Here is a 57,671-nt window from a genome sequence, read left to right as displayed (position 1 = left end):
TTTCACTTTGGTCTTGGTGGTGTCAGCCAGTCCTTCTTTTAGACCAAACTCGTCCTTCAAAATGTCATCTACGGCACGAACTATAAAGTTTACGACCGGCTCAGGTGTGTACCAGACTCCGCGACTTTTTCGAAGCTTAGGATCATACTCAGCCAAGAACGTTTCATAAAAATGAATGATGGGATCTTGCTGTTGTGTAGCTTTGCCAAAGTTCTTGAGAAGGCCATCAACATCCGTCGCTCTGAAAATATCAGCCAATCCATCTACCACCCATACAATACGATCATCCAAATCATAACCAGCTATGTATTGGAAAAGCTTACGAAGAAAGGGATTGGTTTTCGGAATCAGCGCAGCTGCCTCATGGCGATCAAAGGTATCCAAAGTCGAATCGTGTAAACGAGCTGCAAACATACCATAAGCAATAGTCTGGGCATAGATGTCCGCAAACTCCTTCGCCTTGATATCGTGGATCAATACATTCTGAAATGCAGCCAGTTGTTCCCGTAGGGTATTGTTAGCCGTCTCGTTTACTTTGTTTTTTTGCTTTTCTTCATCGGCATTCAGGGCTTTCTCAATTACATCAGCGAGGATTCGGGCTTTACCGGCCATCATCTTCGACAGCTTATTGGCACTGCGGATGGTTTGCCCCACATGGGTCCCAAAATCTTTGATGATATTTTCGAACTTGCCGTAGTTTTCCGTCTTCCCAACGATTTTTCCATCCTGAATTTCAGCAATAGAAACCGAGGTCAAAAATTCTCCTTCGCGATATACATGGAAATCGATATAGTCGGTGAAGATCAGGTTAGGAAGACCGGTTTTGTAGCGTTCAAACTGTTCCTTATTCCTCTTCTTACCCTCAAGATCTGGATCACCAATGTCTTTGGCTTCAATGTATCCAACTGGAATTTTGCCTTTAGTGAGGATATAATCGGGGGCTCCAACATCTGTTCGTGAGGGTTCATTGGTTATGAGTAGGTCGGGTAATAAATTACTAAGCAATGTTTGTAAATCGCCCCGGTAACTGTGCTCCCGCGAAATGCCTGATTTATATCTTAGGTTTAACTGATCGACGTATTCCTGAATGGTCATAGATAAACAATTGGGTTGGCGCTTATCCTAACAAAATCAGTGCTCAAAGACAAAGGTTATTTAGATGTGAAATACAACGAAATCGTCAATCGGATGCTCTTATTCAATTGAATAATCGCTGGACATGTTAACATTATGCAGCTTAGTTTCTGTATTGACTGAATACGTTATGCTCCCGTCCTTTCCGAAAATCTGCCGCCTCTCATTTAAGTAATACTTGTGAAACCAAGGCTAAAACCGGCAATTTAATAAGAGGCCCAATGATTAAAGCCAGAGCTACCAGCGGACTGTTGGGGAAAGCCGTAAGAGCTATCGCTAATGCAATGGGTGAATTTCTTGCAAGTGTGGTAAGGTTCAAGCTGACTGAATCTTCATAATCAAAATGGAGCAGATAACTTGTAAAGCGACTCACCAGGAAATTTATGGCGAAAAATATCATTAGGGGGATCAGCAGAATAAGAACAGTTTCGATGTTTTGAAGAAGGTAATCACCCTGAGATGCAAACATAGCCATGATCGCTAACCCAAGAAATAGTACCTGAGATAGCTAAAAAAAAGGCAGCAGCTTGGTTTCAAGAAATACGGATTGCTTGAACCTGTGGAGCAGATATTTTGTGACTTGCGCTGCAACAAAGGGTACGATCAACACAAGGCCGATACTTTCAAACAGAAATGCCGGGTTCACCGAACCGGATACACCAAAAAAGAGTAGTAAAAACACGGGTAATAAAATCACCTGTAAAATCAGGTTCAGAGGAAGCACAGAGGCACTAAGCGTCGTATTTCCTTTTGCAATACCGGTAAAAATCAGGTACCAATCCGTACAGGGGGGTTATCATCAACATGACAAAACCTATCCAAAGGCTTAGGTGATCCTGAAGAAACAGGTAGCCCAGTACCCAGGCAAAAAAGGGTGTCCAGAGAAAATTGATGGCCAGGTTTGCTGAAAAGAATTTTAAATTGGAAAAGCTCTTCAGCAGATCGTTGATCGGGATGTTAAGAAATAGCCCAAATAGCATGAGCATTAAAAAAGGGACGATCACATATCCGGCAACCGATGCCACTGTTTCCACCTGCCCAGCCAGCAAACCTGCAATGACTGCCAGCGCTATAATAAGTGACTGATATCTGTTAATCGAATTCATACTAATATACTCCGCTCATTTCCAGAAGTCCTGTCGTGAGAACGCCGAAATTGATCGAAAAGATAAAAGATGGTTTTTCATCGTCTTTTGTCGTTAATTTAGTCTCATAATCTTTTATTTCGAGAGTTTCAAAATTCTTACTGCTCCTCTCATGACAAAACTAAACACAATAGCTCCGATGAGCAGATCCGGCCACCTGCTATCCAGTGCATAAACAAGAATTCCGGCCAAAATTACACCACCATTTACAATAATATCATTGGAGGTAAAAATTGTGCTTGCCTGCATGTGTGCTTCTTTGCTTTTCGCTTTATTGATAAGCCATAAGGTAAAAACATTTGCAACAAGAGCCGTTGAAGCAATAATGATCATCCAATGAAAGTCGGGCATTTCACCCACTCCAAGAAACCTCCGCAGTACTTCAAGAAATCCCAGTGATGCCAGACCCATCTGAAGATATCCGCTAATTTTTGCTACTTTCTTTTTTCTTGCTACCGCTGCTCCAACCGCAAAAAGGCTGAGCGCATATACGGATGAATCTGCCAGCATATCCAGTGAGTCTGCAATCAGCCCCATAGAATTGATAATCCATCCGGCTGTCATTTCAATGATAAAGAAGAGAAAGTTGATCGCTAAAACCCACCATAGAATGTTCTTTTGTTGCTGCTCATCAGAAGCGAAAGGCGACATTTGAGCCTCTTTTGTTGAATTCAATTTAGAACCCAAACTCAGGGAGTCAAGGGCTTTCTCAATCTCATTAAGCCTATTTTCGTGATACACTTCTAATGTACGATTCGGGATATCAAAGTTTAGAGATTTAATATCTTCAAACTCTTCCAACCTCATTCGAATCATTTGCTCTTCGGCTGAGCAGTCCATTTGTGGAATATTAAATGTGGATTTTTTCATGGTTGAATATATGGGATTATTTTCATCTTCAACTTAACTGTGACAAAGAATCACCTGTTCCTTACCCCTCAAAAGGCTCACAGGTTTTAATCCTAAACGCTTTTTGAATATCTGTAACGTAAATGATGCCGTCACCGCGTTCCGGTGTTTTGGCATTGGCGCAGATAAGTTGAACAACGTTATCGGATTCTTTGCATTGACATACCAGCTCTAATTTTACGACTGGACTGTCCGTAAAGTGAAAATCCAGCGATGGGGACGCATCTTTCTGTTTGTATGCTCCGGTACCTTCTCCTTTGGAAAGCGTAACACTTTCATGTCCTGCTTCTTGGAGTGCTGCAACTACATTTTCTACTCTGTTTGGTTTTATAAAGGCTTTTATTTCTTTCATAATATTATGTGTTGTGCATTAACCCCGGCAAAGCCATAAAAACATGAATATGGCTTTGCCGGAAAGTTTTTGTTAATCATCGTCGGAAGTCTGGCTTTTCTTCATTTCAGAGATCAGGTAATAGGCATTGTTCCAAGCTACTCGTGCTCCATCCGGCAATGGTTCTAACAACTTCACTTCAACCCAACCATCTTCCTCAATGCCGGTCATAATTTCTACCGGAGTGAAAGACCATTCGGTATTTCCGTTTTCCTCTTGTTGTTCTGCGGTGAATAGGTAGGTTTTACCCTCGTCCTCAACAATGGCATTCTCAGGCAAAGCAAAGGCTTTAGTCTCTGAAGTGTGAATCGTGCCGTTGATATACATCCCGGGAATCAGGAAGTTTTCTTTCTGATCAATTTCGCCGTGCACATGCACTGCCCTAGGATTTTGTTCGAATTGTTTGCCTACAGAGTAAATGGTAGCTGTAAGTATTTGATCCGGTACTGACTGTACAGTAAAAGAGATGGATTGGCCCCTTTTAACTTTGTGCACATCTTTTTCAAAGACCATCAAATCGGCATGAACATGTTCGTTATCCACAATTTCAAACATGATTGTTTGGGGATCAACGTACTGACCGATTTGAATCTGAACCTTTTCGATGTACCCATCAATAGGGCTTACTACCGGCACCGACGAATAAATATCGCCGTCTTGTATTTGTTCAACGTCCAGGTTAAGCTGATTCAGCTGAGCCTCATAACCTTTGACCTCCGCCTTAACTGATTCGTATTCGGCTTTAGTTTGTTGGTAAGTTTGGCCGGAGCCTACCTTTTCATCATATAACCTTGCTTGTCGCTTAAATTCATGATCTAAATACAACATGCGCTGATACAACCGTACGTATTCAGTTTGGACTTTGGTTAAATTAGGATGGGAAAGGAAGGCAATAGTCTGATTTTTTGACACCTGATCTCCCTCAATAACTTCTATGGAACCAATATTACCTCCCAAAACCGCAGTTACGCTTGCCTCATGCTGCGGGGGAACTTCCAGCTGACCATTTGCTTCTACGCTCTCTGAGAGAAAGCGCAGGGACAAAGTATCCAGTTTCATTCCAAGGCTGTTGAACTTCAGTTCCGACAGATGAACCATGTTTTCTTCTGCCTCAGCCACACCGGCAAGTTCTGTTGCTTCTTGTTCTTTTTCATCGCTATTGATCTCGCCGCAGGCTGTAAAAACAGATGCAAGGACAGCCAATAAAATTATATATAAATTAGATTTATTCATTTTTTTGTTGATTTAAAATCTGTTATTGAGTTTTGTTGAGGTAGTATTCTAATTGGAAATGGCTATTCAGATAATTGCCAAATGCATTCCATGAGTCGATTTCAATGCGAATGGCATCTCTGATGCTTTGAAAGAAAGCCACATAGTCTATGGCTCCTTCTTCATAAGAGGTGATGGCACCTTGCTGTTGTTCTTTGGCAAGAGGGAGTGCTTCCTGTCGATAATATTCCCACGAGCGCAACCATTTCTGATAATTTTCCCGGATACTGTTATAGGTACTGTTGAATTCTCTCTGAGCCTGGTCTAGGTTTTGACGGGCAATATTTCGTTCAATCCGGGCGGATTGAGTTTTCCCGGCCTTAGACCAGAAGAATACCGGAAGTCTGATCCCGATCTCATAGGAATTAAAGCCACCTTGCCCAGCTATTTCCTGCCAGCCATAACTGGCTTGAAAACTTGGTAAAAACTGACTTCTTTGTTCTTTAATCGATGCTTCCGCCACGTCAATTTTTTGTTGATATAAAGCAATCAGCGGATGGTCGAATGTAGAATCTACCTGTAAAGGTTGAACAAGCTGTTCGGCTGAAACACTTTGAACCGTGTATAACGAGTCCCCCTCAAACCATTTGTTAAAAGCTCGAACAGCAGCCCCATAATCGCGGAAGGCTTGTTCTGTTTGTATGGTAATTTGGTTGGCCTGATTCATGATATTAAGATATCCCAGCCGGGAAATTTCCTCCGTTTCAAATTTTATTTCCGCAGCCCTAGCAATATCCCTGAATTGCTGGTTCAGGCGATTATAGATCTCATATTGTTGTTTAGCGATGAAAACCGTTGACCAGTCCTGCTTTACCCGGAGCCTGAGCTCTAACTCAGACAATTCATAGTTCAGCCTGGCAAGTTCTGTTTGTTCATTCCGATGATTTAGCCTTGGTAAAACACCGAACAGATCAAACTGCTGCTGAATGCCAAATTTTGTAGTAACACCGTCCGAACCGTTGCCGAACTCTTCACCTCCGGTAAAGAGGTTCGTATCGCCAAAGTCCCAGGCTGTTTTTTGAAGAGCCTTCCTGTTGTCAATTCCAAGCCTGGCTGCCTCAAGAGAAGGATAATTTGCTATCGCTTTTTGAACGGCCTGATCCAGCGCAATTTGCGGGAGGGTATCATTCAGCACCTGTTCCTGAGCCTGTACAGAATCGGGAGAAAGCAGCAGGCTTCCACCAATAATCAGCAACACAACGGAGGCCATAGAAGTACTACCCGGCTTGTGTTTTCTCATTTTACGCTTTTCTATGTACGCATAAAGGATGGGCAGCACGACCAACGTAAGCAGCGTGGCGCTAATCAACCCGCCGATTACAACAGTGGCCAGCGGCCGCTGTACTTCAGCACCGGCTGTTGTTGAAAACGCCATCGGAAGAAAACCCATAATAGCCGCCGTAGCGGTCAATAAAATGGGGCGAAGTCGCTCTTTGGTACCTGTCAAAATTCGTTCTTGTAAATCCATAACACCTTCGATTTTTAATGAATTAAACCGGCTGACGAGCACAAGGCCGTTTAGCACAGCCACTCCGAACAATACAATGAAACCAACTCCGGCAGAAATACTGAAGTCCATTCCACGTAAAGCCAGGAAGAAGACACCTCCAATAGAAGCCAGGGGAATAGCCAGATAGATCATTACCGACTGTGAGAACGATTTTAGTGCGAAGTACAGTAGCACAAAGATAAGAAACAGGGCTATAGGCACTACAATAGCCAATCGGTTCTTGGCCCGTTGCAGATTCTCAAATTCACCCCCATAAGTAATGTAATAACCCGGCGGCAGATTCAATTCGGCCTCCAGTTTTTCTTGAATATCCAAAACCACCGATTCCACATCCCGCCCGCGTGTATTCACACCAACATAGCTCCTGCGAAAGGTGTTATCTCGCGAGATCTGCATAGGCCCCGGCTGATAACTGATATCCGCCACTTCTTTAACCGGCACCTGTGCACCGTTTTCCAGATCTACATACAGATTGCGAATATCCTCAATGCCAGTACGATGAGCTTCATCAAAGCGGATCACAAGATCAAATCGTCTTTCGCCTTCGAATACAACTCCAGCAACACCTCCGGCAAAAGCTGAACTTACGTATTGATTGAGCTTCGTGATATCCAGTCCATATTGAGCCACTTTTTGCCGGTCATACCTAACGGTCATTTGAGGTAGTCCAGCCGTACGTTCGGGACTCACATCACCCACCCCTGGAATAGTTTGAATAATTTGAGCCATTTCCTGAACTTTCTCAGCCAATACATCTATGTCGTCTCCGTATAGCTTTACGGCGATATCTTCTCGAACACCTTCCAAAAGTTCGTTAAACCTAAGCTCTACCGGCTGGGTAAAAACGAAATTCACACCTATCATGGTCTGATCGAGTTTACTCTTTATTTTTTCTATCAGCTCCTCTTTAGATTCGGCAGAGATCCAGTTTTCTTTATTCTTGTCCAGAATGATGTACATGTCGGCAATGTCCATGGGCATAGGATCAGTGGGAATATCAGCTACCCCAATTCGAGCTGTTACTGTTTCTATCTCTGGAAATTCTTCCAGCAGTGTCGTCTCAATTTTCTTGGATTGATCGATCGCCTCTGATAATCCACTGCCCGGACGGAATAGGGCTTGCATGGCAATATCTCCCTCATCCAGTTGTGGAATAAATTCACCTCCCATTCTCGAAAAGGTGAACATCGCACCGCCAAAAAGCAGTATGGCAGCTACAATCACAACAGGTTTTCGCTTTAACGACCATTGGATAACCGGATCGTAGCCCTTCTGAATAAAGGATATAAGTTTGTTGCTGACCCGATCGAGGCCTCGCTCGAACCGGGCAAACCATCCCTTTCTATTTTGTGAGGGTTTCATAAACAGTGCCGAGACCATTGGTACATAGGTAAGACATAAAATAATAGCACCTAATACAGCAAACCCAAAGGTGAATGCCATAGGACGGAACATCTTACCTTCTACTCCTTCCAGAAACAGGATAGGGGCAAATACAATAAGGATGATCAACTGTCCAAAGAAGGCAGCATTCATCATGGTGCTGCTTGCCTTGTAGGCAATTTCATTCATCTGTGTTTTACTAAAAGCACGTTTTCCGGATTTCACCCTTTTTTCAATTTCATGAACCGTGCCTTCCACTATAATTACGGCTCCATCAACAATAATACCGAAGTCGATGGCTCCAAGGCTCATTAGATTGGCCCACACCCCGGTGGCCTTCATCATTATAAAAGCAAAAAGAAGGGAAAGCGGAATAAGTGAGGCGGTTATTAACCCTCCGCGTAAACTTCCTAAGAGTATTACCAAAACGAAAACTACAATCAATGCACCTTCCACCAGGTTTGTGGTAACTGTACTGGTGGTTCGTTCAATAAGAGCACTTCGATCAAGGAAAGGCTCAATCTTTATACCTTCAGGCAGTGACTTTTGAATTTCAGCAATTCTATCCTGAACGTTTTGAATGGTTGCATTCGGGTTTGAGCCTTTCAGCATCATAATAATGCCACCTACTGCTTCCTCACCATCCTGAGTAAAAGCTCCATAACGAATTTGAGTTCCAAAGGTAACCTCTTCTGCTACATCTCTGATTAGGATGGGTAGTCCGTTTTCGTTCTTGACTACAATGTTTTCTATATCTTCAAGGCTGCGTATCAATCCTTCGCCACGAATAAAATTAGCCATCTTGTTTTTCTCGATATAGGCCCCGCCGGTATTTACATTATTCCTGGACATTGCCTCATATACTTCTGAAATACTAACTCCCATTGCATTTAGTTTATCAGGACTTATGGCTACTTCATATTGTTTGATGCCTCCACCGAAGGAGTTGACCTCTATAACCCCTTCCAGGAGCACCATTTGGCGCTTAATAATCCAATCTTGTATTGTGCGCAATTCATCAGGCGTATATTGATCTTCATATGCAGGGTCCACCTGAATGGAGTACTCGTAAATTTGGCCTAATCCACTTGAAATGGGCCCCATGGATGGACTTCCAAAATTCTCGGGGATCGTTTCGCCCAGTTCACTGAGTTTTTCCTGTACCAGTTGCCGGGGTAAATAGGTACCCATATCATCTTCGAAAACGATGGTAACCACGGATAACCCGAATCGGGATACCGAACGGATTTCAGTTACTCCTGGCAGGTTACCCATGGCAAGCTCCACGGGATAGGTTACAAATTGTTCAATGTCTTCGGTAGATAGATTTTCCGATACCGTAATCACCTGTACCTGATTATTTGTAATATCAGGAACCGAACCTAGATTAATGGTCATCATAGAATATAATCCTACTCCTATTAGAGACAGGATAAACAAGCCGATGATAAACTTGTTCTTAATCGAAAAGGCAATAATTTTGTTGATCATGTTTACAGCTGTGTGAATATAGATTAGTCTTTGATGCCGATCTTTTTCAAATACTTTGGCTGAAACCACAGAATGACCAGAGGTTAAACAGCTCGTTGAAAAAAATGGATGGGGCAGAATTTGTTTCTGCTAAATAGAGAAAGGCAGGTATTAAATCAGAAGTTGCGTGACTTTAATAACTTTAAGAGTTATTGGAGGGGATAAGTTGTCTTTTAGATATACAGGTAACGTAATTTGAAAAACAGGTTCACCATAGTTCCCAAACAAATAAGGAATGATTGGAAACATAAACTTACAGTCCGGGCACTCATTTCTTAACAGTGCATCATCATAGCAGCACTGATTTTGAAATTGATGGTGCTTTTTTTCAACTGTTTTGTACCCTGAATTAGTCTCTTCTGAATGTTGTAATACAATTTCAAAACAGCCTTTATCTAAGTTGTAGGTAGAGGAAACATCATGAGTACTTGCTAATACAGAAACACTTAAGGGTAGAAAAAAGAAAAACCCTGCCCATGAAAAAAGAAAAGATGCGATTGTCGCAACATTCAGATTACGTATGTATGCTCTGAAAAAATACAATTCTTTAAGGGGAAATATTGTGATTAAGTAGAATGCAGATAATAAGGATTATTTGTAATGCAACTCAATTGCAAAGATCAGGAAGAACAGGAAGGACAACTCCCGGTTATCACAAAATTGCCGTTGGATGGAGTAAAATTTTCGGGCAGATCGTAGTTAGGAATGCCAAGATGTGGAAAACAAAATGTTTGTTCACAGGATAAACAATAAAAATGAACGTGCACATCATCCGGGTACGAACAGGTACAGTTTTCAGAACAAAGGGCATATTTAGTTATCCCACTTGCATCGTTTATTTGATGCACCAAACCATGTTCTAAGAATGTTTTTAAGGTACGATAAAGCGTTGTTCGATCTGCATGGGTAAACTTTTCTTCAAGATCTGATAGGCTTATTACCGACTTTGTTTCAGCCATGAAAAGAAGAATCCGCATGCGCATAGCGGTCGGTTGTATATCTCTGCTCTGCAATCTTTTTTCATGAATAGTCATCTTTATTGAAATAATATTCGTTGATTAATGTGTACAAGTAATATTTATACAAAGGGCGAATCGCCGGTATAAATCATATCAATTCTATGATAAACTACCACTAAAATCTTTGAAACTCATATTTATTGATCTTGATAAAAATATAGGCTCTATGTTGATTGGTATGGGTAATTGAATGTTAGCTTGCCACTGGTAAAGCAGATTAACGTCCGCTGGAGATAATAACAAGCCGGGGTGCCCGAATCCGGCAATCGGTCAGACGGCCCGGAGCCGGCAGACCGAGGAGGCAGGTTACACATTCCCGGATTCGATCTGATGGATCACCCATCTGATCGATGGTGCAGGCGCAGAGTGCCGGATCAGGATCCGAACAGGTAACCACTAACCGGCAACGGAACACGGACATGACACCGGAGGCGTTCCTTTGGAGAAAGCTCTTAAAAACTCAGGTTGAGCGGCCGGACAACAGGGGTACTTTTATTCTTTACCCATACCAATCAACATAGAGCCAAAACATATGGGTTCAGAGCAGTTATCTTGACGTTTCCAAAATTCTAAATAAGTGAAAGATTGGCAAGCTATAACACATTGACCCTTTCCTGATTTACTGATTCGGATTGCTTTTTAATACTCCGAAATCCCAACAAAAAAAGAAGAGGCAAAATTGCAGAGGGGATCTGTTGAGGAATAAATGACCAGCTTAGGAGAAAGAGCAGAAGAATAGCTGCATATAGTACCAAACAAACCCTATAACTTCCTGAAAGTCGTTTACTGTCTGTAAAAGAAAATATAAAGGCCGTCAAGGCCGGGGCAGACCATAGTATATTCCAGTTCCATTTGGTGGAGGGATACGAAGAAAACAGCCACAAAAAAATGATCAACACTCCAATCAACCCAATTATCCCGAATAACAGACGGTCGAACCAAAACCAGAATGTGTGACTAGTTCTATAGAAAAACCCGGCAAGCAGGCTTGTAATCAGCAAAAACCAAAAGCTTAAAGTGGGGCTTACACTCGCAGGACTAATGACAGACCGTTTCTGAGGGGCATAAAATCTCTGCTCTGAAACCAAGGCAAGACTTGTATCAGCTTGCTGAATCCGGGCGTGTGAAAATCCCTCTTTTAACAGGTCGGGTAAGAACAGCGTTTCCGACTCGGGTGGGTTGCGGTCGGCGGGAGTACCCAACAGCAAGTTAATCCCAAATTTTACCCAGGAAACGGATTTCAGGTAGGGATTAATAAACTGCCGAAAACTATTCTTTGCTGGATTTAGTGGTTTTTGAAACCGGAGCGAATCACCGATGACTGTGTTGAGGGCATCATAGACCCGCGTGGTGCAGTTGTCATAAAAGAACTCATAAGAATAGTACCGGTTTTCTGGTTTTGCATTGTTTTCTAAATAGCGGAACAGCTGTTGGGTTTGCTGCGGGCTCAGGTTGAGCTTCTGTTCGGTGATGGCGCGACCGGCCTTCAGATAACCCTCTTTTGCATTTTCAAACTGGTTTACCGAAAGGAAATATTGCAGGTTGCCAAGGGCAAACTTCCAGTAGAATCCGTCTGTATCAAAATCGAAGGTGCCGTAGTTGTAGGTGCGGTTAATGTTGTTGACCGGGTCGGAAATCCGAAGCGCTGTATGGCCGAAAATTGTATAGAGTTCATTGCCCGGCGAGGCGGTGATAAGGCTTACCTGTGTCTTATCAGAAAGTTGTGCCTGCTGTGCCCAAAGCGGGACGGTTAAACCCCCAAAAAATACCGCCAGCAGGATGCAGAACTTTTTGTATTTGTATATGAAACATTGATCAACAGTTAAAACGAGCATGGCTTTATATAATCTCAAAATTGGCCATCATTCCGTTGTCTTCATGCTCCAGATTGTGGCAGTGAAAAACGTAGAGCCCTTTTTCAGCATCAAATTTGGTAAGCACCCGCACGGTTTCTCCGGCATCCACGCGGACGGTATCTTTCCAGCCGCGCTCGTGCGGGGCCAGGCTGCCGCCGCTGCGCTCCAGTACCTTAAACTGGGTGGCATGCAGGTGCATGGGATGCGGCATCGCCATCATCGTGCGGTTGTTGAACTCCCAGACCTCCAGTGCGCCTTGCTGAACTTTTTGATCCACCCGCAGCATCTCGAAAAACTTACCATCGATAGCCGCCCCCTGCATCATCTTCATAGTCAGTTCGATGCGGCGGGTACGGCCGGCGTCATCTTCGTTGGGAAATGATAGCTCTGTAAGTATTTGCGGCAAACGAAAGGAATCATCTTCCTCTTTGGTGATACGAAATTCGAGGAAGGCTCCGCCATTTTCAGAATTACGTCTGTCTCTGCCCATCATTCCACGCATCCCCCTCCTGTTTTCGGAGCCTCTCATCATCCCTCTCCCGTCCATCATGCCACCGCCGTCTCCGTTCATCATCCCGCCCATACCGTTTCGGGGTTCGGCGGTCATCTGAACCTTCTCTCCCACGTTATAGCCGCTGAAGTCCACCAGCAGGTCGGCCCGTTCGCCCGGTGCCAAGGTGATAGACGGTATTTCATGCGGCCCGTCGAGCAGCCCGCCGTCGCTTCCAATTACATAAAACGAGCTGTTGTCGCTGAAGGAAAAATCCAGGATGCGTGCGTTGGAGCCGTTTAGCAGGCGCAGCCGGTAAAAGCGATTGCTTACTTCGTGGTAGGGTGCCTGTATGCCGTTCACTAGCAGGGAATTACCAAAGAAGCCCATCATCCGGTCCATCCTGTTCAGGTTATAGGTTATGCGGCCCCGGTCGCTGATGCGTTTATCCTGAACGATTAAAGGTAGTTCGTAATCACCGGACGGTAAATTGAACGACTGCTCTTCTTCGTCTTCAATGATGAAAAAACCGCCCAGTCCCCGGTAAACCTGCGGTCCGGTCAGCTTGTCGGGATGCGGATGGTACCAGTAGGTGCCTGCCCGCTGATCCGCATCGAACCGGTAGTTGTAGGTTTGTCCGGGTTGCACGGCGTCTTTGGGGTGGCCGTCCATCTCGGGCGGGACGATCAGCCCGTGCCAGTGAATGATACTTTCCTGGTCGATGCGGTTCTGATAGTCGATAGCCAGGCTTTCACCCCTCTTCACACGGATGGTAGGGCTGGGCAGCGAGCCGTTCAGGGTATAGACATCCGAGGCGGTATCTCCGGCCAGTGTTCTCCGGGCGGTTTCAGCAGCCAGCTCAAAATCGGTGGCACGAATCTCTTCCGGAAATGCCAGTGGACGGCTAAAGGCATCCTCCGGAAAGATGATGCTGTTTTTCCCCTCCGGGCTACAGGCCAGCAGGGCCGGTGAAAGTGTTGCTATTCCGGTTCCGATACTTGCAAGTCTAAGGAATTCTTTACGTTTCATGACGGCTTTGTATTTAATTTTCTGTGTTTGTTTCTTGTCTAATTTTCAATCCTTTATTCAGGCATTCGCTTCAAAAATTCCTCAGCATCTACGAACCCGGTAATGCGGGCCTCCTCAATTTCATTTCCCTCATCGTCCAGAAAAATAATCGTCGGCACCCCGGCCACATCGAACTGTTTGCGGAGCGCTTCGGCTTCGGGCGATCCGTAATCGGTGAGATCCACTTTTATTGTCCGGTATGGCTGCAATGCCGCAATCACATCCGGATTGGTAAAAGTAATGCGATCCAGTTCCAGGCAGGGCACGCACCAGTCGGCCGTGAAATCCAGCACCACCGGCGTTCCTTTTGAAACGGCTGCCTCCAGTTTGTCGGGATGATAGGACTCCCACTGAACGGTAGATTTTGTCAGGTTTACAATGATAAGCAGTCCGCCTATCATACCGGCAACACCCACCACCCGCTTCACGCGCGAAAAAATCTTCCGGTTGCGGCCCGATGATTCTATAAAGCCGAGGTAGATCCCACCCAGGATCAGCGTTGGCGGCAGGGTGTACAGCACATATTTCGGAAACCAGGCCAGTGCCAGAAAGAACAGAGCAGCGCCGACCAGTACCACGCCAAACACTTTTTTCACCCATACCATCCACTGGCCGGATCGCGGCAGCTTGGAAAGCAGGCTGCTGAAGGTGCCGAGGATGAGATACGGAAGCCCAAGCCCGAGGGCCATCACAAAAAAGGTAAAGAAACCAAACAGCGGATCGCCTTGGGCGCCCACGAAGGTCAGCAGCGCAATGACCGGCGGACCGATACAGGGGGCGGCAAAAATGCCCACCATCACCCCGGACAGAAAATGGCCGGCCGGGCCTACGCTGCCCCCGGCGCTGCCCAGTTTTTGCATCAGCCATTGCGGGGGTTGCAGTTCGTACAGTCCGAACATGCTCAGCGCCATGGCCAATAGGATAATACCGACTCCTGCCAGAACCGCTGAACTCTGAAGCCAATTACCGAACAGGCTGCCGGTGTAGGCGGCCGCCACGCCCAACACGCTGTACATGCTGACGATCCCGAGCACGTAGATCGAGGCCATCATAAACGTCTTCCGGGTACGGGTTTCTTTTTCCGCCTGCCCGCCGAACAAAGAGACTGTCACCGACAGCATGGGATAGACGCAGGGGGTGAGGTTGAGCGCCAGTCCGATCAGGAATATCCCCAGAAAAGCCAGAATCGTGCCCCGTTCGCTGAACATGGAGGCGATGGAATTGTCGGTCAGGGAAGCCGGGGAGTCCCACCCTTCTCTGCCAGAATATTCGGTAAACAGTCCCTGATTGATCGTTTTGAAGGCCGTTTTAGCCGCCACAACTTCCACAGGAATGGATATATCGAGCGTGGAAGGCGCCAGGCAGGATTTGTCATCGCAGGCCTGCACGCGCAGGCTGCCGGTAAGGGTGTAGGAGCCGGGGGCCAGGGCGGGGGCTGTTGCCAGGGTAAAAAATATGGGAGCACCGCCCTGATACACATCCAGCGGTTCCCCGGCGAAAGCAAAGCTAAATTCCTCTGACTCCGGATATTGAATTCCTGAAACCCTGAAACCGGCTTGCTCATCAATGGTTAACTCCGTACCGATCAGGTAATCGAGGGTGGGCTGGTGAGCATTAACGTGCCAGCCCTCATCAATGTTCATCACCACAGCGGCGGCAACGGAATCTCCGGCCGGAACCACATTTTGAGAAAGCCGGATCTCGGTGGCCAATTTTCCGGTGCTGCCCGTCGGTTGGGCTGTAACTATAATCCCTAATCCGGATAAAAGCAGGGCAGACAGTGTAACTATAATGAATTGGTGTATTTTCATAGGGCGTTGAAAGATTTTAATAGTTGACACTTAGCTTTCTTCTGCCAACAATTCTTTAATCCTCGGTTCCAGCTCTTTTTTTGTAACCGCACCTACCGTAAAGTACCGCATGTTGCCTTTCCGGCCGATAATATAGGTGGTGGGGATGCCCATGGTAGGGCCGTACTTGTCCATGACGGTACCGTCGGTGTCGATGTACATCGGATACGTGACATCGAACTCTTCCATAAACGGGCGCACTACCGATTCACCCTGCTCATCGATGGAGACCCCGAGCGTGACATATCCCTCATTTTTATATTTTCGGTATAGCTCCTCTAATTCGGGGGTTTCCTCGCGGCAGGGCGGGCACCAGGTAGCCCAGATGTTCATCAAGACGACTTTCCCTTTTTGGTCGGAAAGCCTAAAGGTTTCCCCGCTTAAAAGTGTCACTTCGAAATCCGTGGCCGGTGCCTCTTTTTGGGCCCGGTGCAACGGTGCGGAAGCCGGATCCAGCCGCTCGACGCGCTGAGTCTCGGTCTGTCCAGACGTACCTTGTTGTTGAGACTCGTCTTGCTTAGCACCACAAGCGGTCAAAAAAACCACTAATCCTGAAAGTATTAAGTACTTCATAATATCATTTTGTTTTATGATTGAACGATTAATTGTCCCCGCATGCCCGCGGCGAAGTGGGCCATAAATGAACACAGGAATTCATACTGGCCGGGTTCATCAGGGACGGTAAAAGAAATTTCTACAGTTTCTCCCTCGGCAGCCATTCCGGTATTAGCGATAATGTCTTTTTCTCTGGTGGAGGGGATGTAGTCGTTTTCCCGGCTGGCCGCATTGACAAACGCCTGGGCATTAACGCCTTGGTCCAGCAGTACCCAGTTATGTGCCATCATCTGGGGTTTGAGCTGACTAAGCGTTCTCAGGCGAATCTTGAGTAGTTCCCCAGGCTTGGCCTGTATCTGATTCAGCATCAAGTAGGATTTACCGTTGAAGGTTTTGATAGAACTTCCCGTAGCAAGCCCTTCTCCTTCCTCTTCAACAACAAACTTCATCTGGTCGGTACCGGTGATATCAATGGTTCGAATATTATCACCGGTTGCCTTCCCCTTTTCAGAGCTTTCGGCGGCCGTCTTTTGCTGCTGTTCCCATTCGGCTGTCTTTACGATTTGCCCCGTCGGGGTAATCATCTCTCCGGGTCCGGGTTCCTCCATGGGAAATCGGTTGATACCAACACCGGAATCCCGGTTGTCCGGCACGTAGTGATTATGCGAGCCGTGGTTTACCGCCGTGTAGGGCTTCGGGTTAAAAAAGCCCAGAGAATCCGCCAGGGCGAAACCGGCGGCAATCAACACTCCCAGAATAAACAAGTATTTAAGTTTATTTTTAGATGTCATCGCATATTAGGGGTAAAAGGAGTTAAAACAGGTAATCATCTTTAATTAGTCAGAACTTGTCAAAATAGGCCACTTGGTCTGGTCCGTTGAAGAAATATACATCAACCGGTCCGGGAACTTCCGCCATCCCGGGGGATTGAGCCGGCATGCCAGGTACGGCAATGCCTTTGGCCTCAGGGCGTTCCTTTAGCACTTTGTTGATCGCCTCTACCGGTACGTGACCTTCTACTACATACCCGTCGATCACCGCCGTATGACAGGCCCCTAATTGATCAGGGACGCCTTTCTGCTTCTTGACGGAAGCAAGAGTATCTGTCGGTATTTCTTCAACTGAGAACCCATTGTTTTCCAAGTATGTTGCCCATTTAGAACAGCATTGACAGTTTGGGTTTTTGTACATGGTTACGCTGACTGTTTTGGCAGCCGATGAATGCTTTGTTTCTGCGTTGGGTTGCTTTTCCTGGGAACAGGCCGATATACCTGCCACCAGGAGAAGAACAAGAGTGAATGGCAAGAACTGTTTTATGTGTTTCATGATATTCCTCTTTTGTTATGGATTAAATAACTATTTAAAACAGAAATTTTATTTTCTACTCAGTCCTTCCCGTTCTGACTGCCACCGCCCATCATCATTGTTATCCATGTCCATAACTTTTCCTCGTTTTGTTATTGGTTAAGATTCTGTTTGCGTTCTTCAAATTCTTCCTTGGTTATTTCTCCGCTGGCATATCGTTTGCGCAATATTTCAAGCGCTGAATCAGGTTTTGAGTCCTCGCCTTTTGTTCCCGATATCCATTTGACCAGGGCTACAATGCCCAGAACAATCAGTGTTAACCACGCAATCATCATCAGCATACCGCCTCCGCAAAAAGTTGACCAGTCCATCATAGTTTTATTGGTTTAGTTGAGACGACCCGATATATCGGGTCACCTGTATATAGTTATAAACGGCAGGCTGGCGTCACCCGTGCCTGCCGCGATGGGTTTCGTGCAAGGGAGGAGTAATCAATTCAGCCCTCGCTCTTCTTCATCTTGCTATCGGTGTCTTTTCCGTTCACGATCCCAGTGCCGGAGGATGGATACGCTGAATCCGGCCATCAGCACAAAGGTGCCCAGCCATACCAGCGATACAAACGGTTTTTCTTCGGCCATCAACAATACCCACTCTTCTTTCGGTTTTTCGCTAATACCCTCAATGGTCAGTTCAATTTTTCCCGTTTCCGGCTCTATGCTGGTAAACTGAACTTCAATATTATGTTCAGCAAGTTTAACAGGCGGGGAATACACCCAGTTTTTACCATCCTTAGCATAAAGCACGAATAAGGGTTGTGTGCGGTACGGGGTTTGGCTGGCATCATACATGATATCCACCAAAGCACGTACAGCGATGGAGGTGCTGTCGGGAAGTTGAGATTGATCTACGGGGCTGTAATCCTGAAAGATAAAGGTATAATTCCCCATCCGAACTGAGTCTCCCCGTGCAAGGGAAATTTTCTGGGTAGGTACAGTGTCCTGCTCAGCTTCTAGGCCCTCTTGGGAGACGGGCTGAATATTATTCCCGCTACGAAGGTTCTTCATCTTTTTGTACTCTTCATTTTTACCTTCCACAAATGAACTGCCGGCCACATATAAATACACATCGCTAAGTAGTCCGGCTTTTACGTCCACATCTACCGACCACTGAATTTTGTCGGCCGATGACATAGGATACACTTGCGGATATAGATAGAAGGCGTTTCCGCTTCCATTTTGATTGATGTTTTCGAACTTGATCTTATATTCCTGCTGGCCGGGCCGATCCTGGTTTCGAAGGGTATAGCCCTGGTAGGTAACCAGGTATTTATCGTTCACTACTTTCGGCTCATTGAGTTTAAGCTCCAAAAGGGTGATCGGCTCTGAAACCGTAAAACCCTCCTTGTCTCTGATTTCGCCCTCTTTGACAGCGACGTTGTAGTTTCGCGTTTGCATATCAAGCAGATTGCTCTGATAGGCTGAAGAGCCCAGGAATCCCAACAGCAGGATCCCAAAACCGATATGGCTCAGAGATCCACCGATCAGGCGGGGCTTCCTGCGGGCTAGCCGGAACATGACAAAACCGTTACCAAACAGGGCAAACCAGGCCGATAGCAGATAAATCATGTAGTATAAATCACGGACATTACCAATCACAATAGTGGCAATGGTGCCAATAGAGGCACCGACTAAGGGCCATAGAAGTTCCTCAGCCAATGATTCTGCACTGTGGCGTTCCCAGAACAGGTATTGACCGATGACAGTCAATATGGCTGCAATAATAGCCAGCGGAGTGGTCCACTCGTTATAGAAACTGATTTCCGGCGGCGTAGGATTTTCCACAAACAGCCACCCTATAATGGGAGAACTGGTACCGAGAGCCATCACCATCCCGATCAGGAATAGTACCATGGCCCCGGCAAAAGTCATAAATTCCCTGCTGAGGAATCTGGACTCATTTTGCTGGGAGGGCAGGTCTTTATATCGATAAATCAGCATACCGATGCCCACACCCACAATGACTACCATAAATAGCAACAACTGATTGTACAATCCCAGATCCACAAAACTGTGGACGGAAGAATCGGCCAATATCCCTGATCGAGTCAGAAAAGTTTCATAGACTACCGCCACGTATGCCAGCATGGCTAGAATGATAGAGGCTTTCTGCGAAGTGGAGCTTTTTCGTTGTATAAGCATGGTATGTATGCCGGCCGTACCGATCAACCAGGGAATAAAAGAGGCATTTTCAACCGGGTCCCATGCCCAGTAACCGCCAAACGAGAGCGTAACGTACGCCCAGTAACCGCCCAGAAAGATGGCGGCGAACAGTGACAGGTTGGCCGCAAGCGTCCACGGAAGAGCCGCATTAACCCACTCGTGATATTTGCGTTTCCACAGGGCCGCCATGGCAAAGCAGTAAGGTACGGCCATCAGAGAGAAACCCAGAAACAGTGCTGGCGGGTGGATAATCATCCACGGACTTTTCAGTAAATCATTCAGCCCCTTACCATTGGCTGGCACAAAATCAGGGTTAGATTGGATAAACGGGGCATTGGGCATGGCCTCAGCCAGGGTTCGAAAAGGAGACGCTCCAATTTTGAACGAGCCGAAATCAAGGCCAAGAATCATCGACAGTAAAAACAGTTGATTGAGCGTTAGAAAGAACAGTACCGGCCCGCGGTAGGGCTCGCGCACCCATTTCATCAGGCCAAATCCCGTAAGTGCAGAGAAGAGAATCCATAGCATGAAGCTCCCTTCTTGTCCGCCCCAATAAGCAGAGATCAGGTATTTGAGCTGAAGATCACTGCTGGTATAATTATAAACGTAGTAATAGTTAAACTGGTGGCCAAGAATCAGGTAGATAAGAATCCCTGAAGCGGCAAGAATCAATAGCCCTTTGAGGCCAAACAACCAGTTTGACAGGGTAAGAAATCGTTTATTTTCCTCTTTTGAATACAGGAAATAGCCGATCAGGGATAGAATTGCCGATAAAAAAGCAACGTTAATAAGAATTTTACCGATGGTGCCAAGCATGTGTATTTAAATTAGGAATGAAAAATAATTTAGTGAAAGCGGTATTGTGTAGAATATTGTGATTACTGATTATTTAAAATCACTTACAAGCCCTGGAAAAGGCTCATGATTTGTTCAAAACGCCGGCTATTTCAGAAAGGTGCTATTCAGCAAAAAGACGGGCGGGCCGGGATAGAGTAATAAAGTATCTAAAGAAGTGTGGCTGAACGTTTCCCGGTTCTTATCGACAGAATAAAGTGTATGAACAAAGCCGGATATCGCCGGTAAAGGATTACTTTGTTTTTTTGACGGCAGCAAGCTTTTGTGTTCTCCAAATGAATGGGCCGGCAGAGAATTACAGAACCGCTCGAAGGTGCAGTTACCCACAATATCCTGATCTCGGTCTGCTGCACTGTTGCGTTTTAGATCGCAACAGTCTTCAATCAAAATTTCGGTGTCAGCCGGTGCATTTGATTCAGCGTTGCAGTAGCCTGCTGCCAGAACAGCCACAGGCATAACCACATGGATGCCCAGCACCATAAGCAGTGCGGTTGCCGTGATACGATATTTTTTAAAATCTTTCGTCAACCGGAAGAAGTTCATTATGAGGTTGGCTTAAACAATCACAAAGTTAAGAATACCTGAACCATAATAAAAGTTCCTATAGCTTTATAAAGCCTTGTTTAGCTTTTTTCAGGAACGCAGCATGCGCAGCCCGTTTCCGATCACCATAAACTCGCTGACCTCATGCCCTATTACTGCTATTGGGAGCGTAAAGTACCCGGTAACAGCACCGATAATTAATCCGGCTATAACGACAACAGAAAGGGCCAGGTTTTGGTTGATCACTTTTTGATTCCGTTTTGCAAGCTTCAACGCATAGACCAGTTTTTCCAGGTCGTCGGCCATCAGCACCACATCAGCCGTTTCCAGCGCCACATCGGTTCCGGCGGCGCCCATGGCTACACCTACGGTGGCCTCGGCCAGCGCCGGGGCGTCATTTACGCCATCACCCACCATGATGATATGTTCATAGCGCTCAGAGAGTTCTCGTATAATATTCGATTTGTCTTCCGGCTTGAGCCCGGCAAACACCTCTTCGATGCCCAGTTCTCCGGCAATGGCCCGGGCCGTACGTTCATTATCGCCGGTAAGCATGACCACTTTTTCGATGCCTGCTTCATGCAATTCGTGAATTACGGTTTTGGCCTTGGGGCGAATGGTATCCCGGATGGCGATTAATCCCAGTACCGACTGTTCACGGCCGACCAGTACGACGGTTTTTCCATCTTCCTGCAGGCGGCTTATTCTCGCTTTGTATTCATCCAGGGATACCCCCAATTGGTGTTCGAACAGGCCGGGACTGCCGATATACCAGGTTAGTCCGTCAATGGTTGCTTTCGCTCCCGCTCCGGTTAATGATTGGAAGCCGGTTATCGGGGCGGGGGTAATCTCATTTTCTTTCCCGTAGGCAACAACGGCCTGAGCTAATGGGTGCTCGCTGCCACTTTCGATCCCGGCAGCCAACTTCAGAATTCGGTCTTTATCAGCCCCATTAAATGCCACCACATCGGTTACTTTAGGCTGCCCCGAGGTGAGCGTTCCGGTTTTGTCGAGGGCCACGACTTTAACCTTGCTTAGCTCTTCGGCATACATTCCACCTTTTATAAGCACTCCGTTCCGGGCGGCCGTTCCAAGCGTGGCCACCAGCGTAATGGGGATGGAAATAACCAGCGCACAGGGAGCGGCGGCCACGATAAAAACGGTGGCCCGTGTGATCCAGGTCTCCCAGCCTGCATTAAACAAAAGCGGAGGTATAATGGCGATCAGCACTCCTGCGGCAAGCACCGCCGGACTGTACCGGCTGCCGAAGCGTTCAATAAACCGCTGACTTTTGCCCTTCCGCTCCTGGGCCTCTTCCACCATTTGAATAATCCGTGCAAGGGTGTTGTCGGCGGTGGTCTTGGTAGCTTCTACTTTTAACAATCCCTCGCCGTTGATGGTACCGGCAAACACCTGGCTTTCTTCGGATTTATCCACCGGCGTACTTTCTCCGGTTACCGGGGCTTCGTTCAGGCTGGAGGCTCCTTCCCGGATGACCCCGTCGGTGGGCACCGACTGTCCCGGCTTGACCAGAAAAAGGTCTCCAACCCGGACTTCTTCCACAGGTATTTCTTCTTCGTGGCCGTCGCGCAAAATGAGGGCGGTTTTCGGGGCAAGGTCCATAAGCGCTTTGACCGCAGAACGCGTTTTCTCCTCGGTATAGCCCTCGGCGGCCTCCGAGATGGAATATAGAAACACCAGCATGGCACCCTCTGCGGGCTGGCCCATCACCGCGGCAACCACCGCCGCGATGCTCATCAGCAGCTCAATGCCGATGGATTTCTCAAACCAGAGATCCTCCAGGGCCTCCCTTCCGAAATAGTATCCGCCGGTGAGTATGGCTACCCAGTAGATGCCGGTTGACACCGCCTCCGGGATACCCGCAAAGCCCAGCAGCCAGCCCGCCAGAAGCAGCAGTCCGGACAAAACCGAGGTGACTACCTTGGGGTTTTTCCACGGTTTGGGCTGCTCAGGCATGCCGTCTTCCTGTACCGGAAACCCGGCCTCATCCAACAGTTTTTCGAGCTCTTTCGGGCTGAGAAGATCGGGATCGTAATCAATAGTGACCCGGGCAGACTTGGGAAGGATATCCAGCCCCGCCAGGCCCTCGGTTTCTTCCAGCTGGCGCCGCAGCTGTGCTGCATCGTGCTCACAGTCAATATTGGAAACACGGAATCGGGCTTTTTCTTTCTGTTGGGAAGTTGTTCGGGGAGTCAGTTTGTTTTCTTTCTTCATGGGATCTTTGTGCAAGTTTTAATAGGTAACATAGGGCGGCTCTGCTATTCGTACCGGGTGCATTCGTATACGCCTTTGGCGCTGTCGGCCAGCAGTTCTTCAGCAAGCTGTATGATTTTGTGCACGCGGGAATCGCTGGCCCGGTAATAGATATGGCGGCCGTCCCTGCGGCTTAGGGCCAGTCCGCACTCGCTGAGGCAGCGCAGATGGCTGGACACGTTCGGCTGGCTCAGCCCGGTCCGTTCCACGATTTCACCCACGGTGGTATTTCCTTCCAGCAAAATCTCAAGTATGGAAAGGCGAGAGCCGTCGGAGAAGCCGCGGAAAAGTTTCGATTTTAATTCGGTACCGAGTTCAGCTGTTATGGCAGGCATAAAAAAGGTTGATTAGTTATATTTATATAAATATATAGTTATATATTATTTAAAACAACATAACGATACAATCGTTGTACCGGAAATTCTTCTAACTCCAATGTATTTGTAATATCAGCCCTTATGAACAGAAAGAAATTGTGGTTCTTGCTTGCGCCGGCCCTGCTGGCAGCGCTCATCGATCAGCTCACCAAACAGCTGGTTCGTACGTCCCCGTCCCTGCAGAACCTGGAAGTCATTCCCGGATGGCTGGTCTTTGCCTATACCCAAAACCCCGGCATGGCCCTGGGTATAGACTGGTTTCCCACCTGGGCTATCAGCCTGATTTCCATTGTGGCGGTCGCCGGTATTTTTATTTACATAGCAAGGAATTTGAGCCAGGCAACCAAAGGATACCTTTTCTGTATGGGACTTATACTGGGCGGAGCACTGGGGAATATCATCGACCGGCTGATTATGGCAAAAATAGAAGGCTACGGACATATCCTGCAGGGCCGCGTAAATGACTTTCTGTACTTTACCTATTCTTTTAACGGTGATCCGGTATTCCCATATATTTTCAATATGGCAGACGTGTTTATAAGCACTTCTATCATTCTGCTATTATTGTTTAATCGGCGCCTGTTACCGGAACCGGCGAATCTCAAAACGGCCCAATCTGATTAAAAAAGATCCAGTACTACAAACAGCATGGTTAAAATGTACAAGATATAAGCAGTGTCAAACACAAGAATCTGCCAACTGCTAAAACCGTGCTGCGATTTGCTTTGATGGACGAAGACCGAATAAAGCAGGGGCATAAGACCGACAAATGCCAGATTTACCCAGTATAGCTGAAAGTCCTCCACCGGGGTATTTACAAGAGCCAGCGGGAAAAAGGCCACGCTCATGGTAATAGCATTATCGGCAATCACGCTGGTAGTGCCTGCGGTTACTTCCCCGCCTTTTACAACGCTCCAGGTCTTAAAAATTTCGGGAAGCGTAACCATCGTTCCCGTAATAAATAATCCTCCGATGATCTGAGAAATACCCAGTGCTGAAACAATGTTTTCCGTTGCCTTAACGATAAAAAAAGCGCCGACGGTAATGGTTGCTGCCCCGGCCACAGAAAGTACAATGTCCTTTTTATCCCAACTTACCTTTTTTCCTTCTTTACGGCCCCTTATGATTGCATGAGCCAAAAAGGCGGCGTATGCTCCTAACATAATCCAGCCGTCTACCGGTTGGAGTCCGCGCCAGCCTTCAGGTAGGGTCAGCACGGCCACCAGCGCAATAATACCCAAGTATGGCAACGAGAGCACAATCACCGAGCGTTTGTTCAGCGCCAACGTATTCTCTTCCAAATGTTTCTGATGCTGTTGGTTGTTTTTAAACTGCCTGCGGGATGCCAGATAAGCAATCGTAGTGATTAAAGGAATAGAAATAATGTTGGATCCCAGCAAATTACCCAGGCCAATATCCGAAACACCCCGCGCTGCACTGGTAATGTTTATGGCCACTTCGGGACTTGCGGTAACGATGGCTAAAAAAGCAGCTCCGGCAGAAGCGGTTAGTCCCCACTGTTTACGTAACAACTTTAGAGGCAGCAGCAGTTTATCAGCACCCCAGTGAGCAGCCCAGGCTGCTATAATCAATACTCCAGCCCATAGCCATGCGTTCATTTTGCACCTATATCAGTTAATTACTCGTAGTCTGTTATTTCTTGAGCTCAGGCGGTTTAAACATAAAGATAGAAATGGAATTTTATATTTATCCTTGTATATCCAAAAACCATTCCCGGGCTTCTTTTATCGCCTGTTTGATAGCCTCTCCTTTGGTATAATCGCCCTCCTCCATCAAACGGTTGGCAATTTCCAGGGCTTTCTTTCTTACCTGTGGATTTAAATTTTTTAAATCCATTTCATGATTTTCGAATGTCCATTTCATAAATGTCACGGGTTTGGAGTGGCGTATAATTAAAATAAACTTTCTTAGGATTTATACGCCAGCAGCCGCAATGCATTGAAAACAACAATTACTGTTGACCCTTCGTGGCCGATGACTGCCCAACCCATGCTCAGGCCAAAAATCGTAGCTGGCACAAGCAGAGCCACCATACCCAGGCTGATCCACAGGTTCTGCTTGATGATCGATTTGGTTTTGCGGCTCAGTCCGATAGCAAACGGAAGAACGGAAATCTTGTCGGCCATTAAAGCTACATCGGCTGTTTCAAGGGCCACATCTGATCCGGCTGCTCCCATAGCAATGCCCACTGTGCTGTTGGCCATGGCCGGAGCATCGTTGACGCCATCGCCTACCATCGCTACGTCGCCTTCCTCTTCACGAAGCTTTTTGACAGCTTCCACCTTGTCTTCAGGCAGTAAATTACCTTTTGGGTCGTCGATACCGATCTCTTTAGCAACAGCATCGGCCACCCGCTGATTGTCGCCCGTAAGCATGATCAGGTGTGTCAAGCCCATGTCCCGCAGTTTTTGAATAACCTCCTTGGCATCCTCTCGTGGGGTATCCATCAGCCCAAGCATACCAAGATATCGATCACCATGACGAACAATCATAGTCGTTTTCCCTTCTCCTTCCAATTCTTCTACACTTCGTTTAAGGTCTTCAGAGAGTTTAATGCCATCGGCCTCTTCAAATAGCTCCGCATTCCCGATATACACTGTTATATCTTTAATCGTTGCTTTTACTCCCCGCCCTGTAATGGATTCAAGATCTTCGGCTTCGGGAAAATCAGTTTCCCCTAACTTCTCTTTTCCATCACGCACCACGGCATCAGCGAGGGGGTGATCACTTAAACTTTCTACAGCTACAGCTACTTTTAACAACTCGTTTTCCTCCGTATCACCAAAGGTGATCACATCAGTAAGTCTGGGCTCGCCTTCTGTGAGGGTTCCGGTTTTATCAAAAGCTAACGCCTTTAATATTCCAAGGTTTTCAAGGGGGCGACCGCCTTTTATCAGAACTCCACCTCTTGCGGCTCGTCCTACACCGCTAAGCACTGCGCTGGGCGTAGAAATAGCCAGTGCACAGGGACTTGCTGCCACAAGAACCGCCATGGCCCGATAAAAACTTGCTGAAAAAGATTCATCTATAACCAGAAAAGCAAAATTCAATATCACCACTAATACTAACACGGACGGTACAAAATACTTTTCAAATTTGTCGGTGAACTGTTGGGTCGGCGACTTCTGAGCTTCGGCTTCGTTAACCAGCTTGATCAGGCGAGAAAGTGTGGAATCTTTGGAAAGTTTTGTCACCTTTACCTCCAGACTTCCATTTCCATTGATGGTGCCGGCAAACACGCGGTGCTTATCGTCAATAGAATCTGCATCTTCATCGATGGATTCAGGATCGTCATATTCCATCTTGTCTACGGGCACGCTTTCGCCGGTGATGGGTGCCTGGTTGACGCTGCTCTCGCCATTGATAACTACCCCGTCGGCGGAAATTTTACTGTTCGGTTTGATCACAATAACATCTCCAACCTGCAACTCCTCAACAGGTACCTCTTCGGTGGTTCCATCTTTTTTTCGCAGAGCGGTTTTTGGCGCAAGGTCAGAAAGCCCTTTGATGGCATCTCGTGCCCGACCCATAGCATAGTGTTCCAGGGAATGTCCAAGGCTGAACAAGAAAAGCAGAAGCGCCCCCTCAGCCCACTCCCCAAGGATTGCAGCTCCAATCGCGGCAACCAGCATCAGGAAATCGATCTGAAAGTTGCCTGCCCTTATCTCGGTCCAGGCTTCCTGAACGATGTAGTATCCGCCAAAGAAGTAAGCTCCCACATACAGTACCAGCGATACCCAGCCGGGAATAGCGCTCACATAAGAGAGGCCGAAACCTGTGGCAAGCAGCCCACCGCATGTCAGCGAAAAGATCAGCTCGGTTTTTTCGCCGAAGATGCCGCCGTGGGCGTGGGTATGATCGTGCGACTCTTCGTCTTCATGAGCATGGTCTTGATCATGCTCATGGCTATCATCTTCATGTTTAGCCTCACTTTCCTCATGATTCTCTTCATTTTTGGCAGGTGGTTTTTCTATATCATTGTTCATTTTTTGGCTTCTATCCAATGACTTAGATTCCTTCTTAAGAAGAGTTTCACCCTCTTCATTTCGGTGTTTGAGTGATGCGGGCTTAATGCTGAGCCCCATATCTTGAAGAGAAATTATCAAATCTTTAATTGTAGTCTTGCTTTTGTCGAATTCCATTCGAATCCATCCGCTGGACCCGGCAAAGGCATCAACTACACCCTCCAATTCATTTAGCATACGGGTAATGCTTCGGGCATGACGGGCATGTCTGTTTCCAACTACTTCAACCAACAAGTGACCGAATTTATCGTGCAGTTGAGCCCCGGTCTGTTCGGCAATACTTTTTATTCGATGCAGTGTAATGACATCAGGATCAAAATGAATGCAAAGCTGGGGCGGATTTTCTTCGCTTTTGACATGCACCCGAAAAATACCTTCCCGCCCCTCTAAGGTTCCGGTTAACCTGGACACACATTGATCTTTTAAATCAGGTATTTCAGGCAATAAAACAGGTAAATCAAGTTTAAGTTTTTCCATAATGTCCTAATTTGAGTTAAAAAAGCTGAACCAGGATTCAACCTAATCCAGCTTGTGAATAGCTGTAACGGTGCATTCTTATGTACTATTCACATAATTTTGCATAGGTACTTTATTCGTGTGTATTGTTAATCCACTACCATCCCTTGTCGGCTTCTTCTGTATAAAAGTATTTAAGTTCTTCTTTGCTTATTGCATCGACCAATTGTGTTCCCCATTCCTGCCATTTCTTTTCACCAACAATAGCAATTCGGTCGAAATATCCAATGTAGTCCGCATCAAGATTTAAATCTTTCCAGGCTGCGGCTACACTTTCCCACCCTTTAAAGCCCTGCATACTAATATAAAGGTGAGGATCGTCAGATTGAGAAATATGATTTTTTAACATGGGAATAAGTTCATCAAGATCCTGCTTTGTCAATTTTCCTGAAATATTCAAAACCAAAACTGACGAATCACTAAGTTCACTAACTTCGATCATAATAGTTTTCGATCATTCCTGTACTGTTGCTAATTATTTACCATAATGTACAATACTACCTCTGTTGAGTCTTGCAGATTTATGTGGTACTTGTGCAGGATTTTGCTGTTAAGCTGACTTCACGAAACTTAAAGAGACTACCACAGGTTTAAGATTTACAAGAAAAAGTTAACAGTAAAGACTTCAACTTTGAATTATCAAAACGATCAATATCAACCAAACTCACAATTTTCTGTATTCCCAACCGCGGTTAAAAACTTACTTATCATAAACGCGTTGGTTTTCATAGGGTTGAATATTCCGGGTTTAGGTAACTTTCTATACCAATTGGGGGCACTTTGGCCTCTCGATTCCGGAAAGTTTGAAATATGGCAGCCGGTGAGCTATCTCTTCCTGCACGCTGGGTTTGCACACATCTTTTTCAATCTCTTTGCACTATGGATGTTTGGTCAAGCTATTGAAAACTATTGGGGTTCTAAGCGATTTACTATCTATTATTTTATAACAGGAATTGGGGCTGCAATTATTCAATTGATATTTGTAAATGCCAACGTTCCTACTGTTGGCGCATCGGGGGCGGTTTATGGAATTTTGCTTGCCTTTGGCATGATGTTTCCAAATCGTTATATCGTTCTTCTTATTCCTCCTATACCCATTAAAGCTAAATATTTTGTAGCCATATTTGGAGGCATTGAGCTAATGAACGGAGTATTAGGCACACAGGCCGGAGTGGCCAATTTTGCACATCTGGGTGGAATGCTATTTGGGTACGCCTTAATTAAATTTTGGGGACTAAAGAGGCGAGGGTAATAGATAAAGCTTTTATATTCAAGCTGTTCCGGAACAAACATAAACAGCTCCGAAGTAATACTCCTTCATTTCTGATTGCTGAAAATGCTGTTCCATAGATTTCCATGGAGTTCTTTTCGTGTGAGCCTTTCGTACTCCATAGGTTTTCAGGAATGAAAGAGTGACATCTACTAACCATTCAGGCCACTTTTCCGGTTTTTTGAATTCAAAAATAGACATCCGTTTGCCCGGTTTTAATTCATCAGCAACGTACTGTATGATTTGATCATATTTTGGCGACATAGTCAATGCAGCAGTAGAAAGCACAGCATCCGTATGTTCTGGAATAGCAAAATCAGCCATATCTGACTCGACCAGTTGCACATTTTTCCAACTGTGTCGTCTTACCCGTTTCTGTGCTTTATCTAACATCGATTCCGATAAGTCAACTCCAATGATCGTGCCTTTGTATCCAACCATTCGCTGGAGTATGGAAAAATTTAGTCCTGTACCACATCCCAAGTCAATAACAGTATCTCCCAGTTTTAGCGATAATCCTTTAATAGCTTCTCTTCTGTAAAACTGATACTGAAAACCAATCAGGTTGAACAACCAAAGTGAAAGATCGTATCGGTCCGCCCAATCACTGTAGATTTCTTTTATTTGTTTTTTTGAAAGTATTTCATAGTCCATGATAATTGTGCCTTTTGTTCACAAAAGTACCCACTCATTAAATTTAGCTTAGTACATTTAAGTTCTTAATTATCTCATTTAGAATAGACTCTTGGGTAATATATTTATTGAATTCAACAATCAGGCTGCCGGTTGGTACGATCAAAACATTCATAACTCCTTTCATATTTTTCAGAACAGAAGTAGCAGCCTTAAGTTTTTCGGAATCTGTGAATTCTTTTAATCTAATTTGAAAGTGGCCAAAGGTTTGATCGAGCGAATTGGCAGTTTCCCGGGCCATCCTTTTTACCTGATGTTCACTAATAATTTCTGGATCAAAAGAAATGGTGAGTTGAGGCTTATCTGTAACTGATTCACTTTTTTTTATGTTTAAAATTCCTTCCCGTTTTTTTAGGCTGCCTAACAGCCGGTCAATGCAAAAATCTCTTGAGTCAGAAACACTTTTCAATAATTTTCCAAGTTCGATTTTAATTATTTCCATAGAATTTATTGCTCCCTTTTTAATCAGTAATGATATTTTCTTATACCAATATTTGACCCATACTATCTATTTCCGCCAAAGAAATCTTGCAGATGTATGATATCTATATGCAATTTTATGTTACAAGCGATCAATGGAAGTTCTTTTTTGTTCTTTAATTTCTTTGAAGTGCGATGGCGCTAGTCCCGTCTCTTTTTTAAACTGTCGCGAAAAGTGCTGTTGGCTGCTATAACCAAGCTCGAAAGCAATCTCACTTAAATTTTGCTCTCCATAAACAATCAATTCTTTAGATCGCTCAATCTTCTGTAAAATAAAGTATCGTTCTATAGATTTTCCCTCTACACTGGAAAACAGTCTGCTAAGATGTTGATAGTCTTTGTGAATGTTCTCCACTATATACTCCGACAGATTACCCTCCAGTTTATTCCGGCCATGAATAACATCTATAATCAGATGTTTGATTTGTTCCACCAACTGACTGCTTTTATCACTTATGATTTCAAATCCATTTTGATGAACAATATTTGTTAGTTTGATAAACTGTTGCCGGTTCACCGGTTCTTGGAGCTTTATAGCACCCAACCTCATTGATTCTACTACAAAACCAGCTTCATTTAATTTACTCTCCAGTACTTCTCCGCAATGTTCACACACCATATTTTTTATACGAAAAATTTGTTCTTCCATGGTCATAGTTATGTTTAAAAAGTTGCTGTTGTAACAACAATTAAGCGGTGTATTTCAAATCGCAATTCATTGTTATCACGAATATAATTTCAGATGACTACTGCCACGGTCAAATGACAGCAATCCCGGGGTATAAAGTGATGTACTCTTAGCCTATCTAATCACTTCTTCGTCGATTTCCCCGGTGCGTATTCTGACCGCTTTATCTACTTCGGATATAAAGATTTTACCATCACCCGAATTACCTGTTTTTCCTTTTTGGATGATCGTATCAATAATTTCAGCAACCCGTTCATCGGGAACAACGGTTTCCAGTTTTATACGGTTGGTGAGCCGTGCTTCATCTTCGGCTTTAACGTGCCCCCAACCCCTGACATCCGATAAGGTTATACCGGGTGGTTCGGATAAGGCTTCAAGTCCATCAATAACGTAATCAATCATGTTGGTTCGAATAAATGCTTTTATCTCTTTCATAATATTTTTCTTTTTGTATGAAACCTCCAGGGTTTTAAAAACCCTGGAGGTTTAAGTTGGTTTAAAATTACAGTTCAACGTGTTCTACCGGTTCAGCAAACCACTTGTAGATAGTGGGTAATACCACCAGTGTAAGCAGAGTCGATGTTACCAGACCACCAACTACCACGGCTGCCAGAGGACGTTGCACATTCGAGCCGATATCGTTTGCCAGTAGCAACGGAATCAGTCCGAGACCGGTGGTTAAGGCCGTCATGAGTACAGGGCGTAGCCGTAACAAGGCGGCTTTAACAACTGCCTTGTGGGTTTCAAGTCCTTCCTCCCGAAGTTGGTTGATGTAGGAAACCAGCACCACGCCATTGAGTACCGCGATACCAAAGATGGCGATAAAACCCACGGCTGCCGGCACGGACAAGTAGAGACCGGACACCCAAAGCGCTACAATACCACCGATAGTGGCAAAGGGTATATTCAGGAAGATGAGCACAGCGTATTTCCAGCTACTGAAGGTGGAAAACAGCATGAAAAAAATGAGTCCCAGCGTAATGGGAACCACTACATACAACCGCGCCATCGCCCGCTGTTGATTTTCAAACTGTCCGCCGTATTCGGTGAAATATCCTGCCGGTAGTTCGACCTGCTCAGCCACCTTTTGCTGAATTTCACTGACTACGCTTCCCATGTCTCGTCCTCTCACGTTAAGCTGTACATAGGTTCGGCGACTGGCTTTATTTCGGGAGATCTGCTTTGGTCCGGTAAAGACTTCCACATCGGCTATTTGTGACAGCGGAACCAATGCTCCTTTAGCCGTACGGATGGGTAGATCGCGAACCTGGTCAATGTGGGTTCGCTGAGATTCCTGTAGGCGAACAAAGATATCGAAGCGTCGGATGCCTTCGAAGACTTGCCCGGATACCGATCCACCGATCCCGGTTTCTACGGTGTTAAGGAAGTCATCCATGCTAATTCCCAGCCGGGCCAACTGCTCACGATCCGGACGAACCAGGATTTGCGGTTTGCCGCCTTGTTGCTGGGCGCGGACATCAACGGCTCCTTCCACACCTTCAGCAATGGCCTGGATTTCACCTGCTTTTTCAGCCAGCACATCCAGGTCATCGCCATATAAACTCACAACCACTTGGGCCCGAACGCCGCTTAGCAGCTCATCAGTACGAAGCTGAATAGGTTGGGAGAAATTGGAAGAAACGCCGGGTAGATCCTCGGATAGTTTTTCTGCCATCGCGGTCTGAAGTTCTTCGTAATCACGTCCCCATTCCCATGCGTCCAACGGTTTCAAATTCACCACGTTGAAGACCACGTTCACCGGCTCAGGATCTCCACCAACTTCAGCACGACCAACACGCGAATAGACGCTTTCTACTTCAGGAAAGGTTAGCATCGATTCCTGAAGCCGCTTGGAGTATTCGGTAGTGGTTGGAAGATTGGCCCCCGGTGGTAATACCGAACGAACGGCGTAGGTACCTTCTCGTAAAGTGGGCTGAAACTCGGTTCCTAAAAACGGAAAGATGGCCATGCTTCCGGCAAAGAGAACAAGAGCGGCACCAAATACCATTTTAGGATATTTGGAGGTCTTCTCGATCAACGGTTCACTCCATTTTTTGAGCGTACGTACCAACCAGGGTTCCTTGTCCATGCCTTTTTCGGGAAGGATGAAGCTGGAGATAATAGGAATGTACGTCAGCGCTAAAAAGATGGCTCCGAACAGCGCAAAGGTAATGGTATAAGCCAGCGGTTTGAACATCTTTCCTTCCACACCTTCAAGCGAGAAGAGTGGCAGAAATACAATGATGATAATGCTGGTAGCGAAAAAGACCGGTCGAATGACTTCACGCGCGGCTTCACTCACAATCCGTGTTAGGGACACATTTCCTTCTTTTCGCTCCTCAAGCAGCCTGTACGTGTTTTCCACAATTACCGTGGCACTATCACCGATCATCCCGATGCTGATCGCCAGCCCACCGAGACTCATCAGGTTAGCCGATATTCCCAGCCATTTCATGCCAATGAATGCAATCAGAAAAGCAATGGGGACTGTGGAAATAATAATCAGTGTGGATCGGATATCACCCATAAAAAAGTACAGCACGATGAGCACCAGAATGGCCCCGATGTAGAGGGCATTGGTAACTGTACCCACGGCTTTTTCTACGAGTTCACCTTGAGAATAAAAGGTTTCCATGACCATCCCTTCGGGGAGGGCGCTATTAATGGCATCCACTTTGTTATCCATTTCGGCCAGCAAGTCCTGCGTGTTGGTTCCGATGAGTTTCAACACAAAACCGCCCACCGATTCTTCCCCGTTAGCAACCAGTGTTCCCCGCTTGATTTCCGAGCCAAATGCCACTTCAGCTACATCTTTCACATACACCGGAGTGCCGTTTTCATTGGATACGATTATATTCTCAAGGTCATTGAGACCTTCTTCGTCGGGTTGAATCCAGCCATAACCGCGCACCAGATATTCTTCTCCTCCGCGTTCCAGAAAAGAAGCGCCTACCGTGCGGTTGTTTTTATTGAGGGCACCTTCGAGATCTTCAAGGGTAAGTCCTCGGGAAACCAGGGCATTCATATCGGTTTTGACCTGGAATTGACGAACATCCCCGCCAATCGACAGCACGCCGGTTACGCCGGGCACTGTTCGCAGTTGCGGTTTTACGATCCAGTCCTGAGCGGTACGGATATCCATCAGGGAGTGATCGTAGCCTTCTTTATTCTTGACCTCATACATCAACACCGTTCCAAGGCCGGTGGTGATAGGGCCAAGTTGGGGTTCACCAAGTCCGTCCGGTATCTCGTTTTTGGCCTGCGACAGTCGTTCGTTGACCAGTCGCCGGGCAAAGTAAATATCAGTTCCTTCCTCAAAGTAAATATTCACTCTGGAAAGCCCGAAAATGGAGGTGCTTTGCACCCGGTCCAGTTTCGGCAAACCATACATGGAGATCTCAATGGGATAACTTATTTGAGTTTCCACATCTACCGGAGAAAGACCCGGACTGGAAGTAAACACCTGCACGAGTGTGGGTGATACGTCGGGAAAGGAATCTATGGGTACATCCCGAAATGAAAAGTAGCCATAGAGCGCTACCGCGGCTACCAAAATAAAGATGGTTAGCCGGTTCTTTAATACTTTATCAATTATTTGTTCAAGCATAGGTCAAATATTCAGGGTGATAATTTTGTTGAGCCGATCTGCATTAGTGGCCATGATCTGCACTCCGGGTTGCGGCGGTAAGAGCTGATTTCAGGTCAAAAGCCCCGGAAACAACAGCTGTTTGTCCCGGATCTAAGCCAGAGATCACCTCAACAAAACCGTCTCGTTCATTTCCAAGTGTAACGACAACCGGACGGAAACTTCCGGGCTCTTCACCAGGCACAAATACACGGTCAGTGCCTTCGATTTGCTGAACGGCGTCCACAGGAATGAGGGCAGCGGTTTCCTTTGAATTGGTGTAAATGCGAGCGGTGCCAAACATACCGGCACGGAGCTGGCCTTCAGGATTATCAAAAAGCGCACGTACGGGCATGGTTCGAGTTTCTTTTTCGAGCTCGTACGAGATCCAGTCGGTCGTTCCCTCAAAGGTGGTTCCAGGAGTGCTTCGTATGGAAAGCTCAACACCCTGTCCGGTTTCCAGATAGCGAATATCTTGCTCATATCCGTCTATCATCACCCAAACCTTAGACAAGTCGGCTACATGAACCGGCGTTTCACTGGGGCTTATAGTCTGTCCGGGAGAAAGGTCTCGCTCCTGAATGGTACCACTCAAGGGACTGCTCAGGTAGAAATAAGAAAGCGGAATCTCACTTCCGGCCTTAATATTTTGGATATCATTATGGGATAATCCGTATAAACGCAACGCTTCAGAGGCGGCATCAAGCTCTGCTTTCGCTTGTTCATATTCCAATTCGGCCTGCAACAGCTCAGCCTGACTGGAGATATCCTGTTCATACAAATTTTGCTCACGCTTAAAGTGGGCTTCCTCCTTCTTCATGGCCGCTCTGAGACGAATGTAATCGGCTTTGATCTTGCCAAGTCCAACGCTGCTCATTTGTGCAATGGGCTCGCCTTCTTCCACGTAATCCCCCAAATCTTTAAGCACTTTAACCACTTTGGCCTCAATACGCGGACCCACTTTTGCAATGCGATCCATATCGTACATCACACTGGCAGGCCGTTGAATTACGGAGCTTGCACTTCCGGCTTTCAGGGTATCTACGTTGATGTTTAGAGAAGCTAATTGCTCCTGTGATAAATGGACTTCACCTGAATGTTCACCTTCTTCTGCCGATCGCTCGCCTTCTGCCTCCGTATGTTGGGCTTCGTCTGAGCCGTGTTCAGAAGCGGTAGCATGGTTTTCGGTTTGTGGAGTGGATTCATTTTGAGAACTACAGCCGCTTATGACGACTCCACTCAAAAGCAACATCCACACCGGGAGTAATACGTTAATGATCTTCATTGTTTTTAATCTCTGTTTCATGGGGTTCAAATAATTAGTTGGTAGAAATTTCATTCAAGGGCGTGCCTATCAGTCGCTCTACATGTGCAATGGCACGGTTCAGTTCAGCCAGCGCTTGTACGTAGCGGGTCCGGCTGGTAAATAAAGTTCGCTGGGCATCCAGAACTTCCAGGAAATCAAACTTTCCCTGCCGGTAGCCGATTTGGGCAGCTTCATAGGCTGTTTGGGCTCCGGGTAAGACTTCAGCTTGAAGTTGCTCGGCCTCATATAAAGCAGCCTGTAACTTGTTATAGCTATTTTGAAGGGCTTTTTGCACCTCAATTCTGGCAGACTCCCGCACCGTTTCCGCACGGTTGAGCTCATAACGAGCCGCCTTTACATTCCCTTGGTTGCGGTCAAAAAATGGAAGAGGTATGGAGACACCTACTAAAGCAGCTTCGGCTCCAAGATCTTCCATCCAGCGATACCCGCCGCTGATTTTTATATCAGGAATGGCTTTGGATCGCTCATACGAAAGGGAAGCTTCCCGTTGCTGAATCTCGGTAGTCCAGCGAGCAACATCTGGGTTTCGCTCTATAAATTCGGCCACGTATTGGTAGTCTGGAATAGAATCCGGCATCTCTAATTCGCCTGACAGTGCCATAAACGAAACCTGATCACTTCCCCAAAATGAGGCCAGTGTGGTAAAAGCGGATTGCATCGCATTGCGCCTGTTTTCCAGATCTATGCGTGCACGAGAGAGTTCAACCTGGGCTTTGGTCTGCTCCAGTTTTGAAACTTTCCCGGCTTCGACTTGTGCCGACACGCTTTCATAAAATTGTCGGGCAACATCTAATAACTCTTTTTGTTGCTCCCATTGCAGTTGGGCTTCCAAAGCGGACGTATAAGCTTGTGTGAGTCCGGTGAGCGTATTTAAACGCTGGGTTTCGTAATCCCACTCGGCGAGCTCAGTAGTTAAACCGGCCAGTCGTTTCCGTTTCATCCGATCAGCCCCTAAGAGAACTTTTTGGCTGAGCCTTATCGTGGTTTCCCTGGAATCATAGCCTTCAAAAGGGCCGGTTCCTCCAAAGTTTTCCATTTCGGCTTCCAATTCCGGATTGGGCAACAAAGCAGCTTGAATGCGCTCGGCTTCCTTAACCCGAACTTGCCAGGCATAACTTTGCAGACCGGGGTTTTCGAGGAGCGTTTTAGCCAGTGCCGTTCGATAGCTCAGCGTGTCGCCAATGGCAATCGAATTGGCCGAAGAGTTTAAATTTCTGTTTAGAATCTGAGAAGAATAGTCCTCGGATTCATGTTCTATAAGCGTGCTTTCAGATGGTGCTTGAAGTACCGTTCGTTCGCTGGCGCAACCGGCAGCAAGCACGAGCGTGCCGATGAGCAGCATCGTTTTGATATATTTTGACATGTAGTATTCAGCTTTTTAGCTGTTGTAGATTTATGAGAAATGCGCACTGGATACTATGATCCTGTGAATATGAAGGGCATTTTCAATGTGAATTAGGTATAGGAGGGGCTGTATGGCCTAATTCAGAAGTACTACGGTCTGTAGATTGGTGGTGATAGAATTTTCTATAACCGGCGGTAAGAAAATGGTTTGTTGAACCGAACGGGAGACAGGAGTGATTTCGCTTTTTTGCAAAACAGCTCGTTTAAGATCAGCGACTGTTTTTTGCTGGTCAAAGCGATTTAGCTTGTCTTCCTTGGCACAGAGTAAAGAAATAGGAACATCCCGATGGTGGTCATTATCTTGGTGAAAAACCGTTTCCTGTTCGTGATTATGACCATCATTTTCGTGGACTTCGGCTTCACTATTAAAGAAAATTCCAAGCTCTGCCTTTGATTCAACATTTACATCGCCATTATCTTCAAAACAATACACCAATGACTCTGCCAGACTGTGCACACTTAACACGTGCATAGCAAATATGATCAGCAGAAGTCGTGCTGAGATTTTATAAATCTTTGTTTTGTGGATTTTTTTAAGCAAAGCTAAAATTTTGTGAATACTAATAATAGACTATCAGCTACAAAACATCTTACATAATTATGTTTTAAAGATATCAAATTTTGCAGTTAAACTTAAAAACTGAACCTTAGGTAGTTATTGCCCATAAGTTTTAGAAGCTTGTTTATGTTTTATACACGTGAAATTTTAGTTCGCTTTGAAGCAAGGTAAATGCTCAGAGCGGGAAGAACAGTAATTTGAACAATCGGCGATAAGCCAACCTCATAAGAAAAAATAGTTAGCTCTGGCATCGCAGATGTATATTCCCAAAGGCTAAGAAAAATAGCAACCCATTCAAGAAAAATACTTGCTGCAAAGCTTAAGCCGAAAAGCACAATATATCCTTTGCGACCAAGACGAGGTTCCAGATGCACGGACGAAGTCAGCATTGAGGTGGCTCTCCATAGCCCTAATACAATGATGATATCCCCTAAAACAGCTCCCCACATCCAAACTGTAGCCTTGAGAAAAGGCCAGTCCCACATGCCATATAGAAAGCCACATTGAACAAATTCCCAAATAGTATTAAGGATAAAAGCCCAAAAAATAACTTTTTTGGTAGGTTCACTAATCACGTTCAATTCTCAGAATCGTTTAGACTAACATTATATATGGCAGCGATTATTGCCCCAGATATCCAGCCTATAATGAAGGTCAGAATAATTCCAAGAAGTGATTCCCACAAAGGAATATCCATTCGAATGATTGATGACGTATCAAAACCGTGTAAGAGGGCGTTAAAAAAGGAAATAGTTCCTTGCTGGCCAAGCACGATCATCAACAAGGCACAGCCCAGATAAAGAATCACGCCTGTTGCGCCAACCGCTATTCCTAATTTCTTGATGTTTAGTTTTCCCATAGTATCTCCTCTATTCTATTGGTTTTATGTACTATTCAGTGATCTGAAAATATTAAAGTTAGATTCGCAGTTTTGAACCCATCTTTTGAAAAACTTAGTTTCCATTTTATATCCTTCAATTTTCGAGCTTCAATAACCGTGCATTGATAGCTACAATGACGGTACTTAGCGACATCAGAATGGCTCCCACTGCAGGACTTAATATAATGCCCCAAGCAAACAGGACGCCGGCAGCAAGAGGAATGGCACCGATATTATATCCAGAAGCCCACCACAGATTTTGGACCATTTTTGTGTAGGTAGATTTTGAGAGCTTAATAAGTGCCGTCACATCTTCAGGGTTATCTTTTACCAGTACGATATCGCCGGTCTCAACAGCCACATCTGACCCGGCTCCGATAGCAATTCCAACATCAGCCTGAGCTAAAGCGGGGGCATCGTTGACGCCGTCTCCGGTCATGGCCACAAGTTTTCCTTGCCCCTGAACCTCCTTCACCTTATCGGCTTTTTCATCCGGAAGTACTTCAGCAAACACCTGATCAATGCCTAGTTCTCCAGCTACATAATCGGCCGTTTGTTGATTATCGCCCGTCAGCATAATGCACTCAATCCCCATCTTGTGTAATGCATCAATCGCATTCTTAGACGACTCTCGAATTTGATCTCCCAAAGCAATGGCTCCGGTCAATTGATCTCCAATGATCACAAAAACCACCGTTTTTCCCTGGGATGATACTTTTTCAACTTCAGCTGTTGGGTATTCCATTTCCTGGTCCCGAATATATCCGGGGCTTACTACTTTCACCGACTTTCCATTTACCTTGCCTTCAATTCCCTTTCCGGTAATGGAATTAAACTCATCCGGCTCCCAGGTTTCGCCGGCTTTTTCGAGGATTCCTTTTGCAAGTGGATGTTCAGAGTTTTTCTCCAGCGAAGCTGCATATTTAAGTATCTCTTCATCGGAGTGATCATCCCCAAAATTCAGAATATTGGTTACCGTAAAGGTTCCTTCGGTTAGCGTACCGGTTTTATCGAAGATAATGGAATCCAAGTTTCTTGCCTGCTCAAAAGCAGACCGATTGCGTATAAGAAATCCATTGGTCGCAGCAATACTGGTTGAGCGGGAAACCACCAATGGAATGGCCAGACCTAACGCGTGTGGACAGGTAATCACCATGACCGCTACGGTTCGGTTCATCGCAAAGTCAAAGCTTTGTCCCGTAAAAAAGATCCAGGCTCCAAAGGTTATCAGGCCGGCTGTAATAGCAACGATGGTCAACCAAAAAGCAGCCCGATTGGCTAAATCCTGTGTACGAGACTTACTTTCCTGAGCTTCTCTTACCAGGTTAATAACCTGAGATAAGAATGAATCGTCCCCGGTTTTAGAAATTTGTATAGTAAGAGAGCCTTTTTCATTTACAGAACCGCCAATTACCTCATCATCTTTTTGTTTACTAACCGGCTTGGATTCTCCGGTGAGCATGGCTTCATTCACGCTCGATTCCCCTTTAACAACAATCCCATCGGCTGGCACTTTCTCACCCGGCTTGATGAGGACTTTGTCGCCCTGTTCTAATTCTTCTACCGGGACGTCTTCCGTTGATCCATCCTCATGTACACGATGAGCTTCACCCGGTATCAAAGCAGCTAACTCTTCCAAAGCTGTCGAAGCGCTCATCACAGAACGCATTTCGATCCAGTGTCCCAAAAGCATAATCCCGACCAAAGTTGAAAGCTCCCAGTAGAGCAGGTCTCCTTCAAAGCCAAAGACCACAGCGGTGCTATAGAGGTAGGCGATAGAAATAGCAAGACCGATAAGCGTCATCATACCCGGTTGCTTTTTCTTCAGCTCATCTATCAGTCCTGTTAGAAACGGCCATCCGCCAAAGAAGTAAACGACGGTTGATAACGCAGCTAAAATCCAGCTGTCACCGGTGAATCTCCAGTCCACACCCAGAAAATCCTGGATCATGGGTGATAGGGCCATGATCGGAATCGTGAGTGCAAGCACCCACCAAAATCGAAATTTGAAGTCCTGAACCATCATTTTGTGATGCTCATGATGGGAGTGCCCTTCATGCCCACCGTGATCCTGATTGTGTTCCTGATCTTGGTTATGCTCTTTATTTTGGTGACCATTGTGGTTATGGTCTTCGTGATTGTGATGTTCGTGGTTCATATTCTGCTCTGTTTAGTTAAATCGTTTGTTACTTATCGGGATGACCAGTGAATAGCAGTAATTTTCCAATCCGAACCTGCCTTTTTTAATACAGCCAGTTCGAGAGAGGTCAGGTCTATTTCTCTTTCGGAATATGTTCCTTTCATGGAGCTAACCGTGCTTACCCATGCTGTATTCCCTTCAATGCTGATTTTTTGAGTTAGTATCTCACGATCCATGGCCTTAAGAAATTTACCATCGGAGTGAAAGTGATGGGAAAGATATTCTTCCTTCGTTTCCATTCCGCTGCCTTCCAGTATCAAGACATCATCAGCCATAACATTAGATGCAGCCTCAGAATCATTTTCAACAATGGCGGTTTTAAAGTTTTCAAGTGCTTTTAAAACGTTTGTTTCTTTTTGATTTGTCTGGGCAATCGCAGTTCCTGATAAGAAAACAAGAACAGTAACTATTTTTATAAGTGATTCCATAGGTATAGTTTTTTAGAGTTGGGTCATTTCAATTTTAGATATGAGCACTGATCCTTGGCCTTGTAATTTTAGCCCCACGCTTCCTCTTTTCGGAGCATCTCCGTGGCCGTGAACCTTCATCTCTCTGTTAATATATCCACGAAAGTGAGTCTCATCTGCCACTACACGTAGAAATAACAGGCCCTCGGTTTCATAGGTGCCCTCTTCGAAAATGGTTGTTTCTCCGTTTTGGATTCTGCCTTGACGAATAATCCCATCCGAATTCAGTGAAACAAAATCATAGTTATTTGCATCCTGCAGGTGATGAATGAGTTCTATTTCTCCATCCAAGTCATCCAGGTTGAGGAAGTAATCAACTTGTATGTTTTGATATGATTGATGGGTAACAAATAGATTCGCTTGCCCGGAAGCTTGAAGCTGTAGTAGCGGATTGCCACTCGAATTTATAGTTGGCTTTAATGCCTGTAAAGAACCGTTCACCCAGTGAAAATTAGTGATTAGGTCACTTACTGAATTTGAGTTGATCTCCCAGGTCCAGTCTCCATTATCTTTAGTAATAAAAGAGGATGGAACAGTAATACTTTCGGTGACTTCAGATGGGGCTAGTTCTTCTTGTTGTAATAATTGACCGGTTCCCGCTCCATATCCATATACCATTTTACCGCCATACTCAGCCGTTTCATATACCATAAATAATCCCGGTAGCACTGTAATGAATGCAATGATCTTAAAGGCATTCTTTTCAAAAAGATCAAACCAATGAAAGGCGATTCTCAATAGAGCATATATTACAAAGAACCATAGAAGATACTCCGCCCAGTCGGCGTGTTCACTTAAAACAGATTGAGCTTCTGTAGGTAAAAAGACACTATCTGCAGCTAATGTACCACTATAGTAGGTGAAACCGGCGAAAAGTGCTCCTGCTACATAAAGGATGGTATTCTTTGTTTCATCCCACCATTTTTCTTGAATAAAAAGAGATACAAAATTAGCCAATGCAGCCGTCACTAATAGCGCAATAGGAAAATGAACGATCAGTGGGTGAATGTTGGGAGCCCATTCAGGAGTTAGTAAAGATTCCATAATTAGTTATCCAAAGTTTTAAATAATTGAGTTCAGAAATTAATTGTTGTTTCCAAAAGGTTATATAATCTCCATGTTAGCCATCATGCCGTTGTCTTCGTGCTCCAGGTTATGGCAGTGAAAAACGTACAGGCCTTTTGGCGCATTGAAACTCATGATAACCCTAACAGTCTCGCCGGGCATGACAAGTACAGTGTCCTTCCAGCCTGTTTCGGTAGGCATTAATCCTCTGTTTCCACTTCTATCAAGAACTTTAAACTGAACGGCATGCACGTGCATGGGGTGAGGTACGTTTGAGTTATTGATAAACTCCCAAATTTCAGTACTTCCTTGCTCTACACGTTCATCGACTCGCTCCATCTCAAACTGACGCCCATTAATGGTATGGCCGTTCATCATTTGCATATCCAACCGAATGGAGCGGGTGCGATCAGCAGATGAAGCTTCAGGAAAGGTCGATTCAGACAGCTGACTGGGAAGGCCCATCGATTCTTGCTTAGATTCTCCATCAATCCTGAATTCCATAAGATCAAAACCGGTGCCTTGTTCGGGACCGGAGCTACCCATCATGTTTTGCATTCCCATCATACCGCCGCCGGAAGGCACATCAAATGGTTTACTGATAAGGTGAATACTTTTTTTCTTCAATCCAGAGAAGTCTACCAGTATGTCTGCTCTTTCCCCTGGGGCCATTAATAATTCATTGGTCTCAATAGCTTCCGGTAGAAGGCCTCCATCGGTGCCAATGACCATAAAGGAAAGATCATCTTGAAACGCTACATTATAAATCCGGGCATTTGAGCCATTTAATACTCTCAAGCGATACACACCAGGCTCAACTTCATGGTAAGGAGATGGCGCTCCGTTAACTAAGATTGTATCTCCCAAAAACCCAGTCATCATCCGTTCGGGCATAGACGGGTTATAAATAATCTGCCCAGAGTCACTTACTCTCCGATCCTGAATAACGAGCGGTATCTCGTAGTTACCACTCGGTAAGTTGAGTGCTTTTTCTTCGTCATCTTCAATAATAAAAAAACCTGCTAACCCGCGATAAACCTGTTCTCCAGTTATTCTGTGAGGATGAGGGTGATACCAATAGGTGCCGGCTCTTTGATTCAGGCTGAATTCATAATCATAGGCTCCTCCTGATATTGCATCTTTGGGATGTCCATCCATTTCGGGGGGAACAATGAGTCCATGCCAGTGAATAATGCTTTCCTGACCTATATTATTAGTAAACTGGATGTTAAGTTCCTGCCCCTTTACATGGCGAATTGTTGGACCGGGAACTGAATTATTAAATTGAAAAGCAGCCAGACTTAACGATTCTGGTAGCTCTATTTCTGCAGAAGAGGCAGATAAATTAAACGAAGGATCGGTTATTTGACCCGGAAAAGGCAATCTGTTTCTAAAAGAACCCTGCAACTCATCGTCAGAAAAAGTTAGGCAGGATGTTAACCAAGGTGATAGGGCTAATGCACCCGTTCCAAGACCTACTCTGCGTAAAAATTGTTTTCTTTTCATAAATTTGAAACTATAATGATTGTATTATTGAATACTTGATCACATCAGATCCTTTTTCCTCTTCTCGAATTCTTCTTGATCAATTTCCCCATTTGCATATCTTCGCTTAAGGATCTCAAGGGGCGTTTCGCTTTCAGATTCTTGTTGATTTGTCTTGAATAACGGCCTTGCCAAGACAATGACCAAAGCAATTAGTAAGAACCACCAGAAGAACATCATCCAGCCACCTCCAAAAAATTGAAAATCATGCATAGTGCTATCATTTAAAGTTTTAGAATTCGGGGATGACTTTGAACCACATCCCCATTTAATTTTTACTAATGATGGTTCATATCTTTATTATCGGTAGAATCTGATTTCATTTTCATTCCCGAATCCATCATGCCTCCCTGCATCATTTGCATACACATCATATGCATATTCATCATGGATGAGTTATCCATCATATTCATCATTCTAGCTTGATCCATATCTCCATCCATCATAGATTGCATCATTTCCATATGCTTTTCCATGCGTTCTTTCATTTCAGGATTGTTCATCATGGAGTTCATGTTTTCCATCATTTTGGAATGATCCATCTTTTGTGATTTCATCATTCTCTGCATCATCTTGGCTCGCATTTCAGGATTATTCATCATGTGATCCATCATCACGGATTGCATAGATGAGTCCTGCATCATGGTCATCATTTGCTGCTTTTTCTGCTCCATATTTTGTTGCTGGGCCACAGCGGTTACGGTTAGACCTAAACTTATTGCCAGTAACAGAGCGATTGATTTTATCTTTCTCATAATCTTATGGTTTTGTTAATGTTTGCTTTACTTAAAATATCATTTATCTAAGGGGTTAGCTTATACAATGATGATTAATACTTACCGTTTATTTAGTGTAAGCCTATTATTCTATTACTTTAGGTCCTTCCTCACCATCCCTGATTCTAATCATATTCTCAATAGGCATGACAAATATAATTCCATCTCCGCGCGAACCTGTTGAAGCAGTTTGTTGAATGATTTCAATAATAGAATTGACATCTTCGTCTACCGCTGCTATTTCTATTTTCACAACTTTGGAGTGCATCGCCGGGAATTGCAAAGAGCCATGGGCATGGTCAGGATCGGTATATTGACCTGCTCCTTCTCCTCTGAAAACCGTTATGCAACAATGGCCTTCAGAACGTAGCGCTTTATACACTTCTTCAAGCAGCATGGGGCGTATGTATGCTTTTACTAATTTCATAATACCTCCGTTTTTGATTTATACATTAATTCATCTGCTCAACGGTTTCTCCACAGTTGTGCATTTGAGTGCCATAAAAAGGGTTTTCAATATCTTTTTTGTCACTTATCCAGGTGCTTCCACCACCGTACATAGGGCAATATTGCTTGAACAGTGCTCCTTCATATCCTTCTTCTTCAATTCGTGAAATAAGCATTTCTGAAATGGATTTGAACTCGGCTCTGAGCTCTTCAATATCACTGAATGTATCCGTTGAGAACACTCGGACATGTTCTTTAGCCGTTTCAAAATCATCTTTGGACAGTGCTTCCCGAAGTTTCAAGTACTGGGGTACTAATGCCTCAAGGCTTTTATCCATTTCATGATTTGAATGATCTTCAGTTGTATCCATAGTGGATTCATTCATATCGCCGTCGTCCATATTCATTTCACCGTTATTCATGTCCATAGCACCGTGATCATGTGCCCCGCGATTTGCTCCTGAGCCCGGTTCTCTATTCATCATACTGAGTTTATCGCTAAGCTGGGCGGCAGCGTCCACTTTAAATGTGCCGTTTGATACCACACGCTCACCAACTTCCAGTCCAGATTCGATTACATATTCGTTACCAGCCCTTTTGCCTAATACAACTTCCCTTGCTTCAAAAGCAGGAGTTTCAGCTGTGGAAACATCCATAAACACAATGGACCTTTCTCCGGTCCATAGCACGGCACTTCGGGGGACAAGAAGTTGCTGTTTTTGGCCTGATTGAGAAGAAATAACTCCTTCAGCAAACATGCCGGGTTTCATCTCGTTTCTCGGATTATCCACAGTAATACGTATTTCTACTGTTCGGGATTTATCATTTAAAAAAGGCTGGATAAAGCTGACTTCGCCGGTATAAGTATGCCCAGGAATGGAGCTCACCGTAAAATCAATTTTATCTCCGATTTTTAAATTATTGACTGACGATTCATACGCCTCAAATTCAATCCATACCTCAGAAAGCTTCGCGATCCGGTATAGCATTGAACCTTCCTGAATATGGTCTTCCCGAGAGATATTGATCTGTGATACATAGCCAGATACCGGTGAGAAAAAGTCTAACTCTTCCATCACTTCTCCTGATTGTTCGATTTGGTTAATGGTCTCTTCCGGAAATTCCCAAAGCAATAGCTTGCGCCGGGCAGACTCATATAATCGAGGGTTTTGTTCTTTGAATCGGGCTGTTTCCAAAAGTTCACTTTGTGCCGTAATTAACTCCGAAGAATAAATAGAAACCAGTTTTTGCCCTTTACGGACGTAATCACCGGTATAATCTACATATAACTCCCGAATACGACCGGGGAAGTGAGCCGTCACATTCGATACCAAGTTCTGATTTACAACCACTTTGCCCGGCAACCGGGTTTCAACCACTGGGACTCCTTTTTTAACCGGAGTGGTTTCAACCTCAGCAAGCGCAAGTGCGGCTTTCGAGAATGTAACAGCGTTCGGGTTGAGCGATTCTGAGTCACTGTCATCAAGATCATTAGCCGGAATTAACTCCATGCCACAAATTGGACAATTTCCTGGCTCGCTTTCTCTTATCTGAGGGTGCATACTGCACGTATAAACCACATTGCCTTCCTCATCAGTGTGGGTTTCTGATATATGCTCTTCAAGTGTTTGTGGTTCCGAAGTCCCTCCGAAAAAGAGGTAGCCGAGTAAGAGTCCACCCAGTATAAGTCCAGAGTAAATAAGTATGTTTTTTGTTTTCATAGTTGTAAGTATTGAGTTGTGAGATTAGAGAAGTGAGTAGTTTTTCTCACTACTCATTCCTGAAATCACAGGTCTATTTATTTAGATTAATGTTGTGTTTGCCAGTCAGGTAATCGATGAAAGCCGATGAAACCTGCATATCTACCAAAGCCTGAATGCGGCTAAGTTGATAACCCAAAAGCTTGCGCTGCATCCGTAGAATTTCTTCAAAATTGGAGCTGTCGGTTGAATAGTTCTGTGTCATAATGCTCAGTGCCTGATTAACTCGTTGAATCTGCTTCTGGTCATACAAGTCAAACCGACGCCGCGCATCATAATAGTCCCTCAACGAAGAGGATAAATCTGTTTCCAGTTTGTTCTCTTTGTCTGTTATTTGCGACTGTACTGATTGAATATTCAGCTCTGCTTGTTGAACCTTGGCATTGTATTTATTTCGGAACAGGGGAATTTTGAAACTGGCTCTGGCCATGATGGCATCTTTACCATTATCAGCTAGCGTTGGTACATCCGAGCGTTCTCCGGTGAAGATATAATCCAGACCTACGCCAAAGGATGGTTTCCCGTCTTTTGCTGCCAGCGTTTTCATTTCATGGGCGGAGTCCTTCTGGTATCTAAGGCGATTTAATGCCGGGTTTTGTTGAACCAATTTATTCAGTAGTTCCGGCTCGCTTTCTATACTCATTTCAGGAATTAACGTATCCGGCAAGGTGATCACCTGTTCTTGCTCAGCATTCAAAAGCTCATTCACTTTTTGAATTAACACGTTCCGGTTGTCTTCAAGCAAAGCAATTTGCGTCTTCAGGTCTTCCTGTTCGATTTGTGCCCGTAACACATCCACCTGCGAAGCCTGATCTGTTTCATATCGGCTCAAACTTATCTCCACTAAGGAGTTTAGGATGTCGAGGTTTTCGTTGGCAATCTCCAAGCTTTGGTCCAACTCATAAACTTCAATAAGTGCTTTCTCGGTTTGATAAAACAGTCGATTTCGGGTCTCCTGAAATACTTCGTATTGTGCTTTAGCCTGCGCTTCCGATATTGATCGTTTATCTGAGAGGCTCCCAAACCAGGGAAACATTTGGGTTAGTGAAATCCTTGCTTGTTGTGGTCCCAATCTGGTTTCAATCGGACTGATGAAATAGGCAAAAGCAACTTCCGGATCGGGCAAAGCACCAACAATAGGACTTTCTTCAAGAGCTGATAGATAGTGCTGATATTCAGCCTTCAACTGGGGATTATTATTAGCTGCTTGTTGTTGGTATTCGGCAATAGTTTGAGCTTGCACGGTAAAAGGCAGTGCAATTATACCAAGTAATGCAATTAATCGCAGAGCGTGCAGAGGTTTCGCAAAGAGTGCTGAAGACTTTCTTCCCATCCTGCTCAATGTTGGATATTCAATATTCTTTATTCGATGATCTTCTTTCATGACAATTCTTTTTTCATTTTAAATTCTTTCCACATGTAATAAAGGACCGGTATAACCAGTAATGTGATGATTTGCAGGAACATGCCACCTACACTCGGGATTGCCATAGGCACCATAATATCCGAGCCTCGGCCTGTGGATGTTAGGACGGGTAACAAAGCAAGGATGGTGGTAGCTGTCGTCATGAGTGTCGGACGAATCCTTCGTGTACTTGCCTCTATCACCACTTCTCGTAACTCAGCCGATGTCTTCGGTTTCTTGCGATCAAACAATTGGTCGAGATAGGTTGCCATCACTACACCTCCATCAGCCGCTATTCCAAATAAGGCGATGAAACCCACCCACACAGCCACACTTAAGTTCACGGTTCCCATTTGAAACAGATCCCGAAGATTTTGACCAAACAGATCAAAATTCAGAAACCATCCCTGACCGTACAGCCAAACAAGTAGAAATCCACCCGCCCAGGCCACAAAAATGCTACTGAAGATCATGGATGTAGTAGCCACAGACCGGAATTGGAAATACATGATCAGGAAGATAATGACCAGCGCAATAGGCAGAATAACGCTTAGCCGTTTCTCAGCTCGGACCTGATTCTCATAGTTGCCCGCGAATTCAAAATTGATACCTGCGGGAACCGCTATGTTACCGGAGTTCACACTCTCTTCAATAGCACGTCTGGCATTTTCTACCACTTCAATTTCAGCAAAGCCATCTAACTTATCGAAGATTACATAACCCACCAGGAACGTATCTTCGCTTTTGATAGCTTGTGGTCCTTGGCGGTATTTGATCTCAGCCAGTTGTGAAAGAGGTACTTGAACACCCGTCTTGGTGGGAACCAAAAGTTCATTTAAAGCCTCAGGGTTATCTCTTAACTCGCGGGCAAAACGAACACGAATAGGGTATCGCTCGCGCCCTTCAACGGAGGTTGAGACTGCCATCCCACCCACACCCATCGACATAAATTGCTGCACGTCTTGAACGGATAACCCGTAGCGGGCTAACTGTTCCCGGTTCCAATGAACTTCCAAATAGGGTTTACCAACAATACGTTCCGCAAATACCGATGAAGCTTTTACGCCTTCAGCATTCTTCAGGACATCTTCTAATTGTAAACCAAAATTTTCGATTTCTTGAAGATCACTGCCTTTCACTTTTACACCCATGGGAGCCCGCATTCCCGATTGCAACATGATCAATCGTGTTTCAATAGGCTGAAGTTTGGGGGCAGAGGTAGTTCCGGGTATGCGTGCGGCAGCTACAATTTCATCCCAGATATCATCCGGGGAGTGAATATGATCGCGCCACTGGCGATAATACTTACCGTTTTCATCCGGGATCAGTTCTCCATCTTCATCTCTGGCAAACTCCCCTGAATCATTGACCTCGAATCGCATCCGTCGGCCATTTTCATCCGTTTTGTATTCCGATTTATATTGAATCACATTTTCGAACATGGAGATAGGTGCAGGGTCTAAGGCTGATTCAGCCCGGCCCATTTTTCCAACAACCATTTCAACTTCCGGTATGGAGTTAACAGACAGGTCCAGTTTACGCATCACGTCTTCTGCCTCTTCTATACCGGCATGAGGCATCGTAGTAGGCATCAAAAGGAAAGCTCCTTCATCCAGGGCGGGCATAAATTCTTCACCCAGTCCTGGAAAAGCTTCGGACGCTGAAGTCCAAACGGATGTTTCGCTTATATCAACCCCGACCGTATTAAAGCTTTTGGCTACAAATCCAAAGGTAGTTGCAAAGCCCAGCCAAATTACCACCCCAAAAATCACGAAAAAGGATGGAAGGGCTAGAAAAATCTTTTTATGATCCAGACACCAACTAATAATGGGTTGATAATATTTGATGATGAGCCAGAAGGTGGCAAGAATAAGGGCGATCACTAAAACGATAAAAAACAAATTACCTGCAAAAGAGACCGATGGGCCAAAAGGAAGCCAGTATTCTGTCAGTAGCCAGGTGACTACTACTACAGAAAGCGCATTATTGAGAAATGGAATTCGTTTGTGATATTCTTCGCCTAAAAAGAATCCCACGCCATTGATGAGTCCGAAGCCCATGATCAACAGACCACCCCAACCTGAAACAGTCAACATGGCAATGAATCCTCCGATCACCAGTAAACCGTTCCAGCTCAGTTTCAATTTCCGATTGTTGATCTTTAACCCAAAGAACCAATGGGCAAAGGGTGGGATCAGTGTGATTGTAATGATAATGGAAGCAATCAGCGCGAAGGTTTTAGTGTAAGCCAGTGGTTTGAATAGTTTCCCTTCGGCAGCGATCATCGTAAAGACAGGGAGAAAACTCACAATGGTGGTGGTTATGGCCGTCAATACAGCCCCGGCTACTTCAACAGTAGCATTGTATATAACTTCCAAAAGTGATTCATCTTCCTCCATTTCTTCCAAATGCCGGAGCATATTCTCAGAAAGGATGACTCCCATATCCACAATGGTACCAATGGCAATAGCGATCCCGGAAAGGGCCACAATGTTAGCATCCACCCCAAAATACTTCATGGCAATGAAGGTCATGAGTACAGCGATGGGGAGCATTGCAGAAATTAGCACCGAAGTTCGCAGATTCAATACCATTATAACGATCACGATAATGGTAATAAGTATTTGAAGTGTGAGCGCTTCTTCGAGCGTCCCCAAGGTTTCTGAGATCAGCGTAGAGCGATCATAAAATGGTACAATGGTGACTTGAGATTCGGTTCCGTCTTCAAGGGTTTTTACAGGCAGGCCGGCAGAAATCTCTTTGATCTGTGCTTTTACATTATCAATTACCTGCTGGGGATTGGCACCTTGCCGGGCTACGACTACTCCACCAACGGCTTCTGCTCCAGCCTTATCCAGCACACCTCTTCGTGGAGCAGGCCCCATACTAACGAAGGCAACATCCTGAATTCGAATGGGCGTATTATCCACTACTTTAACCACAGCAGATTCCAAATCTTCCAGGTTTTCTATGTACCCAATTCCCCGAACCAGGTATTCCACGTTATTCATCTCAATAGTTCGGGCACCGGTCTCAGCATTGGTTTTTCGTACTGCATCGATCACTTCAGGCAGAGTAACCCCATACGTTTTTAGTTTGTTTGGGTCGATGTCAATCTGGTACTCTTTTACATACCCTCCAATGGAAGCAACTTCTGCCACACCTTGAGCTCCTGATAGTCCGTATTTCACATAAAAGTCTTGTATGGACCGTAACTCTTGAGGGTCCCAGCCACCTGCGGGCTCTCCACTTTGATCCCTGCCTTCCAGCGTGTACCAAAATATCTGCCCCAGTCCGGTAGCATCAGGACCAAGGGCGGGCTTTGCAGTTTGAGGAATAGTGCCTGCCGGAAGTGAGTTTAGTTTTTCAAGGATGCGGGAGCGACTCCAATAATAATCCACATCCTCTTCGAAAATGATGTAAATGATGGAAAGACCGGTCATCGAATTACTTCGAACGGTTTTGATGCCAGGCACAGTCAGTAATTGAGTAGTCAGAGGATAGGTGACCTGATCTTCTATATCCTGAGGAGATTGACCTTCCCAATCGGTATACACGATCTGTTGGTTCTCCCCAAGGTTTGGAATAGCATCCACAGGAACACGATCCCGAGGAAGAAAGTCAAGATTCCAATTAAAGGGAGCTACTGCAAGTCCCCAGCCTACTAAGACTAGCAAGAATAGTACAGCTACAAGTTTATTTTCCAGGAAAAACCGGATGGTTTTATTTAGCATGAGTTTATTATTGATGAATCGGTACAATTAAAAAGGTGATCATCTCTCGATAGATATCTGAGACCTTGAAGCCTATTTTTTACAATAGATAGATAGTACAAGAATCAAGGTTCCTGGCGTTACAGGAATGACTTTAGGGGAGAAAAGATATACCGATCCCTAAATCAGAAAGGACTCGTTGGCTAAAAAGATGGGGGGTGGTGAATAGGAATCCGAAGTTTGAATAGCGTGGTGATAGTCGGATTCAGTTTGGTTTGTGTGAACTTCCGCAATTATCTGGACAACAGCCAGAACCTTGACTTTCACTTTTTGAAATAAAGGAGCTTCGGTCTTAACTGATAATTCGTCAACAGAGCAGGCACAAACAATACCAAGGTCTTGATCTTCATTGGTTTCAGTATGATGTTGGTGTTCCGGTACTTCGGCAAACTCAACAGTCATTGGGCAATCTTCAGCATGTTCACTTTGAGCCTGCATATGGATTCCCATTTCCTGCAACTCTTCACATAGTTCATTTGACATAGCATGAAGTCCGGTTGGAACCGAAACCCCAATCAGGATACTCAGACTGAGCACCGATGCAATAAAGCGATATGTTAAAGAAATTTTCACGTTTCAAGTATATGTAATTAATTCTATCCATGAAAGATGGAACATAATTCGATAAACAAAATCCATAATTAGACAAATTTCGAATATTCTGATGTGAAGTAGTCATGATGAAATCTAACTAGACTGTCAGATTTCATCATGACTACTTCATCTCATATAAATTTATAAACCAGTAGAGAGCTTTCATTTTATCCTTAAGTCTATTCACAGTCAAATGGTTGTATTTTTCAGTCACTTTCTGACTTGAATGTCCTGCCATATAGCTTGCTTCAGCCGTATGAAACCCTTTCTCAATCCAAATTAGTTACAGCTTGGTATCTCATTCCACGAACTTTTAAATACACCTCCAGTTCTTTTTTGAATTTGTGATAAAGTTGATAATGTTTTTGAGAGTTTTTAAAAAATCAGATTTCTTTAACTTTTTCTTTAAAAATGTTTCAAAAGTCTAAAATCGATCTTTATTCATATTTAAAGCTCGATTTTTATGAAACATTTCCTGAAACATGCATGTTTCATAGTAGATTCTTTAAAAATGATTAGCCATTAAATAACAATTACTTATAGATCATTATCCTTGAAACAAGAATGAAACATTTCTGTTTCACCAAAAAGTATCAATGTTTCATCCTGTTTCATGAATGTTTCATAAAATGTTTCAAGAAAAACAGGGAATATGTATACGTAGAGTTACTTTTTATGTATTTGAAACATTGAAACATAAAAAAAGATACTTTTTCCGGCTTTTACTATATGAGGTTACTTTTAATCAATAGTCGCCCTCGATTAGGAGGTATATAGTTGCTGTTTCATTGAAATAATTAGGACGATTCATCTGCGTTCATTTAGTTGCACTTTAGATTTTAGGATACATTTATTCCAGCAGATTTAATCAAGAGCCTTAAAAGCTAAATTTGGAAGCCTTTTCTTAGAACAAAAGATCTGGTTTATTTGAAAATTTGGTTCATAAACATTCGACTCTGAGTTTTAAGATATTTATCTTTGGCGCGCTTACAGTTTGTAAGCGACCTGAAAAGGAAAGCCGGTGTCTTTAACAAGAACACATAAACCGATAACCTTTTTTAACAAGAGGTACAATCGTTTTTGGCAAGTTATCTGGGGTACAACCTTGGGTACAAAAAGCTAAAATTGGCGTCATCAGTAAAATGACATTGGCTTTAAACATACAAGGGCCCGTAGCTCAGTTGGTTAGAGCAGTCGACTCATAATCGAGAGGTCGCAAGTTCAAGTCTTGCCAGGCCCACTTTTTTAATTAACGATCTCAGGGTTTAAATACCCCCTTATTTGCCCTCCTCCTTTAAAAAAAAGCTCATTTACTTACTTTTGTAATCGAATGGAAGGGAACAAAAGTGTACAATTCATTCCCTAATTTTCCCATTCTTGGTGTACATCTTGGTGTACATGAAAAAAGTAAGTAGTTCAGGTTTTTGAGAGTCGCTTCTAACTCTCAACTAAAAAGGAAACTACTATGGCATTTCTAACAAAACGCGGCAAATATTATTCGATCAACTGGAGAACTTCTGTTGACGGAAAAGTGAAATCTACTCGAAAAGCATTGGGCACCCGACATAAAGACGTGGCCGAGAAAATGCTTAAAGAACTGGAAAAGCTGGAATCATTGGGCAGGATCAATCCCTTCGCAAATGGTTTCGATCCCAAAAAAGAATTGCAAAGAAATACGCAGAAAGAAACTGTTCTTTGCAATACAGTGGGTGAATCCATTGAATTATTCTACAAATCAAAAAACCATCTTTCCCCGGCAACCATTGGAGCCTACCAGCGAGCTTTAGATCATTTTGTGGAATTAAATGAGTTATCGGATGTGCATCCAACAAATGTACTGAGCTACCATTTTGAAAATGTAATCTTCAAGAAGGGCATTACTTCAGCAACAAGGCACTACTACTTCCGACATTTTCGATCTTGGTGGAAGTTTCTGCTGAAAAAGAACATTGTGGAGAAAGATTATTTCACTATGCTAAAAGAAGATCTGCCCCGAATTAGAGAAAATACCCGGCCTAAAATGATTTCTGAGGAAGAACTTGGAATTCTTTATAAGAAATTCGATGAAGAGTTATCCAGAAAGAAAGACTTGCCCGAATTTGACCCTAATTTGGTTCAACATTGGTTCAAGCCTATTGTGTCTTTGTACTTCTATGGTGGACTCCGAAAACATGAAGCGGCTTATGATCCAGAATTATCCTACTCCGGATTGAAGGGTGAAAATCTGATCTATGAAAATGGAGAGCTAAGCTACATATCACTACCACCCACCAAAGGCCGAAAAGAACGGCTGATTCCAATCATCAATGAATTAAAAAAGGAACTGGATGCGTATTTAAAGATTCGTGGTAAGATAAGCCCCAGTGACTATGTGTTTATTTACACGGGTGGAAATACAAAAGGCCAACCGGTTCGTGGGATGAGAGTGTATCGGGAATTTAAGCGCTATTGTAAGGAAGCTGGAATTCCAACCTCTCGTACTTTACACGGTATGCGACACCAAGCCGTAACTACCTGGATTGAAAAAGGTTTTCATACGGCTGAGGCAAGCTATATGGCAGGTCACTCGAGTCAAAAGGTGACTGAAAAGTACACTCATTTAACGGTAAAGCTTTTAAAAGACAAAATGGACTCAATTTGACCCAAAGTAGATTCTATTTGTTCAGATATTAGGTAATGAATTATTTAGAGGTGATCAATTGGTTTTCGGTGATAGAAGCTAGTCTTTTTAAATTTACTAATTGAACAATTTAAATTAGTCCTGACTAAATGCTGAATTTCTTCAAAGTCGTTGAAACCCAAGCTCAAAGATATCTCTGTAAATGAATTTTCATTATAGCTAAGTAATTCTTTAAAACGCTCTAGTCTTAATAGATCGAAATAATCTTGTATGTTATACCCATTTATTTTTTTAAAGAGCGGGTCTAAAACTAAATATTTAGTTTGGAATTTTGACTCCAATAGTTCTTTGAGACGTGCATTGTCCACGATTTCTTCACTAAAATAAATCCATTTGATTAGAGTGATTTTTATTTGCTCTGACACCTTTTCGTTGTATGAAGAGATAATTTTGAATCCGTAAGGTTCAATAGCTTTTTCTACTTTCTCAGGGTATGGCTGGGGTAATTTATCAACCTTGATCGCAGCTTTATCCCAGTCAATACTTTCTATTGATATATCTTCCTGCTTAAAAATATTTCTAATTATTAATAAGCAATTCGGGCAAACCATGTTTTTTATATAAATAATTGTGTCCGTTTTATCCATGATTTAACCATTGTTTCATCGCTTAAATGAATATAATACCAGGAGCTTAAATCAAACTTAAATTATCAAAGAGACAGTTTGTCTATCTAAAACTCACATCATTAAGTATTTACCGGTCAAGAAGGCTGCACTGATAGTCTCCTTATTTATAACCGGTAAATACGTTTATAATTAATTAATGAGTTGCATATAAAATTGAGTTGCCTTCTTGATCAAAAAGCCTGACCTCGTATGAATCATCTGTATCTATATCCATCCCGGGAGAGGCAGCAGGCATACCAGGTGCAGCGATACCTACAGCGTCAGGTCGTTCTTCAAGCATTCTATTGATGTCCTCCACAGGAACATGACCTTCCACAATATAGTCATCGACAAAAGCAGTATGGCAGGATGCCAGATTTAAAGGCATATTATTAGTTTCTTTAATCGATATCATTTCGCTTGAAATGTTCACTGATACAGGATAGCCCTGTTTTCTAAGATAACTGGCCCATCTATCACAACAAGTACATTGTGGGTTCTTGTACATGACTACTTCAGGTAGATCCGAATTAATAGACTCAGAAATCCGATTATACTTTTTAGCGAAAGCCCATATTGTAATACCTGAAATGATGATAATACTTAGATAAAGAATTGGTTTTTTATACTTCTTCATGAGTCTTTAAATCTTTGTTAAGAGGTAGGGTTACGTCGTTCATGTTGTAAGAAGTCACTACCCGAGTCTCCTGATCTAATATGAACAGATTTACTAACCGGAGTCACATATATAATTCCATCCCCGGGCTGTCCACTGCGACCCTTATTTCGAATGATTTCGACTACCCGCTCGGTATCTTTTTCACTACACACCACCACGAGTTTAACTATGTTAGTAAATCGTTCAGCAATACTGACTGAAAGCTGGGCTTTTTCCGGGTCCGACATTCGACCCAGTCCCATTACATCGATTAGTGTCATGCAGCAGAAACCTTGCGCTTCCAGCCCGTCAATGACTTGTTCTGCTTTTCGTTTGCGAATAAATGCTTTGACTTCATTCATACTTATTACCTTTTTTGTTAGGCCTGGCAAGTTTGAAAAACCTGCCAGATCTTATTTCTGTTTGTCAATTAGTTAACTGTTGATCTTAGTGGTTGTTTTAGCCAGACGTTTTACTTCTCGGCTTTTCCAGAGGTAGTAGATTACAGGTATAACAACAA

The 57,671-nt window shown here is 44.4% G+C and carries 50 protein-coding genes, 1 tRNA gene and 1 pseudogene (2 of these 52 running past the window's edge); 4 read left to right on the top strand and 48 right to left on the bottom strand.

Features of this window, described 5'->3' with window-relative positions; genetic code table 11:
- From JJ941_RS12780 to JJ941_RS12695, 19 genes and pseudogenes are all read right to left on the bottom strand, one after another.
- Window positions 1–1,095 carry the 5' end (the start) of a type ISP restriction/modification enzyme gene (locus tag JJ941_RS12780; protein WP_290965901.1) on the bottom strand. 2,154 nt of this gene lie to the left of the window's left edge, so the window shows 1,095 of its 3,249 coding nt (coding positions 1–1,095); it begins with the start codon at window positions 1,093–1,095; the stop codon falls past the left edge of the window.
- 202 nt (window positions 1,096–1,297) lie between these two features.
- Window positions 1,298–2,240 (bottom strand): annotated as a pseudogene (locus JJ941_RS15340) (arsenic resistance protein).
- A gap of 114 nt (window positions 2,241–2,354) precedes the next feature.
- Entirely contained in the window at window positions 2,355–3,149 is a 795-nt protein-coding gene (locus JJ941_RS12770; RefSeq protein WP_290965894.1) for a cation transporter, read from the bottom strand.
- A gap of 61 nt (window positions 3,150–3,210) precedes the next feature.
- Window positions 3,211–3,540 (bottom strand): P-II family nitrogen regulator, encoded by a 330-nt coding sequence (locus tag JJ941_RS12765; RefSeq protein WP_234573542.1) that lies wholly within the window; start codon window positions 3,538–3,540, stop codon window positions 3,211–3,213.
- Between the two features lie 72 nt (window positions 3,541–3,612).
- Entirely contained in the window at window positions 3,613–4,812 is a 1,200-nt protein-coding gene (locus JJ941_RS12760) for an efflux RND transporter periplasmic adaptor subunit (protein ID WP_103664465.1), read from the bottom strand.
- 22 nt (window positions 4,813–4,834) lie between these two features.
- The gene (locus tag JJ941_RS12755) at window positions 4,835–9,235 is read right to left on the bottom strand and encodes a CusA/CzcA family heavy metal efflux RND transporter (protein ID WP_103664466.1); all 4,401 of its coding nucleotides are present in this window, start codon (window positions 9,233–9,235) and stop codon (window positions 4,835–4,837) included.
- Window positions 9,236–9,894: 659 nt separating this feature from the next.
- On the bottom strand, window positions 9,895–10,257 hold the full coding sequence (locus JJ941_RS15335; RefSeq protein ID WP_342665930.1) for a transcriptional repressor: 363 nt from the start codon (window positions 10,255–10,257) through the stop codon (window positions 9,895–9,897).
- Window positions 10,258–10,510: 253 nt separating this feature from the next.
- Entirely contained in the window at window positions 10,511–10,714 is a 204-nt protein-coding gene (locus tag JJ941_RS12750) for a hypothetical protein (RefSeq protein ID WP_290965884.1), read from the bottom strand.
- Window positions 10,715–10,886: 172 nt separating this feature from the next.
- The gene (locus tag JJ941_RS12745) at window positions 10,887–12,128 is read right to left on the bottom strand and encodes a DUF4105 domain-containing protein (protein WP_290965883.1); all 1,242 of its coding nucleotides are present in this window, start codon (window positions 12,126–12,128) and stop codon (window positions 10,887–10,889) included.
- A 4-nt stretch (window positions 12,129–12,132) separates the two neighbouring features.
- The gene (locus JJ941_RS12740; protein WP_290965880.1) at window positions 12,133–13,668 is read right to left on the bottom strand and encodes a multicopper oxidase domain-containing protein; all 1,536 of its coding nucleotides are present in this window, start codon (window positions 13,666–13,668) and stop codon (window positions 12,133–12,135) included.
- A 53-nt stretch (window positions 13,669–13,721) separates the two neighbouring features.
- Window positions 13,722–15,419, bottom strand: coding sequence for a cytochrome c biogenesis protein CcdA (locus JJ941_RS12735; RefSeq protein WP_290965877.1), 1,698 nt, complete (start codon window positions 15,417–15,419; stop codon window positions 13,722–13,724).
- A 129-nt stretch (window positions 15,420–15,548) separates the two neighbouring features.
- The gene (locus JJ941_RS12730; RefSeq protein ID WP_290965875.1) at window positions 15,549–15,992 is read right to left on the bottom strand and encodes a TlpA disulfide reductase family protein; all 444 of its coding nucleotides are present in this window, start codon (window positions 15,990–15,992) and stop codon (window positions 15,549–15,551) included.
- 152 nt (window positions 15,993–16,144) lie between these two features.
- On the bottom strand, window positions 16,145–16,903 hold the full coding sequence (locus JJ941_RS12725) for a plastocyanin/azurin family copper-binding protein (protein WP_290965871.1): 759 nt from the start codon (window positions 16,901–16,903) through the stop codon (window positions 16,145–16,147).
- 49 nt (window positions 16,904–16,952) lie between these two features.
- The gene (locus JJ941_RS12720) at window positions 16,953–17,438 is read right to left on the bottom strand and encodes a DUF411 domain-containing protein (protein ID WP_020403961.1); all 486 of its coding nucleotides are present in this window, start codon (window positions 17,436–17,438) and stop codon (window positions 16,953–16,955) included.
- 131 nt (window positions 17,439–17,569) lie between these two features.
- Window positions 17,570–17,791 carry an SHOCT domain-containing protein gene (locus JJ941_RS12715; protein ID WP_026166649.1) on the bottom strand — a complete coding sequence of 74 codons (222 nt, stop codon included), beginning with the start codon at window positions 17,789–17,791 and terminating at the stop codon, window positions 17,570–17,572.
- A 147-nt stretch (window positions 17,792–17,938) separates the two neighbouring features.
- Window positions 17,939–20,452, bottom strand: coding sequence for a cytochrome c biogenesis protein CcsA (gene ccsA, locus JJ941_RS12710; RefSeq protein WP_290965864.1), 2,514 nt, complete (start codon window positions 20,450–20,452; stop codon window positions 17,939–17,941).
- A gap of 126 nt (window positions 20,453–20,578) precedes the next feature.
- Window positions 20,579–21,019 (bottom strand): hypothetical protein, encoded by a 441-nt coding sequence (locus tag JJ941_RS12705; RefSeq protein WP_290965861.1) that lies wholly within the window; start codon window positions 21,017–21,019, stop codon window positions 20,579–20,581.
- A 105-nt stretch (window positions 21,020–21,124) separates the two neighbouring features.
- Window positions 21,125–23,269: a cation-translocating P-type ATPase gene (locus tag JJ941_RS12700; protein WP_290965859.1), complete on the bottom strand. Its 2,145-nt coding sequence runs from the start codon at window positions 23,267–23,269 to the stop codon at window positions 21,125–21,127.
- Window positions 23,270–23,313: 44 nt separating this feature from the next.
- The gene (locus JJ941_RS12695; RefSeq protein ID WP_290965856.1) at window positions 23,314–23,643 is read right to left on the bottom strand and encodes a metalloregulator ArsR/SmtB family transcription factor; all 330 of its coding nucleotides are present in this window, start codon (window positions 23,641–23,643) and stop codon (window positions 23,314–23,316) included.
- A gap of 123 nt (window positions 23,644–23,766) precedes the next feature.
- On the opposite strand from JJ941_RS12695, the gene JJ941_RS12690 reads away from it, so the two are divergent.
- A complete protein-coding gene (locus JJ941_RS12690) occupies window positions 23,767–24,309 on the top strand; it encodes a signal peptidase II (RefSeq protein WP_290965853.1) in 543 nt (180 codons plus the stop codon).
- Here JJ941_RS12690 and JJ941_RS12685 read toward each other — a convergent pair.
- The 4 genes from JJ941_RS12685 to JJ941_RS12670 form a co-directional block, all read right to left on the bottom strand.
- Entirely contained in the window at window positions 24,306–25,304 is a 999-nt protein-coding gene (locus JJ941_RS12685) for a sodium:calcium exchanger (protein WP_290965850.1), read from the bottom strand. The two genes, JJ941_RS12690 and JJ941_RS12685, sit on opposite strands and share 4 nt — an antisense overlap.
- Before the next feature lie 88 nt (window positions 25,305–25,392).
- The gene (locus JJ941_RS12680; protein WP_290965847.1) at window positions 25,393–25,569 is read right to left on the bottom strand and encodes a hypothetical protein; all 177 of its coding nucleotides are present in this window, start codon (window positions 25,567–25,569) and stop codon (window positions 25,393–25,395) included.
- Between the two features lie 44 nt (window positions 25,570–25,613).
- A complete protein-coding gene (locus JJ941_RS12675; RefSeq protein ID WP_290965845.1) occupies window positions 25,614–28,208 on the bottom strand; it encodes a heavy metal translocating P-type ATPase in 2,595 nt (864 codons plus the stop codon).
- Between the two features lie 136 nt (window positions 28,209–28,344).
- Complete coding sequence (locus tag JJ941_RS12670) at window positions 28,345–28,689, bottom strand: STAS/SEC14 domain-containing protein (protein ID WP_020403951.1); 345 nt, start codon at window positions 28,687–28,689, stop codon at window positions 28,345–28,347.
- Between the two features lie 189 nt (window positions 28,690–28,878).
- Here JJ941_RS12670 and JJ941_RS12665 point away from each other — a divergent pair, with 189 nt between their 5' ends.
- Window positions 28,879–29,499, top strand: a complete 621-nt coding sequence (locus JJ941_RS12665) for a rhomboid family intramembrane serine protease (protein WP_020403950.1) — start codon at window positions 28,879–28,881, stop codon at window positions 29,497–29,499.
- Between the two features lie 18 nt (window positions 29,500–29,517).
- Here JJ941_RS12665 and JJ941_RS12660 read toward each other — a convergent pair whose 3' ends face one another.
- The 21 genes from JJ941_RS12660 to JJ941_RS12560 form a co-directional block, all read right to left on the bottom strand.
- Window positions 29,518–30,171, bottom strand: a complete 654-nt coding sequence (locus JJ941_RS12660) for a methyltransferase domain-containing protein (protein ID WP_020403949.1) — start codon at window positions 30,169–30,171, stop codon at window positions 29,518–29,520.
- Between the two features lie 43 nt (window positions 30,172–30,214).
- A complete protein-coding gene (locus JJ941_RS12655; RefSeq protein ID WP_020403948.1) occupies window positions 30,215–30,652 on the bottom strand; it encodes a hypothetical protein in 438 nt (145 codons plus the stop codon).
- 120 nt (window positions 30,653–30,772) lie between these two features.
- Window positions 30,773–31,339 carry an AraC family transcriptional regulator gene (locus JJ941_RS12650; protein ID WP_290965833.1) on the bottom strand — a complete coding sequence of 189 codons (567 nt, stop codon included), beginning with the start codon at window positions 31,337–31,339 and terminating at the stop codon, window positions 30,773–30,775.
- A 153-nt stretch (window positions 31,340–31,492) separates the two neighbouring features.
- The gene (locus JJ941_RS12645; RefSeq protein WP_290965830.1) at window positions 31,493–31,813 is read right to left on the bottom strand and encodes a P-II family nitrogen regulator; all 321 of its coding nucleotides are present in this window, start codon (window positions 31,811–31,813) and stop codon (window positions 31,493–31,495) included.
- 67 nt (window positions 31,814–31,880) lie between these two features.
- Complete coding sequence (locus JJ941_RS12640) at window positions 31,881–34,985, bottom strand: CusA/CzcA family heavy metal efflux RND transporter (protein WP_290965827.1); 3,105 nt, start codon at window positions 34,983–34,985, stop codon at window positions 31,881–31,883.
- Window positions 34,986–35,028: 43 nt separating this feature from the next.
- Complete coding sequence (locus JJ941_RS12635) at window positions 35,029–36,288, bottom strand: efflux RND transporter periplasmic adaptor subunit (RefSeq protein ID WP_290965824.1); 1,260 nt, start codon at window positions 36,286–36,288, stop codon at window positions 35,029–35,031.
- Between the two features lie 34 nt (window positions 36,289–36,322).
- Window positions 36,323–37,693, bottom strand: a complete 1,371-nt coding sequence (locus JJ941_RS12630) for a TolC family protein (protein ID WP_290965821.1) — start codon at window positions 37,691–37,693, stop codon at window positions 36,323–36,325.
- Window positions 37,694–37,810: 117 nt separating this feature from the next.
- A complete protein-coding gene (locus JJ941_RS12625) occupies window positions 37,811–38,275 on the bottom strand; it encodes a hypothetical protein (RefSeq protein ID WP_290965818.1) in 465 nt (154 codons plus the stop codon).
- A gap of 149 nt (window positions 38,276–38,424) precedes the next feature.
- Complete coding sequence (locus JJ941_RS12620; protein ID WP_290965815.1) at window positions 38,425–38,868, bottom strand: hypothetical protein; 444 nt, start codon at window positions 38,866–38,868, stop codon at window positions 38,425–38,427.
- 2 nt (window positions 38,869–38,870) lie between these two features.
- Window positions 38,871–39,152 carry a DUF5676 family membrane protein gene (locus JJ941_RS12615; protein WP_103664476.1) on the bottom strand — a complete coding sequence of 94 codons (282 nt, stop codon included), beginning with the start codon at window positions 39,150–39,152 and terminating at the stop codon, window positions 38,871–38,873.
- A 115-nt stretch (window positions 39,153–39,267) separates the two neighbouring features.
- Complete coding sequence (locus JJ941_RS12610; RefSeq protein ID WP_290965812.1) at window positions 39,268–41,331, bottom strand: copper-translocating P-type ATPase; 2,064 nt, start codon at window positions 41,329–41,331, stop codon at window positions 39,268–39,270.
- A gap of 32 nt (window positions 41,332–41,363) precedes the next feature.
- The gene (locus tag JJ941_RS12605) at window positions 41,364–41,801 is read right to left on the bottom strand and encodes a nuclear transport factor 2 family protein (protein ID WP_290965809.1); all 438 of its coding nucleotides are present in this window, start codon (window positions 41,799–41,801) and stop codon (window positions 41,364–41,366) included.
- Between the two features lie 12 nt (window positions 41,802–41,813).
- Window positions 41,814–42,884 (bottom strand): DUF2231 domain-containing protein, encoded by a 1,071-nt coding sequence (locus tag JJ941_RS12600; RefSeq protein WP_290965807.1) that lies wholly within the window; start codon window positions 42,882–42,884, stop codon window positions 41,814–41,816.
- Between the two features lie 60 nt (window positions 42,885–42,944).
- Window positions 42,945–44,411 (bottom strand): multicopper oxidase domain-containing protein, encoded by a 1,467-nt coding sequence (locus tag JJ941_RS12595; protein ID WP_290965805.1) that lies wholly within the window; start codon window positions 44,409–44,411, stop codon window positions 42,945–42,947.
- A 39-nt stretch (window positions 44,412–44,450) separates the two neighbouring features.
- Window positions 44,451–44,663 carry an SHOCT domain-containing protein gene (locus JJ941_RS12590; protein WP_290965803.1) on the bottom strand — a complete coding sequence of 71 codons (213 nt, stop codon included), beginning with the start codon at window positions 44,661–44,663 and terminating at the stop codon, window positions 44,451–44,453.
- 65 nt (window positions 44,664–44,728) lie between these two features.
- Complete coding sequence (locus JJ941_RS12585; protein WP_255135951.1) at window positions 44,729–45,205, bottom strand: hypothetical protein; 477 nt, start codon at window positions 45,203–45,205, stop codon at window positions 44,729–44,731.
- A 106-nt stretch (window positions 45,206–45,311) separates the two neighbouring features.
- Window positions 45,312–45,653 (bottom strand): P-II family nitrogen regulator, encoded by a 342-nt coding sequence (locus tag JJ941_RS12580; RefSeq protein WP_255135950.1) that lies wholly within the window; start codon window positions 45,651–45,653, stop codon window positions 45,312–45,314.
- Between the two features lie 25 nt (window positions 45,654–45,678).
- Window positions 45,679–47,394, bottom strand: a complete 1,716-nt coding sequence (locus JJ941_RS12575) for an efflux RND transporter periplasmic adaptor subunit (protein WP_290965798.1) — start codon at window positions 47,392–47,394, stop codon at window positions 45,679–45,681.
- Window positions 47,395–47,467: 73 nt separating this feature from the next.
- Entirely contained in the window at window positions 47,468–48,817 is a 1,350-nt protein-coding gene (locus tag JJ941_RS12570; protein ID WP_290965795.1) for a TolC family protein, read from the bottom strand.
- Window positions 48,814–52,572, bottom strand: coding sequence for an efflux RND transporter permease subunit (locus JJ941_RS12565; RefSeq protein WP_290965792.1), 3,759 nt, complete (start codon window positions 52,570–52,572; stop codon window positions 48,814–48,816). Before JJ941_RS12565 ends, JJ941_RS12570 begins: the two co-directional genes overlap by 4 nt.
- 159 nt (window positions 52,573–52,731) lie before the next feature.
- The gene (locus JJ941_RS12560) at window positions 52,732–53,184 is read right to left on the bottom strand and encodes a hypothetical protein (protein ID WP_290878311.1); all 453 of its coding nucleotides are present in this window, start codon (window positions 53,182–53,184) and stop codon (window positions 52,732–52,734) included.
- 1,187 nt (window positions 53,185–54,371) lie between these two features.
- On the opposite strand from JJ941_RS12560, the gene JJ941_RS12555 reads away from it, so the two are divergent.
- Window positions 54,372–54,445: transfer RNA gene (locus JJ941_RS12555), tRNA-Ile, on the top strand.
- A gap of 225 nt (window positions 54,446–54,670) precedes the next feature.
- Window positions 54,671–55,846: a tyrosine-type recombinase/integrase gene (locus JJ941_RS12550; protein ID WP_290965789.1), complete on the top strand. Its 1,176-nt coding sequence runs from the start codon at window positions 54,671–54,673 to the stop codon at window positions 55,844–55,846.
- A 44-nt stretch (window positions 55,847–55,890) separates the two neighbouring features.
- Here the strand turns inward: JJ941_RS12550 and JJ941_RS12545 are convergent, their stop codons facing one another.
- From JJ941_RS12545 to JJ941_RS12530, 4 genes are all read right to left on the bottom strand, one after another.
- On the bottom strand, window positions 55,891–56,472 hold the full coding sequence (locus JJ941_RS12545) for a hypothetical protein (protein WP_290965787.1): 582 nt from the start codon (window positions 56,470–56,472) through the stop codon (window positions 55,891–55,893).
- A 175-nt stretch (window positions 56,473–56,647) separates the two neighbouring features.
- Window positions 56,648–57,130 (bottom strand): DUF411 domain-containing protein, encoded by a 483-nt coding sequence (locus JJ941_RS12540; RefSeq protein ID WP_290965784.1) that lies wholly within the window; start codon window positions 57,128–57,130, stop codon window positions 56,648–56,650.
- Between the two features lie 17 nt (window positions 57,131–57,147).
- Window positions 57,148–57,543, bottom strand: coding sequence for a P-II family nitrogen regulator (locus JJ941_RS12535; RefSeq protein ID WP_290965781.1), 396 nt, complete (start codon window positions 57,541–57,543; stop codon window positions 57,148–57,150).
- A gap of 42 nt (window positions 57,544–57,585) precedes the next feature.
- Window positions 57,586–57,671, bottom strand: the end of a protein-coding gene (locus JJ941_RS12530) for a CusA/CzcA family heavy metal efflux RND transporter (protein ID WP_290965778.1). Its footprint extends 3,049 nt past the window's final position; 86 of the gene's 3,135 nt are visible here — the last part of the coding sequence; its start codon lies beyond the right edge, outside the window — the gene reads right to left on this strand; its stop codon occupies window positions 57,586–57,588.

The sequence above is a fragment of the Gracilimonas sp. genome (assembly GCF_017641085.1).
GTDB lineage: Bacteria > Bacteroidota > Rhodothermia > Balneolales > Balneolaceae > Gracilimonas.
Note: the sequence above shows the minus strand (reverse complement) of the source record. Positions and strands in the feature narration are given on the sequence as shown.

Excerpts from the sequence above, each read along its gene's own strand:
- JJ941_RS12770 (WP_290965894.1), bottom strand. The coding sequence starts at position 3,149 with ATGAAAAAATCCACATTTAATATTCCACAAATGGACTGCTCAGCCGAA.
- JJ941_RS12765 (WP_234573542.1), bottom strand. The coding sequence starts at position 3,540 with ATGAAAGAAATAAAAGCCTTTATAAAACCAAACAGAGTAGAAAATGTA.
- JJ941_RS12760 (WP_103664465.1), bottom strand. The coding sequence starts at position 4,812 with ATGAATAAATCTAATTTATATATAATTTTATTGGCTGTCCTTGCATCT.
- JJ941_RS12755 (WP_103664466.1), bottom strand. The coding sequence starts at position 9,235 with ATGATCAACAAAATTATTGCCTTTTCGATTAAGAACAAGTTTATCATC.
- JJ941_RS15335 (WP_342665930.1), bottom strand. The coding sequence starts at position 10,257 with ATGCGCATGCGGATTCTTCTTTTCATGGCTGAAACAAAGTCGGTAATA.
- JJ941_RS12750 (WP_290965884.1), bottom strand. The coding sequence starts at position 10,714 with ATGTCCGTGTTCCGTTGCCGGTTAGTGGTTACCTGTTCGGATCCTGAT.
- JJ941_RS12745 (WP_290965883.1), bottom strand. The coding sequence starts at position 12,128 with ATGCTCGTTTTAACTGTTGATCAATGTTTCATATACAAATACAAAAAG.
- JJ941_RS12740 (WP_290965880.1), bottom strand. The coding sequence starts at position 13,668 with ATGAAACGTAAAGAATTCCTTAGACTTGCAAGTATCGGAACCGGAATA.
- JJ941_RS12725 (WP_290965871.1), bottom strand. The coding sequence starts at position 16,903 with ATGACATCTAAAAATAAACTTAAATACTTGTTTATTCTGGGAGTGTTG.
- JJ941_RS12720 (WP_020403961.1), bottom strand. The coding sequence starts at position 17,438 with ATGAAACACATAAAACAGTTCTTGCCATTCACTCTTGTTCTTCTCCTG.
- JJ941_RS12715 (WP_026166649.1), bottom strand. The coding sequence starts at position 17,791 with ATGATGGACTGGTCAACTTTTTGCGGAGGCGGTATGCTGATGATGATT.
- ccsA (WP_290965864.1), bottom strand. The coding sequence starts at position 20,452 with ATGCTTGGCACCATCGGTAAAATTCTTATTAACGTTGCTTTTTTATCG.
- JJ941_RS12700 (WP_290965859.1), bottom strand. The coding sequence starts at position 23,269 with ATGAAGAAAGAAAACAAACTGACTCCCCGAACAACTTCCCAACAGAAA.
- JJ941_RS12695 (WP_290965856.1), bottom strand. The coding sequence starts at position 23,643 with ATGCCTGCCATAACAGCTGAACTCGGTACCGAATTAAAATCGAAACTT.
- JJ941_RS12690 (WP_290965853.1), top strand. The coding sequence starts at position 23,767 with ATGAACAGAAAGAAATTGTGGTTCTTGCTTGCGCCGGCCCTGCTGGCA.
- JJ941_RS12685 (WP_290965850.1), bottom strand. The coding sequence starts at position 25,304 with ATGAACGCATGGCTATGGGCTGGAGTATTGATTATAGCAGCCTGGGCT.
- JJ941_RS12680 (WP_290965847.1), bottom strand. The coding sequence starts at position 25,569 with ATGAAATGGACATTCGAAAATCATGAAATGGATTTAAAAAATTTAAAT.
- JJ941_RS12675 (WP_290965845.1), bottom strand. The coding sequence starts at position 28,208 with ATGGAAAAACTTAAACTTGATTTACCTGTTTTATTGCCTGAAATACCT.
- JJ941_RS12670 (WP_020403951.1), bottom strand. The coding sequence starts at position 28,689 with ATGATCGAAGTTAGTGAACTTAGTGATTCGTCAGTTTTGGTTTTGAAT.
- JJ941_RS12660 (WP_020403949.1), bottom strand. The coding sequence starts at position 30,171 with ATGGACTATGAAATACTTTCAAAAAAACAAATAAAAGAAATCTACAGT.
- JJ941_RS12655 (WP_020403948.1), bottom strand. The coding sequence starts at position 30,652 with ATGGAAATAATTAAAATCGAACTTGGAAAATTATTGAAAAGTGTTTCT.
- JJ941_RS12650 (WP_290965833.1), bottom strand. The coding sequence starts at position 31,339 with ATGGAAGAACAAATTTTTCGTATAAAAAATATGGTGTGTGAACATTGC.
- JJ941_RS12645 (WP_290965830.1), bottom strand. The coding sequence starts at position 31,813 with ATGAAAGAGATAAAAGCATTTATTCGAACCAACATGATTGATTACGTT.
- JJ941_RS12640 (WP_290965827.1), bottom strand. The coding sequence starts at position 34,985 with ATGCTTGAACAAATAATTGATAAAGTATTAAAGAACCGGCTAACCATC.
- JJ941_RS12635 (WP_290965824.1), bottom strand. The coding sequence starts at position 36,288 with ATGAAGATCATTAACGTATTACTCCCGGTGTGGATGTTGCTTTTGAGT.
- JJ941_RS12630 (WP_290965821.1), bottom strand. The coding sequence starts at position 37,693 with ATGTCAAAATATATCAAAACGATGCTGCTCATCGGCACGCTCGTGCTT.
- JJ941_RS12615 (WP_103664476.1), bottom strand. The coding sequence starts at position 39,152 with ATGGGAAAACTAAACATCAAGAAATTAGGAATAGCGGTTGGCGCAACA.
- JJ941_RS12610 (WP_290965812.1), bottom strand. The coding sequence starts at position 41,331 with ATGAACCACGAACATCACAATCACGAAGACCATAACCACAATGGTCAC.
- JJ941_RS12605 (WP_290965809.1), bottom strand. The coding sequence starts at position 41,801 with ATGGAATCACTTATAAAAATAGTTACTGTTCTTGTTTTCTTATCAGGA.
- JJ941_RS12600 (WP_290965807.1), bottom strand. The coding sequence starts at position 42,884 with ATGGAATCTTTACTAACTCCTGAATGGGCTCCCAACATTCACCCACTG.
- JJ941_RS12595 (WP_290965805.1), bottom strand. The coding sequence starts at position 44,411 with ATGAAAAGAAAACAATTTTTACGCAGAGTAGGTCTTGGAACGGGTGCA.
- JJ941_RS12590 (WP_290965803.1), bottom strand. The coding sequence starts at position 44,663 with ATGCATGATTTTCAATTTTTTGGAGGTGGCTGGATGATGTTCTTCTGG.
- JJ941_RS12585 (WP_255135951.1), bottom strand. The coding sequence starts at position 45,205 with ATGAGAAAGATAAAATCAATCGCTCTGTTACTGGCAATAAGTTTAGGT.
- JJ941_RS12580 (WP_255135950.1), bottom strand. The coding sequence starts at position 45,653 with ATGAAATTAGTAAAAGCATACATACGCCCCATGCTGCTTGAAGAAGTG.
- JJ941_RS12575 (WP_290965798.1), bottom strand. The coding sequence starts at position 47,394 with ATGAAAACAAAAAACATACTTATTTACTCTGGACTTATACTGGGTGGA.
- JJ941_RS12570 (WP_290965795.1), bottom strand. The coding sequence starts at position 48,817 with ATGAAAGAAGATCATCGAATAAAGAATATTGAATATCCAACATTGAGC.
- JJ941_RS12565 (WP_290965792.1), bottom strand. The coding sequence starts at position 52,572 with ATGCTAAATAAAACCATCCGGTTTTTCCTGGAAAATAAACTTGTAGCT.
- JJ941_RS12550 (WP_290965789.1), top strand. The coding sequence starts at position 54,671 with ATGGCATTTCTAACAAAACGCGGCAAATATTATTCGATCAACTGGAGA.
- JJ941_RS12545 (WP_290965787.1), bottom strand. The coding sequence starts at position 56,472 with ATGGATAAAACGGACACAATTATTTATATAAAAAACATGGTTTGCCCG.
- JJ941_RS12540 (WP_290965784.1), bottom strand. The coding sequence starts at position 57,130 with ATGAAGAAGTATAAAAAACCAATTCTTTATCTAAGTATTATCATCATT.